General features: G+C 58.5%; 49 protein-coding genes (1 of these 49 only partly in view). 19 read left to right on the top strand and 30 right to left on the bottom strand.

The window, feature by feature from the left end; all coding sequences use genetic code 11:
• The 4 genes from ectB to Q354_RS0117165 all read left to right on the top strand — a co-directional run.
• Window positions 1-902 carry the 3' portion of a diaminobutyrate--2-oxoglutarate transaminase gene (gene ectB / locus Q354_RS0117180; RefSeq protein ID WP_027858675.1) on the top strand. Its footprint begins 406 nt before the window's first position, so only the last 902 of its 1,308 coding nucleotides appear in the window; the start codon falls outside the window, past its left edge; the stop codon is at window positions 900-902.
• Window positions 903-1,009: 107 nt separating this feature from the next.
• Window positions 1,010-1,417, top strand: a complete 408-nt coding sequence (locus Q354_RS0117175; protein WP_027858674.1) for an ectoine synthase — start codon at window positions 1,010-1,012, stop codon at window positions 1,415-1,417.
• A 14-nt stretch (window positions 1,418-1,431) separates the two neighbouring features.
• Entirely contained in the window at window positions 1,432-2,355 is a 924-nt protein-coding gene (gene thpD / locus Q354_RS0117170; RefSeq protein WP_027858673.1) for an ectoine hydroxylase, read from the top strand.
• A gap of 75 nt (window positions 2,356-2,430) precedes the next feature.
• Window positions 2,431-3,858 (top strand): aspartate kinase, encoded by a 1,428-nt coding sequence (locus Q354_RS0117165; RefSeq protein WP_027858672.1) that lies wholly within the window; start codon window positions 2,431-2,433, stop codon window positions 3,856-3,858.
• A 342-nt stretch (window positions 3,859-4,200) separates the two neighbouring features.
• On the opposite strand, the gene Q354_RS0117160 is transcribed toward Q354_RS0117165, so the two are convergent.
• The 8 genes from Q354_RS0117160 to Q354_RS0117130 all read right to left on the bottom strand — a co-directional run bounded on the left by Q354_RS0117160 (window position 4,201) and on the right by Q354_RS0117130 (window position 14,026).
• A complete protein-coding gene (locus Q354_RS0117160) occupies window positions 4,201-4,554 on the bottom strand; it encodes a BCCT family transporter (protein WP_245601079.1) in 354 nt (117 codons plus the stop codon).
• 38 nt (window positions 4,555-4,592) lie between these two features.
• The gene (locus Q354_RS0117155) at window positions 4,593-6,092 is read right to left on the bottom strand and encodes an aldehyde dehydrogenase family protein (RefSeq protein ID WP_027858670.1); all 1,500 of its coding nucleotides are present in this window, start codon (window positions 6,090-6,092) and stop codon (window positions 4,593-4,595) included.
• Window positions 6,093-6,400: 308 nt separating this feature from the next.
• Window positions 6,401-7,750, bottom strand: a complete 1,350-nt coding sequence (locus tag Q354_RS26285; RefSeq protein ID WP_036230345.1) for a lyase family protein — start codon at window positions 7,748-7,750, stop codon at window positions 6,401-6,403.
• A gap of 243 nt (window positions 7,751-7,993) precedes the next feature.
• Window positions 7,994-8,629: a DsbA family protein gene (locus Q354_RS0117145; protein WP_027858669.1), complete on the bottom strand. Its 636-nt coding sequence runs from the start codon at window positions 8,627-8,629 to the stop codon at window positions 7,994-7,996.
• Window positions 8,626-9,081: a disulfide bond formation protein B gene (locus Q354_RS0117140; protein WP_027858668.1), complete on the bottom strand. Its 456-nt coding sequence runs from the start codon at window positions 9,079-9,081 to the stop codon at window positions 8,626-8,628. The genes Q354_RS0117145 and Q354_RS0117140 overlap by 4 nt, the downstream gene beginning before the upstream one ends.
• Window positions 9,082-9,163: 82 nt before the next feature.
• The gene (locus Q354_RS26280) at window positions 9,164-11,329 is read right to left on the bottom strand and encodes a DUF3427 domain-containing protein (RefSeq protein WP_211252281.1); all 2,166 of its coding nucleotides are present in this window, start codon (window positions 11,327-11,329) and stop codon (window positions 9,164-9,166) included.
• Complete coding sequence (locus Q354_RS28590; RefSeq protein WP_211252280.1) at window positions 11,242-12,306, bottom strand: phospholipase D-like domain-containing protein; 1,065 nt, start codon at window positions 12,304-12,306, stop codon at window positions 11,242-11,244. The genes Q354_RS26280 and Q354_RS28590 overlap by 88 nt, the downstream gene beginning before the upstream one ends.
• A gap of 91 nt (window positions 12,307-12,397) precedes the next feature.
• Complete coding sequence (locus Q354_RS0117130) at window positions 12,398-14,026, bottom strand: sensor domain-containing diguanylate cyclase (RefSeq protein WP_169828905.1); 1,629 nt, start codon at window positions 14,024-14,026, stop codon at window positions 12,398-12,400.
• A 457-nt stretch (window positions 14,027-14,483) separates the two neighbouring features.
• Here Q354_RS0117130 and Q354_RS27555 point away from each other — a divergent pair, with 457 nt between their 5' ends.
• A complete protein-coding gene (locus Q354_RS27555) occupies window positions 14,484-16,094 on the top strand; it encodes a GGDEF domain-containing protein (protein ID WP_027858666.1) in 1,611 nt (536 codons plus the stop codon).
• A gap of 59 nt (window positions 16,095-16,153) precedes the next feature.
• On the opposite strand, the gene Q354_RS0117120 is transcribed toward Q354_RS27555, so the two are convergent.
• The 4 genes from Q354_RS0117120 to Q354_RS0117105 are packed head-to-tail and all read right to left on the bottom strand — an operon-like array spanning window position 16,154 to window position 19,485.
• The gene (locus tag Q354_RS0117120; RefSeq protein WP_211252279.1) at window positions 16,154-17,044 is read right to left on the bottom strand and encodes a mechanosensitive ion channel family protein; all 891 of its coding nucleotides are present in this window, start codon (window positions 17,042-17,044) and stop codon (window positions 16,154-16,156) included.
• A gap of 13 nt (window positions 17,045-17,057) precedes the next feature.
• Window positions 17,058-18,116: a succinylglutamate desuccinylase/aspartoacylase family protein gene (locus Q354_RS26270; RefSeq protein WP_211252278.1), complete on the bottom strand. Its 1,059-nt coding sequence runs from the start codon at window positions 18,114-18,116 to the stop codon at window positions 17,058-17,060.
• Between the two features lie 5 nt (window positions 18,117-18,121).
• A complete protein-coding gene (rimK, locus tag Q354_RS0117110; protein WP_027858664.1) occupies window positions 18,122-19,027 on the bottom strand; it encodes a 30S ribosomal protein S6--L-glutamate ligase in 906 nt (301 codons plus the stop codon).
• A 2-nt stretch (window positions 19,028-19,029) separates the two neighbouring features.
• A complete protein-coding gene (locus Q354_RS0117105; RefSeq protein WP_027858663.1) occupies window positions 19,030-19,485 on the bottom strand; it encodes an ATP-dependent zinc protease family protein in 456 nt (151 codons plus the stop codon).
• A 249-nt stretch (window positions 19,486-19,734) separates the two neighbouring features.
• On the opposite strand from Q354_RS0117105, the gene Q354_RS0117100 reads away from it, so the two are divergent.
• A complete protein-coding gene (locus Q354_RS0117100; protein ID WP_051560229.1) occupies window positions 19,735-20,625 on the top strand; it encodes a LysR family transcriptional regulator in 891 nt (296 codons plus the stop codon).
• Window position 20,626: 1 nt separating this feature from the next.
• Here Q354_RS0117100 and Q354_RS0117095 read toward each other — a convergent pair whose 3' ends face one another.
• The 8 genes from Q354_RS0117095 to Q354_RS0117060 all read right to left on the bottom strand — a co-directional run bounded on the left by Q354_RS0117095 (window position 20,627) and on the right by Q354_RS0117060 (window position 30,883).
• Window positions 20,627-21,796 (bottom strand): cation:proton antiporter, encoded by a 1,170-nt coding sequence (locus Q354_RS0117095; RefSeq protein WP_027858661.1) that lies wholly within the window; start codon window positions 21,794-21,796, stop codon window positions 20,627-20,629.
• A gap of 42 nt (window positions 21,797-21,838) precedes the next feature.
• Complete coding sequence (locus Q354_RS0117090) at window positions 21,839-22,816, bottom strand: CorA family divalent cation transporter (protein ID WP_027858660.1); 978 nt, start codon at window positions 22,814-22,816, stop codon at window positions 21,839-21,841.
• Window positions 22,817-23,146: 330 nt separating this feature from the next.
• Entirely contained in the window at window positions 23,147-24,307 is a 1,161-nt protein-coding gene (locus tag Q354_RS0117085; protein ID WP_211252277.1) for a CapA family protein, read from the bottom strand.
• Between the two features lie 441 nt (window positions 24,308-24,748).
• Window positions 24,749-26,164: a dihydrolipoyl dehydrogenase gene (gene lpdA, locus Q354_RS0117080; protein WP_027858658.1), complete on the bottom strand. Its 1,416-nt coding sequence runs from the start codon at window positions 26,162-26,164 to the stop codon at window positions 24,749-24,751.
• A gap of 18 nt (window positions 26,165-26,182) precedes the next feature.
• Window positions 26,183-27,439, bottom strand: coding sequence for a dihydrolipoamide acetyltransferase family protein (locus Q354_RS0117075; RefSeq protein ID WP_027858657.1), 1,257 nt, complete (start codon window positions 27,437-27,439; stop codon window positions 26,183-26,185).
• Window positions 27,439-28,455, bottom strand: a complete 1,017-nt coding sequence (locus tag Q354_RS0117070) for an alpha-ketoacid dehydrogenase subunit beta (protein WP_027858656.1) — start codon at window positions 28,453-28,455, stop codon at window positions 27,439-27,441. Before Q354_RS0117070 ends, Q354_RS0117075 begins: the two co-directional genes overlap by 1 nt.
• Window positions 28,456-28,458: 3 nt before the next feature.
• A complete protein-coding gene (locus Q354_RS0117065; RefSeq protein ID WP_027858655.1) occupies window positions 28,459-29,694 on the bottom strand; it encodes a thiamine pyrophosphate-dependent enzyme in 1,236 nt (411 codons plus the stop codon).
• 148 nt (window positions 29,695-29,842) lie between these two features.
• A complete protein-coding gene (locus Q354_RS0117060; protein ID WP_027858654.1) occupies window positions 29,843-30,883 on the bottom strand; it encodes a Glu/Leu/Phe/Val dehydrogenase dimerization domain-containing protein in 1,041 nt (346 codons plus the stop codon).
• 309 nt (window positions 30,884-31,192) lie between these two features.
• On the opposite strand from Q354_RS0117060, the gene Q354_RS0117055 reads away from it, so the two are divergent.
• Window positions 31,193-31,660, top strand: coding sequence for an Lrp/AsnC family transcriptional regulator (locus Q354_RS0117055; RefSeq protein WP_027858653.1), 468 nt, complete (start codon window positions 31,193-31,195; stop codon window positions 31,658-31,660).
• A gap of 159 nt (window positions 31,661-31,819) precedes the next feature.
• Here the strand turns inward: Q354_RS0117055 and Q354_RS0117050 are convergent, their stop codons facing one another.
• The 3 genes from Q354_RS0117050 to Q354_RS0117040 all read right to left on the bottom strand — a co-directional run bounded on the left by Q354_RS0117050 (window position 31,820) and on the right by Q354_RS0117040 (window position 35,186).
• A complete protein-coding gene (locus Q354_RS0117050) occupies window positions 31,820-32,689 on the bottom strand; it encodes a LysR family transcriptional regulator (protein WP_027858652.1) in 870 nt (289 codons plus the stop codon).
• A 40-nt stretch (window positions 32,690-32,729) separates the two neighbouring features.
• Complete coding sequence (locus Q354_RS0117045; RefSeq protein ID WP_027858651.1) at window positions 32,730-34,163, bottom strand: SLC13 family permease; 1,434 nt, start codon at window positions 34,161-34,163, stop codon at window positions 32,730-32,732.
• Between the two features lie 129 nt (window positions 34,164-34,292).
• On the bottom strand, window positions 34,293-35,186 hold the full coding sequence (locus tag Q354_RS0117040; RefSeq protein WP_027858650.1) for a LysR family transcriptional regulator: 894 nt from the start codon (window positions 35,184-35,186) through the stop codon (window positions 34,293-34,295).
• A 103-nt stretch (window positions 35,187-35,289) separates the two neighbouring features.
• Between Q354_RS0117040 and Q354_RS0117035 the strand changes: the two genes are divergently transcribed.
• Window positions 35,290-35,751 carry a PACE efflux transporter gene (locus Q354_RS0117035; RefSeq protein ID WP_027858649.1) on the top strand — a complete coding sequence of 154 codons (462 nt, stop codon included), beginning with the start codon at window positions 35,290-35,292 and terminating at the stop codon, window positions 35,749-35,751.
• An 18-nt stretch (window positions 35,752-35,769) separates the two neighbouring features.
• Here Q354_RS0117035 and Q354_RS0117030 read toward each other — a convergent pair whose 3' ends face one another.
• A complete protein-coding gene (locus tag Q354_RS0117030) occupies window positions 35,770-36,225 on the bottom strand; it encodes a hypothetical protein (protein WP_036230338.1) in 456 nt (151 codons plus the stop codon).
• Window positions 36,226-36,329: 104 nt separating this feature from the next.
• The gene (locus tag Q354_RS0117025; RefSeq protein ID WP_027858647.1) at window positions 36,330-37,262 is read right to left on the bottom strand and encodes a 2-hydroxyacid dehydrogenase; all 933 of its coding nucleotides are present in this window, start codon (window positions 37,260-37,262) and stop codon (window positions 36,330-36,332) included.
• A 429-nt stretch (window positions 37,263-37,691) separates the two neighbouring features.
• Here Q354_RS0117025 and Q354_RS0117020 point away from each other — a divergent pair, with 429 nt between their 5' ends.
• From Q354_RS0117020 to Q354_RS0117010, 3 genes are all read left to right on the top strand, one after another.
• Complete coding sequence (locus tag Q354_RS0117020; protein ID WP_027858646.1) at window positions 37,692-38,960, top strand: flavin-containing monooxygenase; 1,269 nt, start codon at window positions 37,692-37,694, stop codon at window positions 38,958-38,960.
• 74 nt (window positions 38,961-39,034) lie between these two features.
• Window positions 39,035-39,454 carry a RidA family protein gene (locus tag Q354_RS0117015; RefSeq protein WP_027858645.1) on the top strand — a complete coding sequence of 140 codons (420 nt, stop codon included), beginning with the start codon at window positions 39,035-39,037 and terminating at the stop codon, window positions 39,452-39,454.
• A 10-nt stretch (window positions 39,455-39,464) separates the two neighbouring features.
• On the top strand, window positions 39,465-40,136 hold the full coding sequence (locus Q354_RS0117010; protein WP_027858644.1) for a DUF1028 domain-containing protein: 672 nt from the start codon (window positions 39,465-39,467) through the stop codon (window positions 40,134-40,136).
• A gap of 38 nt (window positions 40,137-40,174) precedes the next feature.
• On the opposite strand, the gene Q354_RS0117005 is transcribed toward Q354_RS0117010, so the two are convergent.
• Complete coding sequence (locus tag Q354_RS0117005) at window positions 40,175-40,687, bottom strand: cyclic nucleotide-binding domain-containing protein (protein ID WP_027858643.1); 513 nt, start codon at window positions 40,685-40,687, stop codon at window positions 40,175-40,177.
• 377 nt (window positions 40,688-41,064) lie between these two features.
• On the opposite strand from Q354_RS0117005, the gene argE reads away from it, so the two are divergent.
• The 6 genes from argE (at window position 41,065) to Q354_RS0116980 (ending at window position 48,124) form a co-directional block, all read left to right on the top strand.
• Window positions 41,065-42,222 (top strand): acetylornithine deacetylase, encoded by a 1,158-nt coding sequence (gene argE / locus Q354_RS0117000; protein WP_027858642.1) that lies wholly within the window; start codon window positions 41,065-41,067, stop codon window positions 42,220-42,222.
• 135 nt (window positions 42,223-42,357) lie between these two features.
• Entirely contained in the window at window positions 42,358-43,782 is a 1,425-nt protein-coding gene (locus tag Q354_RS0116995) for an APC family permease (protein WP_036230331.1), read from the top strand.
• 497 nt (window positions 43,783-44,279) lie between these two features.
• Window positions 44,280-45,674: an aminotransferase gene (locus Q354_RS0116990; protein WP_027858640.1), complete on the top strand. Its 1,395-nt coding sequence runs from the start codon at window positions 44,280-44,282 to the stop codon at window positions 45,672-45,674.
• A gap of 446 nt (window positions 45,675-46,120) precedes the next feature.
• Window positions 46,121-46,927 (top strand): hypothetical protein, encoded by an 807-nt coding sequence (locus Q354_RS26265; protein WP_156948404.1) that lies wholly within the window; start codon window positions 46,121-46,123, stop codon window positions 46,925-46,927.
• A gap of 295 nt (window positions 46,928-47,222) precedes the next feature.
• Window positions 47,223-47,522 carry an REP-associated tyrosine transposase gene (locus tag Q354_RS29035; RefSeq protein WP_211252276.1) on the top strand — a complete coding sequence of 100 codons (300 nt, stop codon included), beginning with the start codon at window positions 47,223-47,225 and terminating at the stop codon, window positions 47,520-47,522.
• 71 nt (window positions 47,523-47,593) lie between these two features.
• Window positions 47,594-48,124, top strand: a complete 531-nt coding sequence (locus Q354_RS0116980) for an REP-associated tyrosine transposase (RefSeq protein WP_027858639.1) — start codon at window positions 47,594-47,596, stop codon at window positions 48,122-48,124.
• A gap of 162 nt (window positions 48,125-48,286) precedes the next feature.
• Here Q354_RS0116980 and Q354_RS0116975 read toward each other — a convergent pair whose 3' ends face one another.
• Window positions 48,287-50,368 carry a molybdopterin oxidoreductase family protein gene (locus tag Q354_RS0116975; RefSeq protein WP_027858638.1) on the bottom strand — a complete coding sequence of 694 codons (2,082 nt, stop codon included), beginning with the start codon at window positions 50,366-50,368 and terminating at the stop codon, window positions 48,287-48,289.
• Between the two features lie 266 nt (window positions 50,369-50,634).
• Window positions 50,635-52,728 carry a methyl-accepting chemotaxis protein gene (locus Q354_RS0116970; protein ID WP_027858637.1) on the bottom strand — a complete coding sequence of 698 codons (2,094 nt, stop codon included), beginning with the start codon at window positions 52,726-52,728 and terminating at the stop codon, window positions 50,635-50,637.
• 723 nt (window positions 52,729-53,451) lie between these two features.
• Between Q354_RS0116970 and Q354_RS0116965 the strand changes: the two genes are divergently transcribed.
• Entirely contained in the window at window positions 53,452-54,129 is a 678-nt protein-coding gene (locus tag Q354_RS0116965; protein ID WP_027858636.1) for a TorF family putative porin, read from the top strand.
• Window positions 54,130-54,266: 137 nt separating this feature from the next.
• On the opposite strand, the gene hisD is transcribed toward Q354_RS0116965, so the two are convergent.
• On the bottom strand, window positions 54,267-55,586 hold the full coding sequence (hisD, locus tag Q354_RS0116960; RefSeq protein WP_027858635.1) for a histidinol dehydrogenase: 1,320 nt from the start codon (window positions 55,584-55,586) through the stop codon (window positions 54,267-54,269).
• A gap of 54 nt (window positions 55,587-55,640) precedes the next feature.
• Entirely contained in the window at window positions 55,641-56,540 is a 900-nt protein-coding gene (locus Q354_RS0116955) for a LysR family transcriptional regulator (protein ID WP_027858634.1), read from the bottom strand.
• A 103-nt stretch (window positions 56,541-56,643) separates the two neighbouring features.
• Here Q354_RS0116955 and Q354_RS0116950 point away from each other — a divergent pair, with 103 nt between their 5' ends.
• A complete protein-coding gene (locus tag Q354_RS0116950; RefSeq protein WP_051560227.1) occupies window positions 56,644-57,591 on the top strand; it encodes a DMT family transporter in 948 nt (315 codons plus the stop codon).
• Window positions 57,592-57,671 lie beyond the last annotated feature (80 nt).

Here is a 57,671-nt window from a genome sequence, read left to right as displayed (position 1 = left end):
TCCACGGCGTCAGCCTCGGCTCCCTGGCCGCCACCGGTAACTCCCACCACCGTGGTGCCGCCGGTGTCAGCCTCAGCGGCACCAGCCGGATGCCCTATGAGGGCTATCTGGGCGATGATATCGACACTACCGTCTACCTCGACAAGGTGCTGTGCGACTCCAGCAGCGGTATCGACAAACCCGCCGCCGTAATCGTCGAAACCGTGCAGGGTGAGGGTGGCATCAACGCGGCCAGCTTCGACTGGCTGCGTGCCCTGGATAAAGTCTGCAAAAAGCACGAAGTTCTGCTGATTATCGACGACATTCAGGCAGGTTGCGGCCGTACCGGCACCTACTTCAGCTTCGAGCCGGCCGGCATCAAGCCGGATATTGTCACCCTCTCCAAATCCCTCGGCGGCTACGGCCTGCCATTCGCCGTGGTGCTGTTCCGCCCGGAACTGGACCAGTGGAAGCCCGGTGAGCACAACGGCACCTTCCGTGGCAACAACTTCGCCTTTGTCACCGCCAAGGCCGCCATCGACTACTACTGGAGCGATGAGCGTTTCTCCCAGGAGATCATGCACAAGGGCGAGTATGTCTCACAGCGCCTGCAGGCGATTGTGGACCAGTATGGCGAGGGCAACTTCACCACCCGTGGACGCGGCATGTTCCAGGGAATTAACTGCGTTAACGGCGAAATTGCCGGCAAGATCACCAGCCGCGCCTTTAAGAAGGGGCTGATCATCGAGACCAGCGGTGCCGACGATCATGTGGTGAAGCTGCTCTGTCCGCTGATTATCAGCAAGGAGAACCTGTCACGGGGGATTGACATCCTCGAAGAGGCAATCCGCGAAGTCTGTGCCGGCGAAGATAATATCCCGGAGCAGAAGAAATACTTCGACCCGGTCGAGCTCGCCAGCTAAGCCGCTCCGCCACAGCCTCAGAAACCGGTACAGAGGTTCGGATCGCCCGCAGCGGCGCTCCCGGGCCGCTGTCCGGCTTTCCCCAGAATCCAGAGACAGGAATCAAGATGATCGTACGTAACCTGAAAGACGCCGAACAGAGTAACCGCCGCATCGTATCGCCGGATGGCAACTGGGAGAGCACCCGGATGCTGCTGAAGGACGACAATATGGGCTTCTCCTTCCATATCACCACCATCTACAAGGGTGCCGACTTCCAGATGCACTACCAGAACCATCTGGAGTCGGTGTACTGCGTCAGCGGCCGTGGCGAAGTGGAAACCCTGAGCGATGGCCGTAAATACCCGATTGAGCCGGGCACCCTCTATATCCTCGACCAGCATGACAAACACTGCCTGCGCGCCTTCGAGGAGATGAAGATGGCCTGCGTCTTCAACCCGCCCCTCAATGGCACAGAGGTACACAACGCTGAAGGCGCTTACGAGCTGGAAGCCGAAGCCGTGAGTGCAGAGTAAGCAGGAGGGGAAGGATGTCAGCCAGCGATCACAACAGCACCGGGCGCGAAGATCACTATCCGTCACGGCAGGGAGCGGCAGCGCACTTTGTTGAACGCCGCGATCCGACCATCCATGCCCCGCTGCTGAATCACGGCCCGCTCAGCAGCCAGCAACTGGCCAGCTATAGCGAAAACGGCTTCCTGATCCTGGATCAGCTGTTTGCGGCGCAAGAGCTGGAACAGCTGCAGCAGGAGCTGGCCCGGTTGCGTGACGACAGTCAGCTGCGCCAGAGCCCGGAGGCGATCACCGAACCGGACAGTGGCGAGTTACGCTCGCTGTTCCGCATCCACCAGAGCAGCGACCGCTTCCGCCAGCTGGCGCAAGATCCGCGCCTGGCCGAGATCGCCCGCTTCCTGCTTAACGACGAGGTCTATATCCACCAGTCGCGCCTTAACTACAAGCCCGGCTTTCGCGGCAAGGAGTTCTACTGGCACTCCGACTTCGAGACCTGGCATGTGGAAGACGGCATGCCGCGGATGCGCGCCCTGAGCATGTCGATCACCCTGACCGAAAACCTGCCACACAACGGTTCGCTGATGCTGATTCCCGGCTCTCACCGCCTGTTTGCCGCCTGCGAGGGGCAGACGCCGGAAAACCATTATGAGAAGTCGCTGAAGAAGCAGGAATATGGCGTCCCGAGCGACAGCCAGCTACAGCAGCTGGCGCAGCGTGGCGGCATCGTCACGGCCACCTGCAAGCCGGGCAGCGTGATTATCTTTGACTGCAATGTGATGCACGGCTCCAACAGCAATATTTCGCCGGACCCGCGCTCCAACCTGTTCTTCGTCTACAACGCCCTCAGCAACCGGGTACAGGCCCCCTTCTGCGACCGCCCCGCGCGGCCGGAACATATCTGCAGCCGCAGCACCATCACCGCGCTGCGACGGACGGATTAGCAGGCCCGGCAGGAAACAACGGGGGCAGGAAACAACTGCGGCCAGCCCATTCCAGACACCCATCAGCAAAAGACTATGCATACCGTAGAAAAGATCGGCGGCACCTCGATGTCGGACTATGAATCGGTCCGCGACAATATCATCAACGCAGGGCCCAGCCCCTACCAGCGCATCTTCGTGGTCTCCGCCTATGGCGGCATCACCGACCAGCTGCTGGAACACAAGAAAAGCGGCCAGCCCGGCATCTACGGCCTCTTCGCCAGCAGCATGGAAGAGCGCAGCTGGCACAGCGCCCTGGCGGCGCTGGAAGCCCGGATGTGCAGCATCAACCTGGCACTGTTCGGCGACACCCCGCTGCTGGCAAAAGCCAACCGCTTCCTGAAAGAGCGGATCCAGGATGCCCGCAGCTGCCTGGGCAACCTGCACAGCCTCTGCATGCACGGCCATTTTGCACTGGAATCGCACCTGGCCACCGTGCGCGAGATGCTGGCCAGCATCGGCGAGGCCCACAGCGCCTGGAATACCGCCCAGCTGCTGCAGCGCGACGGCGTCAACGCCCGTTTTGTCGACCTCACCGGCTGGAATACCGATCGCCACCTGCCGCTGGATGAACGTATCCGCAACGCCTTTGCCGATATCGACCTGGCGCAGCAACTGCCGATCGTCACCGGCTATGCCCACAGCGAAACCGGCCTGATGTCCTCCTTCGACCGCGGTTACAGCGAGATGACCTTCAGCCGCCTGGCGGTACTGACCGGCGCCCGAGAAGCCATTATCCACAAGGAGTTTCACCTCAGCAGCGCCGACCCGCGCTTAGTGGGCGAAAGCCAGGCCGTGCCGATCGGCCGCACCAACTACGATGTCGCCGACCAGCTGGCCAACCTGGGAATGGAAGCGATCCATCCCAAGGCCGCCAAGGGCCTGCGCCAGCATCAGGTACCGCTGCGGGTGAAAAACACCTTCGAGCCAGAACACAGCGGCACCCTGATCACCGGCGACTATGTCAGCGACACCCCCTGCGTCGAGATTATCGCCGGTCGCAAGGGCGTCTATGCGCTGGAGCTGTTCGACCAGGATATGGCCGGCAATATCGAAAGCTACGATCAGGAAGTGATCGCCACCATCAAGCGCTTTAAGGCCTCGACCATCGCCCGCGATATGAATGCCAACAGCCTCACCCTTTACCTCAGCGCCAACCTGAAAACCGTCAAGCGGATCCGCGCCACCCTCTCCGAGCGCTTTCCCGAAGCGGAGCTGGACCAGCGTAAGGTGGCGATCGTCTCGGCGGTCGGCAGCGATATGCAGATCCCCGGCATTCTCGCCGATGCGGTCAGCGCCCTGGCGAAAAACAGCATCAGCATCCTGGCGTTGCACCAGTCAATGCGCCAGGTCGATATGCAGTTTGTGGTTGAGGAAAAGGACTACGACCGGGCTGTCAGAAGCCTGCACCAGGCCCTGGTGGAAGTTCACGACCATGGCCGCGCCATCTGCCTGGCATCCTGAGCCACAGGCGAAAAAAAGCCCCGCAGCGCGGGGCGAAGTTGCACTTCACAACAGAGTAGAAGCAAGAACCATAGGGGTGCCAACCCACCGTAGCCGCTACCGACAGGCTACAGTGTCCAACAGCAGAGCCTGGATACCGACAGGCAGAAGATTCCCGCCTGGTGCAACCGGCAGCAGAGCGGCAAAGTGTCTGCGAAGCCACTTCACAAAAAACAGCACGCTGCTACTGCCTGAAGGCGGACCGCTTGCACGGTACCGCCTTAGGCGAGAAGTGGCGGTCACAACACCGCCGGGGGAAGGGAAGCCGGTAACGCATTTCCCTCCCTGTCGACAGGGCTTAGCTTAAGACGCAGCCCCCTGCGCCGCCGAGGTCTGGCTTGCCGGCTGGCCGCTCTCCAGCGCAGCCAGCGCGTCCTGTTTCAGCTCAACGGTCTGGCCGTTGACCTCCACCCGCTGTGCCATCTTGATGAAGGCAAAGGCAGACGCCACCACGATCAGCATGCCCGGCACACCGGACAGATTGAACAGCATCTTCACACCGTTAACGCCGATATAGCTGGCACTGATCCAGGCCACGAAGGCGATCGCGCTACCCCAGCAGGCTTTTACCCACAACGGGGATTTCAGGTGCTCGGCATCCACTCCCTTGGTGCAGAGGCCACCGATGGCATCGGTGTTGGAGTCCGCTGCTGTGATAAAGGTGATAAAGCAGGCGAAGATAAACAGCGCGCTGATCAGGCGTCGCCGTAGTAAACCCAGACACCCTTGTTCTTGGTGTAGGACGCCAGCGAGTGGATCGCCATCTCCTTACCCCAGCCGCTCTGCTTGAAGCCGCCGAACGGGGCCGCCAGGCCGTAGCAGCCATAACGGTTGATAAACAGCATACCGGCGTCCAGCTGCTCCGCCACACGATGAGCGCGGGAAACGTCAGCGGTATAGATACCTGCCGCCAGGCCGTACTCAGTGCTGTTAGCGATCGCGACCGCTTCCTCAGTGGTGTTGAAACGGATGCAGCTCAGTACCGGACCAAAGATCTCTTCCTGGGCGATACGGGCATTCGGATCCACATCGGAGAAGATGGTCGGACGGATAAAGAAACCGTTGGCGTTGTCGCCTTCGGTATCGGCATAACCACCGGCAACCAGATTGGCTTCAGTCTTACCGATCTCGATATATTCCATGATCTTGTTGAACTGGACTTCGTTGCACTGCGGGCCCTGGTCAACGCCTTCCGCCAGCGGATCGCCACACTTGATCGCTTCCGCCTTGGTGATCAGCTTATCCAGCACGTAGTCGTAGATGCTGTCGTGGATCAGGAAGCGGGTCGGCTCAGAGCACTTCTCGCCCTTGTGGGAGAACATCACGGTGAAGGCACGGTCGATAGCGCCGTCCAGGTCCGGGGTGTCTTCGAAGAAGATGCATGGCGACTTGCCGCCCAGCTCCAGCGTCGCCGCTTTCAGGTTGGAGGCACCGGAGTTCTGCACGATCTTGCGGCCAACGCCGGTGCTGCCGGTGAAGGAGACCTTGTGTACGTTGTGGCTCAGGGTCAGCTGGTTGGCGTTCTTGCCATCGGTCAGCAGCATGTTCAACACACCGGCCGGGATATCCAGCTCACGGTCGATCAGCTCCATCAGGAAGATGGTGGTCAGCGGCGTGTACTCGGACGGCTTGATGATCACCGTGTTACCCATCGCCAGGGCCGGCGCGATCTTCAGGCTCGCCTGATACAGCGGGAAGTTCCACGGTGCGATCAGGCCGCAAACGCCGACCGGCTCCTGCAGGGTGTAGTTAAGGAAGCCATCTTCCACCGGGGAGGTTTCGCCGTAGTACTTGTCGGTCCAGCCCGCGTAGTAGTCGAAGATATCGGCACAGGTCGGGATATCGTCGGCCATCGACTCAGAGAACAATTTTCCGTTAGGCAGGGTTTCCAGCAACGCCAGCTTCTCGACGTTTTCACGGATCAGGCGGGCGATCTCGCGCAGCAGGTTGGCGCGCTCGGTGCGGCTGACCTTGCTCCAGCTGCCAGCCTGGTGACGCTGGTTGGCGATCGCGGCGGTCTGCTCAACCTGGTCGGCATCGGCGATCGGGAAGCTGCACAGGGTTTCGCCGTTAGCCGGGTTCTTCACCGCCCAGCTCTCAGCGCTGGCGCCATCAACCCATTCACCGTTGATATACTGCTGCTTTGGCGTAGCCAGCCATTCCTGGGCCCAGGCCAGTGGAATATTGTTGCTCATTTCATGTTCCTGTTCTGAATAATTGTGTTTGCGGGACACGAATATGTTTTCCCGCTGGCCACTCGCCGGGGAAAAGCATAAAACTTCGATGCACAGGCGGCGCTCAGCCAACCTTTTCATAGAGCCATCTTAGGAAGGGGCGCGCAGCGCCACAATTGACATTAGCGCACTCAAGACTGACAAAAACTCATGCTTGGCAACGCCCCGACAACTGGCACCTTGTAGCCTGGTGTTGAGCAGAGCGAAACCCACGGAAAACCACACAAAGCGGTGATGACTAAGAACCCTGACGCGACCGGAGGTTTCCGCTACTCGATAAAGCTACGGATCACCTCAAGATCGCCACCCGATTCCTTAAACACCTTAGAGGCAAACGAATAGCCCTTCTGCTGCTTAAGACGGATGATGGTCGGAATCAGGGTGTTTACATTGGCGTGGTTACGCTCGATATTCGGCTCGATACCGGCCAGACAGTGCCGCACGAACACCTCAATACCGCCCTGCAGCACTGACATTGCATCGAGAATGTTATTCACCACCAGCGCCTGCCAGGGACTGTAATCCAGCTCGCCATGGTCATGAGTCATCAGCGCGGTATGACAGCGGCCACTGGCCTGCATCGCACAGTGGATCAGGTATTCCGGGATGGTCGGATTCACCTTGCCCGGCATCGCCGAAGAGCCGGGCTGCACCGCAGGCAGGATCAGCTCCGACAGGCCGGTCTGCGGTCCCGAAGCCATCAGGCGGATATCCTTGGCGATGCGGATCAGGCCGCGCGCCAGCTGGTCCAGCCCACTCGCTACCCGGATCAGCTCATCATGGTTCTGCGAGGCATCAAACAGGTTGTCACTGCGGCGGTACTTATCGCTGCCCAGCACCGCATTCAGATGCTGCATCGAGTTGTCGAGAAACGCCTCGGAGCAGTCTCCCTTACGGCCGATAATATTGCCGCCCAGATTCACCGCATAGAGTGCCTCCACATCGGCGGCCAGACGGTCACGGTTGCGCTTCACAAGGCTGGCATAACCGCTGTAAAAGTCGCCGTAGCTGATCTCCACCGCATCCTGCAGGCAGGTGCGGGAGATCTTCTGCACATGCTGCCAGCTTTCAGCCTGGTCATCGAAGGTCGCAGCCAGCAGATCCAGCGCCCCCTGCATCCCCTGCCACTGGCTGATCACCGCCATATGGCAGGCGCTGCTCTGGGCATCGGAGGTGGAATTATTCAGGTTAGCGTGATCATTGGGATGCACCGGAGCATAGCTGCCCGGTGGCTGGCCAAAGTGATCGCGGTTGGCCAGGTTAGCGATCACCTCGTTGACGTTCATATTGGTGGAGACACCGCCACCACCGTGGAAGGCGTGTACCGGAAACTGATCCCGCGGCATTTCGGCCAGCAACCGATCGATCGCCGCCAGCATTGCCCCGGCAATGTCAGCCGCCAGCTCGCCATTTTCCAGGTTAGCCAGGGTTGCCGCCTGCTTCACCTGCAGTATCGCCCGCAGCAGCTGTGGATAATCCGCCAGCGACTTTTCGCCCTTGAGTGGATAAAGATCGATCGCGCGCTGGGTCTGGCCACCATAAAGCGCATCCACAGGCACTTTTACCGGCCCGATCAGGTCGGTCTCAATACGATATCCAGCGTTATCCCCAGCACCCATAGCGTTCTCCCCGTTCGGATTTCAGAGCCAATGATTCAGGCTCGATCAAACGGCATTCCGGCAACAGCCACAAACGACTATTTCGCATTCAGCTATGACAAAAACTCAGGGGCGGATCATCCTCCCAGTGGATAACATACTTATGCACAGCGTGGATCGCCGGGCGGCGAAAACAACAAAGCCACCCGGGTCAGGGGCGACTTATTGTCAGGCAGTGGATAACTTAAGTTGTGAACAGCCGGATTACTGCGCCAGCTCGCTTTGTACCAACTTAACCAGCGGTTCGACGCCAAAGGTCAGCAACGGCTTGCCATTGACGAAGAAGGTCGGCGTCTTCTCCACCCCCACCGCCTCAACACCCGCAGCATCCTGCGCCAGCACCGCGCTGATCTCCGCTGACATCATCACCGCCCGCGCCTGCTTAATATCCAGCCCGACCAGCGCCGCCGCCTCCCAGGCCTTGGACAGATCCGGCGCACCATGCGATGCCCACTGCGACTGACGCGCCAGCACCACCTCCAGTACCGGCAGGAACAGCTCCTGACGTCGCGCCGCTTCCAGAATCCGCACCACCTCATCAGAACCCTGATGGAAGGTGGTGTAACGCAGCACCAGACGCACATCGTCGGGATACTGCGCCATGATCTGCTTCACATAAGGATAGATCGCCCGGCAGGTCTCGCAGGCCGGATCAAAGAACTCCACGATCGTCACCCTGGCATCGGCAGGCCCCAGCGACGGCGAGTAGCTACGCTCCAGCAATTGCGCCTCAACCTGAGTGCCCTGGGATGTCTGATGCTGCTGCCACCAGATCGCCGCAGCGGCAAAGGCGACAATCGCCAGTACCGTAATCGATAAAACCAGTTTCTGTCGCGTCATACTTCATTCCTCCGGGTTGCGCGCAGCTTAAGATCAAAACAGAGCAGGGCCGTGATAGCCGCAAAGGCCAGCACCGCCAGATAAGGGATCGGCAGCACGCCAAACAGCGTCATCCCCTCGCCCGAGCAGTCGCTACCCTGGCTACAAGGCACCAGCGGTGCCTCAATCAGGCCGCCGTACAACAGCGAATGGTAACCGGCGATAACAAATCCGATCAGCGCCAGCGGCACAGCATAGGCATGCACCGCGCTATCATTGCGCATCACCGCCACGCCCAGAATCAACGCCAACGGAAACATGCAGATACGCTGATACCAGCACAAGGTACAGGGCATCTGCCCCATCACCTCACCAATAAACAACGCCGCCAGCGTAGACAGCAGCGCCAGCAGCCAGGCGATCAGCAGCCAGCCAGAACCCGCCCCGGCAACCTTAGTTTGTTGCTCAGTCATTCAAGACCATCCTGAAATTTGAAAAGTGGCGCTATTGTAAAAGCTATAGGGGCTGGAGGTTCAAGCACTTCTGTCTGACCGCCTAAGCTGAAGCGAGCTTTGCGGCTTCCTTCCATAAGAAAGTAGGCATCGGGTAATCGAGTTGCCAAGTGATACTCATCGGCTGACTACCCGTGTGCGAAACGTAGCGAACCTCACCAAAGTTAACAAACCCCATAGTGCGACGGTTTTCGTCTTCTGCTTGCTCACGAACAAACAGGAAGATTCGTTTACCAGGTTCAGCCTGCTCAATGTAACTCAAACCCTTGCCACGCTCAGGCCTAGCACTGTTCTGGGATTGCCAATGGAACAGCCTCTCACTGATAGCGTAATCGTGATACATAGTGGTGGGCGAAAACTGCTTTTCACATTTATTCAATGTGACAAAGAGCAGCTCAATATTCTGATCCTGTATTACCAGAACGCCCTCACGGGCCGTCGACTGTTTTTCGAACGTCGACACGCCAAAGCCCACCAAGATCTGTTCACGGGCATAGCGTGCATGCAGCTGTAGAGGATTACCTACCATTGAGGGCATCGGCAGCTGCTCATGATGAATCCGATTGATCAGTAGTGTTAAGACATCACTGAGTTCTCCTCGCAATTCGTCATTGTCGAGGGCCTTCAGGCTCTGCTGCAAAGAGGCAAACTCGCCCTTGTCGCCGTTGCATTGCCAGAAATCGTAATGGCACATCAACGCCATGGTTTGATCCATCTCTGGTGTCAGCTCAAAATGCTGATCACACAACTGCCTTAAGAAGCTTAAATAGCCGAAGCAGTCACAGCTCAGTAAACGGGTATTAATCGCTCGACGATACGCTTTGCGCACAGACTCGCTGGACGCTTCACCAACCTCATTCGCCTTCGCGGCTGAAACCAGCTCAGACCAACTGCCAATTTTATAAACATCTTCTAAAGAAACATTGGGATTGAGCTTGAGAAAGTTCTGCAATGCCAGTGGAAGATCAGAGTGGCTATCAAAGCTTCGAATCAATCCCAGCAAGCGGTTTTTGTTCACTGTCGCTTGGCGAATATTCCGTAAGATCAATTCTTGGGTTTGCTTGGTCAGCTCAATCCGACATCCCAAAGGGGCATGTGGAAAACCTTGTTGTATTTCTCTGCTGATCGCCTGATTGGTCTTACCCACTAAAGCGCGAAATTTCTGCGAGAAGTCATACTCGGGGCGGGAGTTGCCGACAAAATCGAGTACTGTGCAACAGTCTTTATCGTCCGCTAAACGTAAGCCTCGGCCTAGCTGCTGTAAGAAAATAGTCAGACTCTCAGTGGGTCGCAGGAAGAGCAAGGTATCGACTTCCGGGATATCAACACCCTCATTGAAGATATCCACCACAAACAGTACGTTAATCTCGCCTGATCTAAGCGCCTGCTGCTTGGCCTGACGCTCCTGACTATTGTCACTGGTCAGAATGTCACAGCGTACATTCTTGATCAGAAACTGCTTGGTCATATAAGCCGCATGTTCGCGACTGACACAGAAAGCCAGTGCTTTGATCTTACTAAGCTCAGTCACCGTTTCGGCCAAGCTCTGGTAGATCTTCTCAACGCGCGCTTGATTATGCGTATAGAGCTTGGTGAGCTGAGCAATATCATAGCGCCCTTGCTTCCAGCTTATATCTCTAAGATCCGTATCATCATCAACCGCAAAGTACTGAAAAGGGCATAGGTGGCGGCGGTTAATCGCTTCAGGCAGACGCAGTTCAGCCGCGATCACACCACAAAAATCATTCAAGATATCACTGCCATCGTGGCGCTCCGGTGTCGCGGTAAGTCCGACCAGTATCTCCGGATCAAAAGCATCTAATACGGCTCGATAACTACTGGCTGCAATATGATGGACTTCATCAATCACAATATAGTCATAGAAATCAGCACTCAGGCGCATATTACTTAACTGGCTATTTGCCGTCTGTACGGACATGAATAGCTGGTTATAGTGCTGAGGCTTGGTATTACCCACCCACAGCTCCCCGAAGCCGGAGTTTTTTAGCACGCCTTGATAAGCAAGCCTTGCCTGTCTGAGAATTTCCTCACGATGGGCAATATATAGAAACTTCGCATCCGGCTTAGCTTTCAATAACCGAGCGAAGTCAAAGGCTGAGATTAACGTTTTACCGGTGCCTGTCGCCGCAACGACAAGGTTTCGATAGCGGTTATGCACATGCCGTTCAACTGAAAGTTGTTCGAGCATCTCTTGTTGATGAGGAAAAGGCTTAATATCAAAGTAATGTGATGGTTGATCCGTCTCGTGCCTTTCGCTTGCGCAAGGGCCTGAATGAGTTTTTGCTGGCTTTTTGCTTGACCGTCGAACGCTTCAAAGTCTGTTGATTGCCAGTAAGTTTCGAAGGTATTCAGGGACTTATCAATGATATGCGGAATCTCTTGTGAGGTGATTTTGAGATTCCACTCCAAGCCGCTGGTCAGTGCTGAGTGAGATAAATTTGACGAACCAATGTAACCGGTATGAAAACCGGTATCGCGCAGGAACAGGTAACTTTTCGCGTGCAGCCTTTCTCGTTGAGTATTATAGCTGAGCTTAACTTCGGTATTCGGGAGACTGGCTAAGAACTCTACCGCTTTGGCATCAGTGGCCCCCATATAAGAGGTGGTAATAACCTTCAGTTCGCGACCACTACGGGTGAAATCTTCAAGTTCTCGTCGAAAAATCCGAATACCCGCCCATTTGATGAAAGACACCAACCAATAAATTTTATCTGAAGATAGAATTTCTCGCTTTAGCTCTGTTTCAAGAGACAAACCCGCATTACTGCCACAAAAAAGCTCACTTTGCGTCAAACCCGTTAAAGGAAATACCTCTTTTACATACTGATCTAGACTGGCCGCAATTGGATTATCTAATTCATAAAGAGCTGTAAGAATTCGCCCCTGGGTATCGACTAGATTCTCCTCAATAAAGCCACTGTCAGCGACTTTATCTTTTAACCACAGTAACAACTGGTTCGAGAGCTCAATCTGTTGCGTTAATCGGCCTTCTCCTGAAGGCACCGCGCTAAGAGCATACTCCAATATCTGAGTCAGGAAGCGGGATAACCACACAGAGGCTTCCGCCGCCTCCAACGTGCGTTCTCCAATATAAAATTTCTGCTGGTCTAACTTTGATTGAAGCAACTGAGTGATCAGTTGTTCGTAAATACCGACTTGCTGCATGCGCTAACCGTTACCAATCCCTGTAAAAACTTAAACACTCAAACCGGACAAGGCGAGTGCACGACTACGCGCAGCAGTTTACATGCTCGCTCTACTCTTCTCTAACCAACTCAGCACACACCACCCGATCCCGCCCTTCGGCTTTTGCCCGGTACAGTGCGCGGTCGGCGCTTTTCACCACTTGCTCGAAGTTTTCCCCGTGCTGTGGGTAGCTGGCAATGCCGACAGAGAAGGTGCTGTGCCAGCCCTCAGGCAGCAGAGCAAAAGCAGCCTGGCAGTATTGATGACGCAGCTGTTCGGCTTTCCTGCGGGCGTCTTCGGTGGTGGTGGCAGGCATGGCGACGATAAATTCCTCACCGCCGTAGCGGCAGACCAGGTCGCTGCTGCGGCAGCCCTGCTGTAATACGTCGGCCAGCAGCTGCAGGACGTCATCGCCGGTCTGGTGACCCAGTTCGTCATTGATACGCTTGAAGTGGTCCATATCGATCAGCAGCAGGGTGAGCTGATCCCGGCGACTGGCGTCGGCGATCAGTTCCTGCCGGCTGGCATCGAGGTAACGGCGGTTATACAGCTGGGTCAGGGGATCACGGTTGGCCTGCTGGTGCAGCCGGTCGGTCAGCTGGGTGACCTGGGCCACCTGGTGTTGCAGCACCCGATTGGTATCGGTTAATTTGCGTTCCAGCTCCACCTGGTCGGTGATATCGGTGGCGATACCGATATAGGCATCGAGTTCGCCTTCGGCATTGCGCATCGGGACTTTTTCCGTCCAGAAGTGCTGCTCCCCCTGAGGAGCGTTAAAGCTTTCCAGTACCTTGACGGCCGCTCCCTGCTCAAACACCTGCCTGTCGGTGCGGTACATCTCCTCACCTTCAGCGCCGAGAATATCCAGCACGGTCAGTCCCAGTACCGCGTCTGCCGTGGCGCCAAACACCTGCTCGGTTTTGCGATTCATATAGGTAAAACGGCAGTCACGGTCTTTGATAAAGATGCAGGAGCCGACATTGTTGAGGATGGCGGTGAGCTTGGTTTCGCTCTGATAGAGCTGCTGCTGGATCAGCTTCTGGCCGCTGATATCGGTAGAGATACCAAACAGGCCATTGATATTGCCATCCTGGTCATAGAGGGGCTTTTTGACCGTCAGATAAGTGCGGTATTCATCCAGTGGCGGGATATAAACAATCTCTTCCCGGCGGATCACCTGCCCGCCCTCAATCACCTGGCGGTCGCTCTCTTCGATCAGTTTTCTGGCACTTTGCTCACCAAAGAACCGGTCGTCGGTACAACCGACAATCTGGCTCATGGGCTGGCCGAACAGCTCGCATACCTCATGATTGGCAAAGGTGTAACGGTAGTTATTGTCTTTGCAGTATACGTACGCCCCCAGGCTGTCGATGATATGGCTGAAGCTCTGCAGGTCCTGAGTCAGGCTGCCGGGCTGGCTGAGCATAATCACCAGGCAGTGACCTTCGGGATGGCTGATCGGGGAGTATTCACAACACAGCCGGCAGCCACCGAAGCCGATCTCTTTGCGACCGGCAACAGCAGGCTGATTCAGCTGGAGGGCGATTTCAGGGTTCCAGAACGGGGCTTTAGTCAGGTCGGGATCACTAATGCCGAGCAGTTGCTGAGCCGCGCTATTGGCCTGCACTGATTGCCCTTCAGCTCCGTTCAGTACCAACAGCGGTTGTTTGAGCTGTAGGAACAATTCTGAGGTTACCACGTCCATCACCTGCTTTATCGTTGCCCGTTCTGATGCGACCGGACGGTCTGCTTAATATCATTTAGGCTTCTGATCCTACCCGAGTTTTTTATTGAGTGCTCTTTTGAGTACCCTGAAGACACTACATCTTATTACAGTCCGATGACTTAATTTGAGCAATATCAATAGATTAGCCAACGAAATCACCCTGCCCGGGCCACGCCCGGATGACCTGCGATCACAGTGGCATTCCGTCTGCTTAACGATTCAGGCAGTCATAACAACTATGCCACCGCCGGATAAAGCCCTGCCGCGTCAGATGGTGGGTGCTAGCGGCGGCTCAGAATAAACCCAGCGGCCTGATTGTCGGTTTCCTAACCGAAGTCAACGCTTGCTCAATAATCCAATACTTCAGCCGATAGACAAGCCTGACCTGTTACCACAAAGTTGCCCCTGACCTGATTACAAGGACTGTTACGTGATATTCGCTAAAGATGATTGGAAGCTGAAATACCAGGATCTGGCAAAGGAGTTTCGCACTCTGGAGCGCGCTGCCAAGCGACGCGAAACGGCTTCTCATCACCGCCAGGAGATTATGCAGCAGGTGATCCGCCGGCTGGTGCTGGAAGCGCAGGGCCAGGAGCAGCGACTGGACACGCGACTGGAAGAACTCCTGCTGGCGCTGGACAGCGGTGAAACGGCGCCGCTGAAGAAAGCGGCCCGCAAGCTGGATAAGAGCCTGCGCCTGTCGCAGGACAAGCGCCGGGAGACCGCCGAGCAGCTGCTGGTCTCTATCCGCCGCTGGATCAGTGAGCTGAAGGCCCTGAGCCAGCAAGAGCTGACCAGCAACGCTCTGGAAGCGGCAAAAAACCGCAGTATCGGCGCGGTGCATCATTACTACGAACTACCCTCCCTGCTTGGCTGCATCGTTAAACTGCAGGGGGAGATCATGGACGGAATGGCCGACCCGGACTCCCCCTATATGATGCTGGCCCGGGGCGGCTTGATGGATGAGGATACCCAGTCGATACTGCGTCAGGTCGCCACCGAGCTGCTCGACCTGATCGATGGCCTGCACCTGAACAGTCGCTACCGGCAGGATGCGCTGCAGCTGATCGGCGAACTGGAAGCAGATTTTGAGCTGTCGCAGTTACCGCCGCTGATGCACCGGGTGATCACTCTGGTGGTGCAGAGCAACCAGAGCGTCAGCGAGGAATTTGAGCACTACCTGCTGGATATCGGCGACCAGCTCACGGGGATGCATAACGCCCTGTCACGGGACTTTCAGATCGCGCAGAATGACAGCCAGCGCCGCCTGCTGTTCAGCCAGCAGATGCAGGACAATTTCAGCGCCATGAATACGGCAACGGTCAATGGTGCCAGCCTGCCACAGCTGAAAACAGCGATCGCCGAAAAACTGTCACAGATGCAGAAAAGCGTTACCCAGCTGAAGAGTGACGAGGTTACGCGCCAGCAGGAATCCAACCGTCGCCACCAGAAACTGGTCGCGCAGATGAACAGCATGGAGGAGGAAGCGCGTCAGACTATGCTGCAGATCGAGGAGGAGCGGCTGCGCTCCCGGGTCGATCCGCTGACCAAGCTGGCCAACCGCACCGCCTATAACGAACGTATCCAGCAGGAACTCAGGCGCCTGCCGGAACTGGGCGATACCCTGACGCTGGCGGTGTGCGATATCGATCACTTCAAGCAGGTGAACGATAACTACGGTCACCTGGCCGGAGACAAGGCTCTGCGCCTGATGGCCAATATACTCACCGACACCCTGCGTAAAAGCGATTTTGTCGGCCGTTACGGCGGCGAGGAGTTTGTGCTGATTTTACCGGCAACGCCGGCGCTGGAAGCGGCTCACCTGCTGGAAGGTGTACGTGAAGCCGTCGCCGCCTCGCCATTTAACTTCAGCGGCCAGCCGGTACCGATCACCATCTCCATCGGCCTTACCGAAGCGGCGTTCAGCGACAACAGCGACACCCTGTTCGCCCGTGCCGACGAGTTGCTCTATAAGGCCAAGCGCGAGGGCAGAAACCGGCTGTGCAGTGATATTGAAGGCATTCTGAGCAGTCAAAGCTGACCGGCGGCAGCGCTAAACTTTAGCGCCCCGCCGTTGCGGCCGGGGCGCCATATAGCCGCTTAACCCGCGACGGCAACCGCCACCTCCTCACGGCGCAGACGACGTATCTCCTGCGCTGCGTACCAGAGCTGCATAAAGTCGCGGGTGATCTTCTGCTCGATCTCCAGCGCCTGGTCAGACGGACAGAAGATGGTGATGTACATCCGGTTGCGGCCATTCTCGGTGGTCGACACCATCGCCGACGGTGCCGGACCGGCGATGGTCACATCCAGCCGCTTTTCGATCAGGCTGTTATAGCGATTCGCCACATCATAAAAACCTTCACAGTGCTTGGTCGCCCGTACCAGCAGCTCATCCATAAAGGAGAACAGATCTACGCTCTGGTCCCGGGTGATGGCAAAGGTATGGGTGGCATAGCGCTTCAGGAAGTTGAGGTTCTTGATCGAGCTGGACAGCAGCATATTGTTCGGCAGGTAGAGCGTCTTGCCGGTATGGCTGTACGAGCTGATATCCACTTCCAGCAGGGTCAGCTTGGCCCAGTCAGTCTCTGTTACCTCGCCGCTGTAATCGCCGACCTGAATCCAGTCGCCCACCTGAAACGGACGGGCGGCAAAGATATAGATAAAGCCGATAATGCACTGGATAAACTCCCGGGTCGCAATCACAAAGGCCACCACAAAGGCCGCCACCGAGAGGGCGAACTTCTGCAGCTCATCCGACCAGTACAGGAACAGGCCGATCACCAGCGTGATGTTGATCAGGTTCTTGATAATATTGATCGCATGACGCCGGTCCTGACCGGCCTGCTTGCTGCGCAGGCGGAGAAATGCCGACAACTTGATCTTAAATCCGCTTACCAGGGCAATGACTGCAACGGTGACAAGCAGTTTGTGCTGCAGCAGCATGCCCCGCACATCAATTCCTTCGACAAAAAAGCTAAAGTTTTCCAATTTAATCCACTCGTTAACCGCTGTTTTCGGGTAAAGCCTCCGTCTGATCGAAGGCATATTCTGTATCGCCCAGTGTCTCACGAAATGCCTCGACACTGCGTTCTGCACCGCCCAGGGTTTCAAAACGCGCTACATGGAACAGCGCATCGCCCTCATTGACCAGCGGTATGTTGTTGCGACCGATAATAATACCGGCCCAGGGTGCCAGCACTGACTGCTCCTGCGGACTGAACGGTGACGCAATTGTCGCCAGCTGATCACCGACCTTAACCCGCTGTCCCAGCTGGGCAATAAAACGGCAGGTGCCATCCAGCTCGGCCCGCACCCAGCCCGAAGTCCGGGCTTCTTCACACAGGATCTTATTCTTGCGCCGCACCGGCGGCAGCATCTGCAGGTCACGCATCACGTTAATCACCCCGGCCAGGCCGGTCTTGATAGCGTAATCGTTAAAGCGCAGCGCTTCACCTGCTTCATAGAGAATCAGCGGGATACCGGCGTCATCGGCACAACCGCGCAGCGAACCGTCGCGCAAAGCGGCGTTCAGCATCACCGGGGCACCGAAGCTCTCCGCCATCTGCCGCACCACCGGATCATCCAGGTTGGCCCGCACCTGCGGCAGGTTGCTGCGATGTACCGCCCCAGTGTGCAGGTCGATCACATGGCTGCTCTTGTGCAGCACCTCTTTGACAAAACAGTTGGCAAAGCGCGCGCCCATCGAGCCCCGTTCGCTGCCGGGAAAGCAGCGATTGAGGTCGCGGCGGTCCGGCATATAGCGCGAGTGGTGCAGGAAACCGAAGATATTCACCACCGGTACGATAATCAGGGTACCTCGCAGGCGCTCCAGCGCCTGACGTTTCATCAGCTGGCGGCAGATCTCGACGCCGTTCAGCTCATCGCCGTGGATCGCGGCACAGACCAGCAGCACCGGCCCGTCCTTACGGCCGTGAATCACCTCCGCCACCAGTTCAAGATGGGTATGGGTGTAGAGCCGGCCGATATCCAGTGCCACCGTGGCGCGGTTGCCAGGCTCGATTGTCTGCCCGGCGATCTCAAATGCAGCCCGCTTCGCCATCTTCATTACCCCTTGCCCCGAGTACGGGTGCGGTTAGCTCGGGCATTTTTTTCGATAAATGCAATGATGCCACCCGCCACATCCTTGCCAGTCGCCTTTTCGATCCCCTCCAGTCCCGGGCTGGAGTTTACTTCCAGCACCAGCGGTCCGCGAGACGAACGCAACAGGTCAACCCCGGCCACATTCAGCCCCATGGTTTTCGCCGCCCGCACAGCCACGGCCCGCTCTTCCGGGGTAATCCGCACCAGCGCGGCCGAACCGCCACGGTGCAGGTTAGAACGGAACTCCCCGTCCGGGGCCTGACGCTTCATTGAGGCCCAGACCCGGTCGCCGATCACCAGGCAGCGGATATCGGCCCCTTTAGCCTCATCGATATACTCCTGCACCATGATGTTGGCTTTCAGCCCCATAAAGGCCTGCAGGACACTTTCGGCCGCCTTGCGGGTTTCCGCCAGCACCACACCGATGCCCTGAGTGCCTTCCAGCAGTTTAATCACCACCGGCGGGCCGGAGTTCATATCCAGCATATCGGGAATATCACCCGGCTTGTTGGCAAAGCCGGTGATCGGCATATCGATCCCCTTACCGGCCAGCAGCTGCATAGAGCGCAGCTTATCGCGGCTGCGGGTGATCGCCACAGACTCGTTCAGCGGGTAGACCCCCATGGTCTCAAACTGACGCAATACCGCTGTGCCATAAAACGTTACCGATGCCCCGATCCGCGGGATGATGGCGTCGAAGTCCTCCAGCGCTTCGCCCTTGTAGTGGATGCTCGGCGTACGGGCGTTGATGTTCATGTAGCAACGCAGTGCATCGATCACCTGCACCTCATGTCCGGCCGCCTTAGCTGCCTCCACCAGACGCCGGGTGGAGTACAGTTTAGCGTTGCGCGAAAGGATACCAATTTTCATTTTTACTCTCCCTGTAGAGCTGCGGCGGGTTTCTTACCCACCAGATAGGATAGCTCCGAATCAACTAAATAACGGCCATTAATAGCGGTACGTCCCAGCAACATGCGAAAGCGCATACTGTCGCGGTTAGTCAGGGTCAGCTCAATCGGCCAACACTGATCGCCCAGCTGCACCCGGGTTGCAATCACGTAACGTAACTCTGTATGTCCCCCGGAGTCCGTGACATGACGCTGATCCAGCACTTCGGCCTCCACCAGCTGGTCCTGCTCCAGGTGCAGGCCGAATCGCACCCAGAGTTTTCCGTTGCGTTCAAATTCTTCAACAAACCAGGCATGCAGCGCCGATGTCCGGGCACCGGTATCGACTTTGGCCTTGATATGACTGATGCCCAGGTCAGGCAGGGCACACCATTCACGCCAGCCCAGAACCGGCCGGGCGGGCTGGATTGCTTTGTTCACAATAGATATCTCTTCACTGGACTGTTTCCGGCCACAACGCCGGGTACATTTCCGGCGACACCAGCGATCCGGCCGATAAGTGCGGCGGGACGGCTTTGTACGAAAGCGGCAACAGAGAAAACAGTGGTTAGGTATAAACTAAAATGCTTTAGTAACGGCCTCGGACGGGCCGTTTAGGATGTGCTGCAGTATCAGCGACTCAGGGCCGCAGGTAAAACAAACAATTTTTCTCGTCAGGATCAAAAAAACGTGCGCAACCTGGATACCGGTTTACTCAAGACCTTTATAGAGGTCGCCAAGACACGTCACTTCGGCCGCGCCGCGGAAAACCTCTACCTGACCCAGTCAGCCGTCAGCTTCCGTATCCGCCAGCTGGAAGAGCTGCTGAACGTCAAACTGTTCGAGCGCCACCGCCATAATATCCTGCTGACCGCCGCCGGCGAGCGCCTGATCCCCCATGCCCAGGGCATGCTGGCGATGTGGCAGCGTACCTTCGAGGAGGTTGGCCTGGACGAGGGCCAGAGAACCCCGCTGGTACTCGGTGCCCCGGCAAACCTCTGGGACGCCTTCCTGCAAAAGCTGATTGTGCGGGTGATCTGCTCCAGTCCCGACTTCAGTATCCGCACGGTGACGGAAACCAGCGCCGCCCTCAGCCGGGGCGTGCTGGAACACCGTATCGACCTGGGCCTGACGCTGGACCCGCCGAAAAGCGATGAGTGCCAGACCCTGCCGGCCGGCGTACTCAGCCTGCAGCAGGTCGCCAGCACAGCGGGGCATGATATGCAGACCGCCGCCGGGATGAGCTATGTGGCGATGGACTGGGGAACCGCCTTCAACCTGCAGCTGGCCAAGAGCATGCCGCAACAGCAGCCGGCCGTGCTGCACACCGGCCAGGTGCATATCGCGCTGGAGTACCTGCTGGGTGTCGGCGGCCACGCCTGGCTGCCGCGCTTTCTGGTCGAGCCGCTGATCGAATCCGGCCAGCTGCATGCCGTCACCGATGCGCCGCTGATCCAGCGCCAGGTGTATATGGTGTACCGGCAGAAGAACGACAAGCTGGAGGCCCTCAACGCGCTGGCGGCCCAGCTGCGTGAGGACGAAACCCTGCCGCTCCAGGCCACGGGCACAGACCCGGCCTGAATCAGACCGGGTCACTGACCACCGGATTGAAGCAACGCCGGCCCAGGGCGATCCACAGCGGACCGAGCAGCAGCGACAGCGAGATCACCGACAGAGCGTACTGGTAGCCGGCCGCGCTGATAATCGCCGCCTGCATACCCACGGCGCTGAGCACAAAGCTGAATTCGCCGATCTGCGCCAGTACCGCACCGCCATACAGGCTTTCGCGCCAGCGATAGCCCAGGGTTCCCAGTATGATGGCGTTCAGCAGGGTGCCGACCACAAACACCGCCACCACCAGCAGGCTCAGCTGCCACCAGTGCTGCAACAAAAACTGCAGGTCGAGGCTCATGCCTACCGAGAGGAAGAACAGCGCCACAAACACCACTTTGAAGGGCTCCAGCTTATGGTGCACCCACTGGGTCTCGCGCGCGGCACCTACCAGCATGCCGGCAATAAAGGCGCCCAGTGCGGTGGACAGCTCCAGGATGCCGGTCAGCAGCGACATGCCGAAGCAGATCGCCAGCGCGACAAACACCTGCAGCTCATGGTCTTCACGGATCTGCCGCGCCAGCGGCAGGCGGATCTGACGACCACTGAAGATCCAGAACAGCGCCAGCCCCACCAGAATCACACCGACCAGCTGCATGCTCAGGGAGTGCAGGTTCACCTCCTGACCGCCAAACAGGCCGATCACGATCAGCATCGGGATCACCAGCAGATCCTGCACCAGCAGCACCCCCAGCATATCCTGGCCAAAGCCGGTGCCCAGCTCCTTACGGTCCTGCAGCAGGCGGATCACCACCGCCGAGCTGGACAGGCTGATAACGAAAGTCAGCAGCACGATGCGTGCCCAGCCCCAGTCGTAATAGAGACCGATCAGCGCCACCGGCAACAAGCTGAACAGCACCTGCAACAGGGTGCCGATCACCGGTATCCGCCAGCGCGACATCAGCTGCTGCGGCACCACTTCCATGCCGACAAAAAACAGCAGCAATACCACGCCCATCGCGCCCAGCCGGTTAACCACATCGGCATCGTCAATCAGGGCGACGCCGTGCGGACCGATCAGCACACCGGCCACCAGATAGGCGATCACCTGGGGCTGCGCCGCCAGCTTCAGCAGTCCGCCCACCAGCAACATGATGAAAATTGTCCCTACCATCGCCGGCAGAACCGGGTCCATATGCATAACAGTTCTCAGTATTCAGATCGTTGAAAGATTGCGCCCGGGCTAGAGCCAGCCGAGACGCCGGATCAGCGCCCACTGGGTCGCCAACAGCATCAGCACCAGTGACAGCACGGCCCAGAATGAGGCAGCCGAGTCCTGCCAGGGAAAGGGAATATTCATCCCCAGGAATCCGGTCAGGAAGCTCAGCGGCAGGAAGAAGAAGGTCACCAATGACAACAGATAGAGGGTCCGGTTGTTCTTCTCGTTCAGGGTGGCCCGCAGCTCATCCTGCAGGATCATCAGACGGCTCAGGGCCATCTCCACCTCCTCCAGGCTCAGCTGCAGGCTGTTGCCCAGCTCGCGCCAGACCGCCTGCAGCTCCGGCGCACCAAACCACTGCCGCTGCTGCTGGATCTGGCTCAGCACGGCACGCTGCGGCAGCAGATAGCGCTGTAGCTGTCCCGCCGCACGGCGGGCGCTGCTGATGCGTTCGACCACCACCTCACCGGCACCACAGGCCGCCTCGATACCCTCCAGCTCGGCTGTCAGCGCAGTCACTGCCTCGTTAATCTCGTCCTGGATAAACTCCAGCAACAGGGTGACCAGTCCGGCCACGTCCTGATCGAAATCACCGGCCTTGAGATGCTCGCCAAAACGCGACAACGACAGCGGGTGAAAGGCACAGAGGCTGATAAAGCGGCTATTGCTGATCACCATCCGCAGCGAGATCAGGCGCTCCTCTTCGGTATTCGCCTGGGCATTCACCACCCGCAGGATCAGAACCAGGTTGCCGCACTCATCGGTAAAGCTGCGCGGCCGGGTGTTCTCACTCAGCACTGCATTGCAGCTGCTCTCGGGTAATCCGCTCTGCTGCAGGACCCAGTCGACGCTGGAGGGCTCACGCCAGTTCATATTGAGCCAGGCGATAGTGCCACTGCGACTGTGCGGCGGCAGTGCCTGCAGATCATCAGTGGTTTCCGACACCTCGCCCTGATGCAGCAGCCAGGCCTCCTGCGGCCACGGTGAATCAGTTGGGGTCATAAGCAAATCTCCCTGAAAGTATGTAAAAAGTCCGTCACTGGAATCAGTAAAGCAGCAGGGGGTGAAAAAGACGATAGATAACGCCGCTACAAAAAAGTAGCGGCCGCGCCGACGCTAGGGTCACGGCCGCTTAAACCACGCGACAGTCATCAGGATGAGCGCGATTGTGCGCCGGAGGGTGCGCTACTGTAAAAGGGAAAAATTTTCTGCTGACGATCTGAAATTCTGATGGATAAGATAAGACAGTCCGGAGGGCAAGAAACGGTCGGCCCGGACAGATCCGGCAACGGCATCAGTTGCACGGCGCAACACCAGCACGGAAACACCCGGTCAGCAACGCAACTGCAGCCACCGTGCGGCCGGTTGCTCGATACCGGTGCCCAATCTGGCGCTCTCACGGTGCAGCGTTTGCCGTAACCAGCGCACATCTGCGGCGCTGGCAGCCTGCAAGCGCATCTGGCGGATCTGCATCGGACAGAGGCTCAGCTGCAGCAACCTATGCTGCTGCAGGTCGAAACGCAGCAGGTAGAGCAGTGACAGATCGCCGCGGTAGTGCTCCATCCCGCGGATGCCCTCATAGTCGTTGATAAAGTCACCGCAGCCGTAAAGGATCGGCCGCCCCCGGTAACATTCAATGCCTATTGCATGGTGGGAGGAGTGACCGTGAATCAGGTCGACTCCGGCCTGATTGATCAGACGGTGCGCCATCTCACGCCGGTAACGCGGCACCCGATAGCCCCAGTTACCGCCCCAGTGGACAGAACAGACCAGCAGATCGCCGGGTTGTCGCAGCGACTTCACCTGCGCCGCCAGCGCCTCGATCCAGTCCGTCTGATACTCGCTCACCAGATTCACCCCGGCACGCTCAGATGAAGCGGCCCATTCCGGCGGAATCCCGCTGCTGCTGGTACCCATGCTGAACAGGATCAGTCGCCTGCCGCCATTTAACGGCAGGATCAGCGGCTGTGCGGCCTGCTGCTGGTTCTGTCCCGCGCCGCAATAACCGATGCCCGCCTTATCCAGGCTGGCCAGGGTTTCCCTCAGCCCTTCATAACCCCAATCCAGCAGATGATTATTGGCCAGGGCGCAGCCATCGGTTTTCAGGGCCTGAAGGCAGGGCGTATTACCCGGATGCATGCGGTAGTTGATCCCCTTATCCGGCCAGTAGCGCTCACTGCTGGTAATACTGGTTTCCAGGTTGATGATCCGCAGATGGGGTGCAAACTGCTCCAGCACATTGAGGGCGTCGCCCCAGATATAGTCGAAGCTTACCGGCCGGGCGATGGCACCGTATCGCTGCTCTGCCAGCGCCACATAGTCTCGGGCATCCTTTACATAGGACTCATAGAGGCGGGGCTTCGAAGGGTAAGGCAGGACCTGATCCAGGCCCCGGCCGGTCATCACGTCACCGCAGAGAAAAAGCCGCAACTCATTCTGCGGGATGGCATCGATAGAGGGTGGCTCGGGCAAGGGGCGGGGCTGATCAGACAACACAGAAGCTCCTGTCCGGCTGCCGAGCATCGCCCCGGCAACGCCACTGAGTAGTCGGATCAACCTTCGCCGCTTCATCGCCTAACCTGTGATTGCGCCCTTATACAGCTTAGGACAGCAAGCGGACAAATCCGAATACAACACCTGAGCAGCACACCCGAACACAACTCCTGAGCAACACGCCGCAGCCTCAGTAGCGAATCCGACCAAGTGACTGTCTATAAACAAAAAAAGCCCCGAAGGGCAAAAGGTACCGCGGGCCGGATCGCTCCGGCCAGCGGCTATCCACGGGGATAAAGAGGGAGAGCAGCTGAAAGCGACTGGCTTTAAGCGGTAAGCCTTGTGGGTCCATTTCATTTCCCACCACAGCGGGGAAAATGACCTTTGTTTGCAAGCCCGCCACTCAGCTTGAGACCTGAAGCTTAAAGCTGACCGCTGCTTTTAAGGCGTGTGGATCGCCTTGCCGAAGGTGGCCAGGGCTGCTTCCATGGTGGCTTCACTCAGGGTCGGGTGGACATGGATGGTGCCGGCCAGGTCTTCCACCAGCGCGCCCATCTCCAGTGCCAGGGCGAATTCGCCGCTGAGTTCGGCGACATGGGCGCCGACCGCCTGGATACCGACGATCACATGGTCGTCGTTACGGGCGACGATGCGGACAAAACCGCCGTCGTCACCGGCTTCCATGGTCAGGGCCTTGCCGATCGCCGCGAACGGGAACTTTCCGACGCTGACATCCAGTCCTTTGTCCTTCGCCTGTTCCGGCGTCAGGCCGACGCTGACGATCTCCGGTTCGGTAAAGCAGACCGCAGGGATCGCCACAGGCTCGAAGCTGCGCTTATGTCCGGCGATAATCTCCGCCACCATCTCGCCCTGGGCCGAGGCCTTGTGCGCCAGCATCGGCTCGCCCACCAGGTCACCGATGGCCCAGACATTGCGGGTGCTGGTGCGGCACTGGTCATCAACCTGCACAAAAGCGCCATCACGGTCGACCGGCATATTCTCCAGTCCCCAGCCTGCGGTGTTCGGGCTGCGGCCTACCGCCACCAGCACCTTGCTGGCAGCGATAGTCCGGGTCTCGCCCTGCTTGTCCTGATAGTGCAATACCGGTTGCTTGCCGCTCTGGTCGACCGACTCGGCGCGGGCGCCGGTGATCACCTCGACATCATGCTTTTTCAGCCACTGCTGGATCGGCCGGGTCAGTTCCTTGTCATAGATCGGCAGGATACGCTCGCCGCCCTCGACAAAGGTCACCTTAGATCCCAGTTTGCGGTAGGCAATGCCCAGCTCCAGACCGATATAACCGGCACCGATCACCACCATATGCTCCGGCACTTCCTGCAGTGACAGCGCTTCGGTGGAGGAGATCACATCGCCGCCAAAGGGGATGCCCGGCAGTTCGGTGACCGAGGAGCCGTTGGCCAGGATCACATGCTCGGCATGCAGGGTCTGGCCACCATCGGCGGTCTCGATCTCGCAGGTCTTGGCGTCGGCAAACTTCGCCCAGCCCCGGATCACTTCCACACCGGCCTTGCTCAGCAGGCCCTGTACACCACCGCTGAGACGGTTAACGATATTGTCTTTCCAGTCGATGGTCTGGCCCAGGTTCAGCTCCGGCGCCGAGCTGATGGAGATGCCCAGCTTGCCATTGCCAGCATGGGCTTTCAGTTCTTCAAATTTGGTCGCAGCATGGATCAGTGCCTTGGAGGGAATGCAGCCGCGGATCAGGCAGGTGCCGCCGCAACGGTCCGCCTCGACCAGCACCGTGTCCAGCCCCAGCTGACCGGCGCGGATCGCCGCCACATAACCGCCCGGACCACCGCCAACCACCAGTACCTTACATTTACGATGAGTGTTCATAGTTGTCTCCAGGGGTCCTTAGACGAAGATTGAGGCCGGGTTTTCCAGCAGGCGTTTCAGTGCCTGCACCATCAGGGCGGCGTCGTAGCCATCTACCACGCGGTGGTCGAAGGATGACGACAGATTCATCATCTTGCGCACCACGATCTCGCCGTTATGCACCACCGGACGCTCCTGCAGCTTGTTGACGCCGATAATGGAGGTCTCAGGGGCGTTGATCACCGGGGTGCTGGCGATACCGCCGATGGCACCCAGACTGGTGATGGTAATAGTGGAACCGGTCAGCTCATCGGCCTTGGCGGAGCCATCGCGCGCCGCGTCAGCGATGCGGCTCAGCTCAGCTGCGGACTGCCAGATATCCAGCGACTCGCCATGTTTTACCACCGGTACCATCAGGCCCTTCTCGGTCATGGTGGCGATGCCGATATGCACCGCCTCATACTGGGTCAGCACTTCGCGCTCGTCGTCATAGCGGGCGTTGCAGAACGGAAACTCCGGCAACACCTTGGTCAGCGCCTGCATAATAAACGGCAGCAGGGTCAGCTTCGGCTGGTGCGGTTTGCGGTTCTGGTTGAGGTGCTGGCGCAGCTCTTCCAGCGCGCTGACATCCACCTCTTCGATATAGGAGTAGTGCGGGATATTGCGCTTGGACTGCACCATCTTCTGGGCGATCATGCGGCGCAGGCCACGGATCGGCACCTCAGTCGTCGCACTGCGCGCGGCACGCAGGTTACTGACCGGCAGCGCCGCCTGCATACCACCGGCGGCGATAAAGTTATCCAGGTCGCTGTTAGTGATCCGTCCGGCAGGACCGGTGCCCGGCACCACGCCGAGGTCGATATCCTCTTCGCGGGCACGGCGGCGCACCGACGGTGCGGCCAGCACTTCGTGGCGGCCCGGCACATGGCTGATGGTGGTTTTCTGCACCGGGGCCATGATTTCAGGCTCCGGCTCGGCAACCGCGGCGGGCTGTGCTGGGACTGCAGGTTCAGCCTTGGCCGGTTGTGCAGTGGGTTCCGGGGCATTGCCCTCGCCCTCAGTCTCGATCAGCACCAGTTCGGCGCCCACCGCCAGCATCGCACCGGCTTCGCAGCCGACGTTACGGATCACACCTGAGACCGGCGCGGACAGCTCAACGGTGGCCTTATCGGTCATCACATCGGCGATATGCTGGTCCTCTTCGACCGTATCGCCGACGCTGACATACCAGTCCACCACTTCGGATTCGACGATACCTTCGCCCAGATCGGGCAGTTTAAAACTGTAATGGCCCATTAGTCTGTCTCCAGTGTGCGTTCAATGGCTTCGATAATGCGTTCCTGGCTGGGGAAGTATTCCCACTCGAAGGCGTGCGGATAGGGGGTGTCCCAACCGGTCACACGCTCGATCGGCGCTTTCAGGTGCCAGAAGCAGGCTTCCTGTACCTCGGCTACCAGCTCGGCACCGAAACCACCGGTGCGGGTCGCTTCGTGGATTACCACGCAGCGGCCGGTCTTCTTCACCGAGGCTTCGATGGTCTCGGTATCCAGCGGCAACAGGGTACGCAGATCGATCAGTTCGGCATCGATACCGGCGGCCTTAATCGCCGCCTCGGCCACATGCACCATAGTGCCGTAAGCAAGGATGGTGACATCATCGCCGGGACGGACAATATTCGCCTTACCCAGCGGCACGCTGTAATAGCCTTCCGGCACTTCACCCATCGGGTGACTGCTCCAGGGCTGGCCCGCCTTGTGGTGGTCGCCGTCGAAAGGCCCGTTGTAGATACGTTTCGGCTCGAAGAAGATCACCGGGTCATCGCTTTCGATGGCGCTGATCAGCAGGCCCTTAGCGTCATACGGGTTGGACGGCATCACCGTCTTCAGGCCGCAGACATGGGTAAAGATCCCTTCCGGACTCTGGGAGTGGGTCTGGCCGCCACGGATACCGCCGCCGCAGGGGGTACGGATGGTGACCGGGGCGTGGTAGTCGCCGCCGCTGCGGTGACGCAGCCGCGCCAACTCACTGACGATCTGGTCGAAGGCCGGGTAGATATAGTCGGCAAACTGGATCTCCACCACCGGCCGCAGGCCGTTGACGCCCATCCCGATCGCCGTGGCGACGATACCGCCCTCGGCGATCGGCATATCCAGCGCGCGGTGGGCGCCGTATTTCTCGTACAGGCCTTCGGTGCAGCGGAACACGCCACCGAAATAGCCGACATCTTCGCCCATCACCAGCACGTTAGGATCGCGCTCCATCAGCACGTCCATCGCCGAGTTCAGGGCCTGAATCATATTCATTGCAGCCATAACTTATACCCCCAGATCCTGACGCTGTTTACGCAGATGCGCTGGCATCTCTTCGAATACATCCTCAAACATGGCACTCACCGGCCAGTGCGGGCCCTGCTCCAGCGAACCGTATTGCAGCGCCTCTTTCCAGTTGGCGGTGATCTCATCCTTGAGTTCTTTTTCCAGTGCCTGGTGCTGTTCTTCGCTCCACTCGCCGATGGCGATCAGATGCGCCTTGAGGCGTTCCAGCGGATCGCCCAACGGCCAGGTCGCCGCCTCATCCTTGTCACGATAGGCATCCGGGTTGTCACTGGTAGAGTGACTGGCGACACGGTAGGTGTAGAGTTCGATCAGAGTCGGGCCAAAGCCCTTGCGGGCACGCTCGGCAGCCCACTGGGTGACGGCGTATACGGCGAGAAAATCGTTACCGTCGACGCGGATACCCGGGATATTGAACCCCTGAGCACGGGCGGCAAAGGTGGTGCCGGTGCAGGCAAAGGACTGCGGCGTGGAGATCGCCCACTGGTTATTCACCACGTTGAGCAGCGCCGGGGCGCGGTAGGTAGAGGCAAAATGCAGCGCATGGTAGACATCCGCCGCCGCCACCGTGCCGTCGCCGACCCAGGCAGCAGAGACATGGTCTTCGCCCTTGTAGGCCGAGGCCATCGCCCAGCCCACAGACTGGCTGAACTGAGTCCCCAGGCTACCGGAGATACTGAAGAAGTTACCCTCTTTCCAGCTGTACATAATCGGCAGCTGGCGACCCTTGATATTGTCGCGGGAGTTGGAGAGGCAGTGACACATCATATCCACTACCGGGCGGCCGCGGACAAACAGCAACCCCTGCTGACGGTAGGAAGGAAACAGCATATCGCCCGGCTCCAGCGCCATCGCCTGGGCCACGGCCACCGCTTCCTCGCCGGTACATTTCATATAGAACGACAGGTTGCCCTGGCGCTGCATGCGGAACATACGCTCATCGTAGGCCTTCACATGCAACATATGCTTCAGGCCCTGGCGCAGGGTGTCGGCATCCAGCTGCGGGTTCCAGTCACCCTTGGCGCTGTTGTCATCGTCCAGTACCCGCACCAGGCCATAGGCCAGGTCGCGGGTCTGTTCGGCATTCACATCGACTGCCGGGCGCATTGCTTCGCCCGGCGCAGGAATCTCCATCTTGGAGAAATCAGTCGGCGTATCCGGGCGTGATGACGCCTCAGGTACATACAGCTTGGACTGATAGGGAGTGCTGGTCGTCATAGAGCTATCCTCCATTGGCGCGCCTGGTCGAGTGAATTGAGGCGGGCCGCCGGCACGGTGGGATCAGCCACCGTGCCCAGTTGATCAAAGCCCGGCCCAGACAACTGGCCGGGACAATCCCTTGGAAACGCTTATCTAACTGCTGCGATCAGGCGCTGCGAAAGCGCTCTTCAGCGATCTGATCGGCCACTTCATGAGGTGGCTTACCATCCGCTGCGGCCCGCTCGAAGATCTCTTCGAGGGTGGCACCGATCGATTCGATATGGTTTTTCAGCGTCTCGGCGCTCTCGCCGCTGCGCTGGTAAGCCACATCGATAATGCCGCCGGCGTTAAGGACATAATCCGGCGTGTAGAGAATCTCTTTGCGCAGCAGCAGCTCACCAAATTCCGGCGTCGCCAGCTGATTATTGGCCGCACCGGCAATCACTGCACACTTCAGCTGATCGAGGGTGTTGTAGTTGATCACGCCACCCAGGGCGCAAGGGGCGAAGACATCCGCCTCGACGCCGTAGATCTCGTCAGTGGCAACGACGCGGGCACCGAACTGGTCCACCGCGCGTTGCAGGTGCTCCGGCACTATATCGCTGACGATCAGCTTGGCACCGGCTTCATGCAGGTGCCGCGCCAGGTAATAGCCGACATTGCCGACGCCCTGCAGCGCCACTGTGATGCCATTGAGGTCATCGCGGCCGAGACGTTGTTTCACCGCCGTCTTCAGGCCGACAAAGGTAGAATAAGCGGTGGATGGCGAAGGATCGCCGCCGTGCTCAGTGCCTTCCATTACCCCGGCCACGTGGGCGGTGTTCTCGCCGATCAGTTTCATATCGGCGACGCTGGTGCCGGAATCTTCGGCAGTGATATAAGCCCCGGACAGGCCATCGATAAAGCGGCCCAGGTCGCGCAGCAGTTCAGGCGACTTATCCCGGCGCGGATCGCCGATAATGACGCACTTACCGCCGCCCAGCGGCAGGCCCGCCAGCGCCGACTTGTAGGTCATGCCGCGGGAGAGGCGCAGCACATCGGTCAGCGCCTCTTCGTCGGTGGCGTAAGGCCACATACGACAGCCGCCCAGTGCCGGGCCCAGATTGGTGTTATGGATAGCCACAATGGCTTTCAGGCCGCTTTTCTCTTCGTGGAAAAAAGCCACCTGTTCGTGGTGATCAAACTCCTTATGGGAGAAGACAGTCATACCGGCGCACCTGTTTATTTTTATGTTCGCGTCCAAATTTGATTCGGGCCGGTGAGCGATGATCGACCGCGCCGCCCGAAAGACTGTCTAAAAAGATACTCCCATTCCTGGGTAAAATTTATGCAAAGAAGAGGGAAAACCCCTAGGACACTAGAAGTATTAATACTAAAATTAGCTCACAAGCGAATAAAAAATACCCTTTGTCAGAGATATCGGTATTTTTAACGCATATGCACAAAATTCAGGGCAGTCTCCCGCCGGGGCAGAAGCTGCCGCTGACAACAACAAAAACAAACCGGACAACAGACGATGGAACTGGATAAGATCGACCGCAAAATCCTTGCCCTGATCCAGCAGGACGCCAGCATGAGCGCCTCCGAGATCGCCGAGCAGGTCAACCTGTCACAACCACCCTGCTGGCGCCGTATCAAGCGATTAGAGGAAGCCGGCTTTATCCAGAAACGCGCCGGTATCCTCAACCGCGAACAGCTGGGCCTGAATATGGTGATCTACACCGAGGTCAAACTCAGCGCCAACGGCCGCCAGGCGGTGAATGAGTTCCAGCAGCATATCCAGTCCTTCCCCGAAGTCACCGAATGCTACCTGATGATGGGCCGCATCGACTTCCTGCTGCGCATCGTCACCAAAGACGTCGCCAGCTACGAACGCTTCTACCGCGACCACCTGTCACTGATCCCCGATATCCAGGAGATGAACTCCACCGTCGCGATGAGCGAAGTGAAATACACCACCGAGTTGCCGCTGCATCTGGTGTGATTACTCTGGGAAATCGACGTAGGTTGGGATAAGCCTGCGCATCCCAACAATCGCTATCGATCTGTGATTAGCGACGCTTAAATAGAAGAGCTTGTTGGGATTTGTCACTGCGCTCCGCTTCCCAACCTACAGTTAGGCGCCAGATTGCCTGCGTTAGGATTAATCCTGCAATACATCCTTCACTGCCCGAAACAGCGGCTCCTGCGCCCGTTCGCTGCGACAGGCCAGCAGTACCGGCACCGCGGGGCGGACTTCGCAGAGCAGGTCGACTTCTCCGGCGGCGACAGCTTCGCGGGCGCTGTTGCTGTGCAGCAGGCCGATTCCGACGCCACCGGCGATCAGGGTGCGGGTGACCTGTTCGCGGTCGATGCTGATGATCTTTTCCGGTCGGATGCTGTGCCGCTGAAACAGGCTTTCGGCGGCGCGGCCACAGCAGGTATCGGCGCCGGGGCAGATCCAGGGCTGGCGTGCCAGTTGCTGCCAGTCGAGGGGCTGGCGGCTGTCGATCAGTCCCGTCGGGGCGGCGAGGTGGATCGCGAACTGCGCCACTTCGACGATACTCAGGCCCTGATCCTGTTCGGCGCTTGCGTTATAGAGGGCCGCATCCAGTGTGCCGTTGCGGACCTCGTCGAGGATCTGCTGGCGGCTGCCATGCTGCAGGCTGACCTCAACCTCGGGATGGCTGGCGGCCATCCCCATCAGCAGACGACCGGCGATATCGGCATTAAGACTGGCCACGGCACCGAGACGCAGGGTTCCCGTCAGGGTCGCGCGGATCTGTCCGGCTTCCGCCAGCATCGCACGGTGGGCCGCGAGGGTCTGCTCCGCCTTCAGCAACAGCCGTTCGCCATCAGCAGTCAGGCGCATCCCCTGCGGGGTGCGTCGAAACAGCCGCAGGCCCAGCGTCGCTTCCATCGCCTTGATATGGGCGCTGACCGCAGGCTGGCTGAGGCAGAGGCGCTCAGAGGCGCGGGTGATGGTGCCCTCCTGCGCCACCGCGACAAAGGTTTTCAGCTGATAGATCTCCATCCGTTTCTCCTCAAACCGCCTGGGTCAGATTTAACCTGGCTCAGATATAGCCGAGCAGTACCCACCACAGCAGGTGCAGCGGAATTAAAAACAGCGTGCTTAAGGCAAACATAATCAGGCACAGCTTGCTGATCAGCTTAACCGACAACTCGCCCAACTGCATCGCGGCCACCAGCGGCGGGGCCTGAAACGGCAGCAGCACATTGGAGAAGGCGATCACCTGGGTCATCAGCACGCTCATCAGCGGCAGCCCGGTGGCATCCGCCAGCTGTCCGGCGACCGGGGTCATAATCGCCGGTACCCCGGGCAGGTTGGTCAGCAGCGCGATCAGGCTGGAGATGGCCGTCAGCAGCACACCATTCCACAGCGGCTGGTCGGCGCTAAAACCGCTGAAACCCAGCAACCCCTGCAGTAACGCTTCACCAAGGCCCGAGCTGGCGATCAAACTGCCCAGCCCCATAATGCCGGCGACAAACAGCAGCGGGCCATACTTGATATCGCTGTTGAGGCAGTTTTTCGCCGTCAGGCCGCTGCCGGGCCAGAGACAGGCCAGAGCCGCCGCCAGCCCGATCCAGCCAGGCGAGATCTGGTGGAGCGCATCGCTGAACCACAGCGTCAGGCAGGCCCCCAGTACCCAGAGCAGGCGCCGCTCTGGCGTCGATAACGGCTCGGCAACCGTTGCCGCGATAACCTGCACCTGTGGATCGCGATCCGGCAACAGCCGCAGGATCACCAACACCAGCACAGCCGCCTTAACCAGCCCCAGCACCGGAAAGTGCAGCAACAGATAGTCGAAATAGGGTAGCTGGAAGCCGTGGATCGCCTCCACCAGACCGGCCAGGATCATATTGGGGCCATTGGCGGGCAGGATGGCAAAGGCAGGCAGGAAAGTACCGAACACCGCCGCGGCCAGCATACCCTGACGGCCATTGCTGCCAGTGCCATAACCCAGCTGCTCGGCCAGTGCCAGCACCACCGGCACCAGCAGCACCACCCGCCCCATCGACGAGGGGATCAGGAACGCCAACGCCAGGCTGAACAGCACCACTGCGGTAATAACGCTGCGATAGCTCTGCCCGGTGATCAGCGCCAGCAACCGCGCGGCACGCTGGTCGAGGCCGGTATGGGTGATCGCCGCCCCCAGTACCAGACCACTGAACAGCAGCCAGAACGCCGAGGAGCTAAAGCCGGAAAATACCGTCTGCGCCGGGGCCAGCTCCAGCACCATCGCCAGCAGAAAGAAGGCCAGCGCCGGCCAGTACTCCGGCACCAGCGCCGTGGCCCAGAGGCCGATACAGGCCAGGGTCAGTCCGGCCACCAGCGCCACCGGTACGGGCAGCCACTGCGCGGCGAACCACACCGCAAGGATTGCCAGCAACAGGATCAGCGCCAGCTGCGCCCGGCGCTGACTGAGTAACGCAAGAATTCCCCCCGGCCCGGCGGCAGGAGTGAGTGACGGAGTTTGCTCGGACATAATGACGCTTGCCTCAGATAGTTGAACCTGAGGCTAAGGTAGCGCCGGGCCGCCAGTCCGATCCAATCGTTTGTTCTGAGGGGGTTATCAGCGGCGCTGAGGACGGTGCAGCCTCAGCAACGCCCAGCGTCAGTGCGGTTGATAGAGATCCAGCTTCAGCATCTGTTGCAGCAGCCACTGTCCGGCGGTGCCCAGGTTACGGTCCTTGGCCCAGACCAGGTCGACCGGGTTGAGGATCACCGGTTTCTGGCTATCCAGCTGCAGTGCCACCAGCTCACCGCTGTCGATCTTCTCCTGCACCACGGTCTGGTGCAGGAAGGCCCAGCCGATACCGGCGCAGAGCAGCTCCATGGCGATATAGGGACTCTCCGACAACCAGATATCGGCGCTGATGCAGAAGCGTTCATGGCTGGTGAAGTCCCGGTTCAGGCTGCGACAGAGCAGCTGGCGGTGGCTGCGCAGTTCGGCATGGCTGACCGGCTGTCGCGTCACCAGCGGATGCGCCTTGTGGCATACCGGCAGCAGTCGCGAGTGCCCCATGCCGTGGAAGTTGAAGTCCAGCGGGTACTGCTCTTCGGCCATCATCAGGCCGATATCGGCACGGTTACTGCTGATCAGGGCGGCGACGTCGCTGGAACCGGGGTCGAGCAGCTCCAGCTCGATATGGGGAAAGCGCTGCTCGAATTCACGCAGCAACGGCAGCAGCGGCTGGCAGGCGACACTCTGCTCCAGCGCCAGGCAGAGCTTGGTCTCGACTTCGTTGCTCAGGGCGGTGGCCCGATCGAGGAAATCCTGCTGGCTCTGCAGGGCGTTGCGCGCCAGCCGCAGCATCGCCTCGCCCGCTTCGGTCAGGACCGGATTGCGGCTGCTGCGATCAAACAGCTCCAGGTTGGTCTCGATCTCCAGGTTGCTGATGGCGTTGCTGACCGCCGACTGCACCTTGCCGAGCCGGCGGGCAGCGGCGGAAAACGAGCCCTGTTCGGCGGCGGCAACAAAGGCTTCGAGTTGATCGGGGCTGGGCATGACCTATCTCCAAAATAGATAGTAACTAACTTTTTAATATCAGGATGACTGTTAGGATAGCGCCATTGATTCAAAGTGACATTGATTAAGTGGAGAGAAGCCCATGAGTCAGAAAGATATCGTCGTTCGCAGCAAGTGGGACCGGCTGCGCTATACGCTGGTGTTTGAGGCCCTGTTGCTGGCCCTGTTCACACCGGTGCTGTCCTATGTTTTTGAGAAGAGCCCGCTGGAGACCGGCTCGCTGGCGATCGTCCTCAGCGTTAAGGCGATGCTGGTGAACTACATCTACAACTATTTCTTTGACCGCTTTGATGTGAAAAATGGCCGCATTCCAACCGAGCGCAGCACCAAGTGGCGCGTTATCCATGCCACCGGTTTTGAGCTGATCCTCACCTGCACCTCACTGCCACTGTTTATGTGGTGGCTGGGTATCAGTTTCTGGCCGGCGCTGATGATGGATATCAGCATGGTGCTGTTCGTGCTGGTGTTTACCTTCTGCTACACCCTGGCCTACGACAAGATCTTCCCGCTGCTGCAGCCGGGCGCGGAAACCGCCGCGGCCTGAAGCAGCAAGCGATAACAGTCAGTCGCGGTCGATCTCGCGACGTAACTCTCTGAGGCGCTCTTTGAGCGCCTCATCTTCATCCATCACCCGGGGACAGACATCGCTATCGGGCTCGATATCGTCAAATTTCTTCAATGCCAGCTGAAAGGCTGACAATGCCCGCGCTATATCGGCGAACACCGGCTCATCCAGCTGATCAACCGCATCGATTGAGGTCGTCGCTTCATCCAGCAACTGTGGCAGGGCTTTCAGCACCTGCAGCTCTTTCGGTTCCTGGCGGATAGCGCGACGCTCTTCAAGCCAGCGGTCCAGCTGGCGACGCTCATCGGCGTACAGCGCTGCCGCTACATGGGGGGCGATCACCTCAAGGTCAGCATTAAATCGGGCCACTTCCTCCTCTTCCAACTGCCCGGTGTGCGGGTTCTGGGTTTCACGCATGCAATAAACGGAGTGGTCACCGGCAACAAATCTCATAGGGTCTCCTGGTCATGACAGTTAGTGACTGGGACTGCCACCATCAGATTAGTTCATTCTTTTTCAGCCAGACCTGAATACCCTATGGGCCTGAAAGCGCGGTTTCAGTAGCCCAGCGCCGGGTCGACCAGGCTCACCGGCTCACCGTTTTCGATCTGTGCGATATAGCCGGCGATCTGCTCCACGGCCGTGACAATCGGTGTCGGTGCGGCAATATGGGGCGTGATAATCAGGTTTTTCAGGCCCCACAGCTCTGACGTTGCAGGCAGCGGTTCCTGATGAAACACATCCAGCAGAGCACCGCGCAGGCGACCGTATCGGAGCCGGTCGGCCAGCGCCTGCTCATCGAACACCTCACCGCGGCCGCAGCTGATCACCACGCCATCCGCCTGCATCCGGCTCAACTGGTCGTCGCCGATCAGGTAGCGCGTTTCCCGGGTGGCAGGCAGGATACTGATCAGTCCCCGGCAACCATCCAGAAAGTCAGCCAGCTGGCCGGGGCCGGCAAAGGACTCAACGCCGTCGAGCTGTTTCGGCGTTCGGCTCCAGCAACGTACCGGGTAGCCCTCCGAGGCCAGTGTTTCAGCCACCACGGCACCGATCGCCCCGGCCCCCAGAATACCCAGCGGCCAGTCACGACGTGATCCGATCTCCCGGGGGTGCCAGTGCTTGGCGACCTGATCCTGGCGGTAATGGTCGAAGTCGCGGCCAAAATGCAGCAGGCCGTAACGCACATAATCCAGAATCCACTGCGCCATGCCGGCATCACGCAGTTTCAGCAGCGGCACATCCGCCGGACGGCTCTGCAGCGCCAGGATGCTGTCCACTCCGGCCCCCAGGTTAATGATCGCCTTAAGCCCATGCTGGCCGTGGAAAAACTCGACGGGCGGTTTCCACACCAGGGCGTAATCGGCCTGCCAGGCCGCATCGGTTTCCTTCTCGTCCCAGAGGCGAATATCGGCATCGGGCAACTGGTGCTGCAAGGCACGGAGCCAGTGCGGGTTATCTTCGCCCTTGGCGAAAAACAGGATCTTCATGGTTTCACTCCTTAAAACTCAGACTTCTTTAGGAACGGACAGGTCGCTTGGCAGACCGCTTGTCCGGTGAAACAGGGGCAATCCGCCCCTCTTACCCTCGACCTCAATTCGTTCCGGCTAAGTACCAGTATATAAACAATTTTCTGCAATGGGACGAGAAAGCGTCCGGACAATCTGACAGCACTGATAAGACATTGCCGCCACGCGACAGCCCCGGAGAGGTGGAGGGCAGCGAGCAGGCACAAGCTGCTACAAAGACGTAGCATAAAAATTTCTGATCCATTTGTAAGCTTAATAATATTTTATCAATACAAGACCCTGTCATACGCTGAACTCAACTTCAGGAGCAAGCACTGACCAGCCCAGGTCGTAGCCAGCTTCTCGTAACCACTCCCTTGAACGACTGAATAACAACAAAGGGTCCCAGACATGACAGTTGAAAAGATCGAAATTGATACGCTTGTTATTGGTGCAGGTCAGGCCGGCGTGGCCATGAGCGAACACCTGACTAAACTGGAAGTGCCTCACCTGGTACTGGAACGCAACCGTATCGCGGAAAAATGGCGCACCGGACGCTGGGACTCGCTGGTCGCTAACGGCCCGGCATGGCACGACCGCTTCCCAGGTCTGCAGTTCGAAGGCTTTGCTGATGACGACTTTGTCCCTAAAGAGGATGTCGCCGATTACTTCGTTGCCTACGCCGAGAAATTCAACGCCCCTATCCGTACCGGCGTCGAAGTGAAAAAGGTCGAGCGCAACAGCGAACGTCCGGGTTTCACCATCGAAACCTCTGAGGGCCTGATCGAAGCCAACCGTGTCGTGGCCGCAACCGGACCGTTCCAGACCCCGGTTATCCCGCCGATTGCACCTAAGGATGACAACATCCTGCAGATCCATTCCGCCGATTACCGCAACCCGGAACAGCTGCCGGAGGGTGGCGTACTGGTGGTTGGCGCAGGCTCTTCCGGCGTACAGATTGCCGATGAGCTTAACCGGGCCGGCAAGCAGGTTCACCTCTCAGTCGGTGCCCATGACCGTCCGCCACGCTCCTACCGTAACCGCGACTTCTGCTGGTGGCTGGGCGTGCTCGGCGAGTGGGATGCAGCGGCAATGAAGCCGGGTTCAGAGCACGTTACCATCGCCGTGACCGGTGCCCACGGAGGCAAGGGGACTGTCGATTTCCGCGCCCTGGCGCATCAGGGCATCACCCTGGTTGGCCTGACTGAGGCCTTTAACAACGGCAGCGTAAGCTTCCGCTCTGACCTGGTTGAAAACGTTGCCCGTGGCGATAAGAACTACCTCGACCTGCTGGATGCCGCCGATGCCTACATCGAGCGTAACGGTCTCGACCTGCCGGAAGAACCGGAAGCCCGCAAGATGCTGGCAGACCCTGAGTGCATGAGCAACCCAATCCAGCAGCTGGACCTGGCGGCAGCAGGCATCACCTCGATTATCTGGGCTACCGGCTTCAAGGTGGACTACAGCTGGCTGAAGGTGAACGCCTTCGACGAAAACGGCAAACCGGCCCACCAGCGCGGCGTCTCCACCGAGCCAGGCGTCTACTTTGTCGGCCTGCCGTGGCTGTCCCGTCGTGGCTCCACCTTTATCTGGGGCGTATGGCACGACGCCAAACATATTGCCGATCACATCGCGACCCAGCGCAAGTACCTGGCATACCGCGACTCGTCACAGCGCTAAGCCCTCAAGGACAGGCCCACGGGCCTGTCCATTTATTTGCCAGTCATATAAAACCGCACAATGGGAGCCCGTTAATGCCCACACATACCCGAATCCGCATGTTCAACACTAAAGAGACCTATCCGAACCAGACCCTGGATAACGATCTCTGCCAGGCCGTACGCGCTGGAAACACCGTCTATGTGCGCGGCCAGGTCGGTACCGACTTCGAGGGCAAGCTGGTCGGTCTGGGAGACCCGGCAGCCCAGGCCGACCAGGCGATGAAGAACGTCAAGCAGCTGTTGGAAGAGGCCGGCTCCGATATGAGCCATATCGTCAAAACCACCACCTACATCACCGATCCGCGCTTCCGCGAAGCGGTCTACCGCGAGACCGGCAAGTGGATGAAAGGGGTCTTTCCGATCTCCACCGGCCTGGTCGTCCAGGCACTGGCTCAGCCAGAGTGGTTGATGGAGATCGATGTGATCGCCGTGATCCCTGACGATCAGCTGTAAGGAGCCAACCATGACATTTTCCATTGCGGGCATCTGCCCGGATACCGGCATGGTCGGTTGCGCTATCACCTCCTCCAGCATCAGTGTCGCCAGCCGCTGCGCCTTTGTCCGCAGCGGTACCGGTGTGGCCCTGACCCAGAATATTACCAACCCGGACCTGGGTCCGCTGGCGCTGGACCTGCTGGCAGAAGGCCAGTCACCGGCTCAGGTGATGAAAGCCCTGGCTGAGGCCGACAGCGATGTGCAGTGGCGTCAGCTGGGCGTCCTTAACACCCGAGGTGAAGGCACGACTTTCAGTGGCGAACAGGCGCTGGGGATCTACGCCACCGCCGAAGGCAATAACTGCATTGCCATGGGCAACCTGCTGGCTAACACCGCCGTGCCCCAGGCGATGGTCGAGGCCTTTGAAGCCAGCAGCGGCCACCTGGCCGAACGCCTGCTCAGCGCCCTGGAAGCGGGCCTTACCGCGGGCGGCGAACTGGGCCCGATTCACTCCGCTGGCCTGCTGATGGCGGCAGAACCAAAGTGGCCGGTGGTCGACCTGCGGGTCGACTGGCATATCGAGCCGATCACCGAGTTACGGATGGTATGGCAGAACTACCAGCCGCAGATGCAGGCCTATATCACCCGCGCCCTGGACCCGGCCAACGCCGAGTCCTATGGCGTACCGGGCGACGAGTAATCGCCTCATCAGTCCCATCAGCCCCTTAGCGTCCCGCGCTAGGGGGCTTCTTTTTTCTGACCAACACCAAGCCAGCCGGTACTGTCGCCGATCACCGCTTCCAGCATATTGATCTCGCGCGACAGCTCCCGCGACAGGTTGATCATCAGCAAGCCAAACTCGGCGGGAAAGTCGAGGTGGAACTGGAAGAACTGATCACTACTGATCTGCAGCACCAGGCTGTCCTCAAACGCCACTTCCACGCCATTACTGGGAAACAGCCCGATCATCACATCGAAGCCCATCTGGTCGCCGCTGCGAAAGTGGCGCGTCAGCACATCATGGTTATCGCAGTGGCGGTAGTAACCCACATCCCCCTGCAACACCACATAGAAGCCCCCGGCCATCGCCGTCGAGACATCCTGGTTTTCCCCCTTGCGCCGCGACGTCACTTCACCCTGCTCGATCAGGGCGCGGATCGCGGTATCCGACAGGGCACCGAAGGTCGCCAGCTCACGCAGGTAGTCAAAGCCCAGGGATTCAATCACCGCTGCAGAATTCTCTGTTTTCATTGCTCAGCCCCCAATGGCATCAGCTTAAGTATATAAAGCGCCGTTCGGCTGGCAGGCAAAGGGTTGCCGCTGGCATCAAAAGGCGCACAAAAAACCGCTTTAAAGCCCCGATTCAACCCTCCTCGCCTGAGGATCGGTTTTATAAAAAATAAAAGCCATGCTGGCCGAACCATTCTTAATATTTTGTTTTATATATATTTTTTAAATTAAAACCGAGATTCCAAGACGATTCTGGAAACCCTGAATAGATTTTTATAATCCATTTGAAAAATTAATAATATTTTAAGAATGCAGGGCATCTGCCTATTCTGGATTTCGTTGCTAGTGCCGCGCCGATGGCGCCGCAAGCACCCCAGAAAGAACAGACCGGAGATACCATGGCTAACCCCCTGACCCTCGATATTCTGCGCCAGCTGATCGGTTTCGATACCACCAGCGCCCACTCCAACCTGGAGCTGATGGCCTATGTGCAGCAGTACCTCAGCAGTCATGGCGTCGAAAGCCAGCGGGTGTATAACGAGGAAGACAGTAAAGCCAACCTCTACGCCACCATCGGCCCGGCCGATCGCGCAGGTGTAATGCTCTCCGGCCATACCGATACCGTACCGGTCACCGGCCAGCACTGGACCCGTCCGGCCTATGAGCTGACCGCAGCAGATGGCCGCTACTACGGTCGCGGCAGCACCGATATGAAGGGCTTTATCGCCGTGGTACTGGCCGCCGTGCCGCAGATGGTACAGCAGCCCCTGCATACGCCGATCCACCTGGCCTTCTCCTATGACGAAGAGATCGGTTGCGTCGGCGTGCGCCGCCTGATCGATACCCTGCAGGGTCATCCGCTGAAGCCGGCGGTCTGCATCATCGGCGAGCCGACCAACATGCAGGTGGTCACCGCCCATAAGGGCAAGCTGGCCGCCCGGGTGACGGTGAAAGGTAAGGAGTGTCACTCCGGCATGGCGCCGCTGGGCGTCAATGCCATCAACTATGCCGCCCGCCTGATCGGCTGGCTGGAACGCCTGGCACTGGCGAAGAAGACCGAAGGCCCGTTCGAGCAGGGCTACGACATCCCCTACAGCACCGTACACACCGGCACCGTGCAGGGTGGCACCGCGCTGAATATAGTGCCGAACCACTGCAGCTTCCTGTTTGAGATCCGCAACATTGCGGCGGAAGACCCGCACCAGCTATTGCAGCAGTTCCGTAGCTTCGCCGACCGCCTGGAAAGCGAGATGCAAGCGGTGGCGGCGGAATGCGCCATCGAGATCGATATCACCACCGAATATCCGGGCCTGAGCACCGCCGACGATGCCGAGGTGGTGGCTTTCGTGCGCAACCTCACCGACAACCCGGCGAAGGGCAACATCAACTTTGGCACCGAGGGGGGCCTGTTCAGCCAGGTGCTGGGTATCCCCACGGTCGTCTGCGGTCCCGGCAGCATGGACCAGGGCCATAAGCCCGACGAGTTTATCGAGGACAGCCAGATTCAGCAGTGCGAGGCCTTTGTGCAGCGCCTGATTAAACAACTTAGTGCTTAACACGCCCCCGGCAGGAGGAACTGAGGATATACAGAGCAAAACACTAACAGAGCAGGTCAGGTATCCGTTTTTAGCGGATACTGAATACAAGCTCACCTGAGGCAAAAAATATAAAAACCCAATCAGGAGCGAAAAATGTCTGACAATGCTACCTACGTTTCGGGCGCCGACCAGATGAAACAAGAACAGAAAAGCGGCTTCAATCGCGTCTTGGGACTGGGTTCCCTGCTCGCCGTTGCTGTGGGTCTGGTGGTCTCCCAGGGCGTCATGGTTCTGATGCTGCAGGGTGCAGGTATCGCCGGGCTGGGATTCATTATCCCATTGGCAATCGGTTTTATCCTGGCGTTGACCTATGTCTTCTCCTTCTCTGAACTGTCCCTGATGATTCCCCGCGCGGGCAGTCTGAGTAGCTATACCGAGGTGGCGATCGGCCACTTCCCCGCCATCCTGGCGGTATTCTCCGGCTATGTGGTGGTGGCGATGTTCGCCCTTTCCGCCGAGCTGTTACTGGTCGATTTTATTATCGAGAAGATCTATCCGGGCATGTTCCCGCAATACAGCGTCGGTTTTGGCCTGCTGGCCATCTTTACCGCGCTTAACCTGATGGGCATCGACGTCTTCGCCAAGCTGCAGTCCGCGCTGGCGTTTATCATGGTCGTTGTGCTGCTGATCCTGGGCCTGAGTGCCGTCACCGGCGTGGCCAACCCGCACCCTGAAGGTATCGACCTGACCGCCAACTGGAACCCGCTGGGAGGCGAAGTGATCACCCTGGTGGCGCTGGCAATCTGGGGTTACGTGGGCGCCGAGTTTGTCTGCCCACTGGTTGAGGAGTCTAAAAATCCGGAGCGCAATATTCCCCGCGCTATGACCATCGGCGTGACCGTGATCTTCGTCACTATCGCCATCTACTGCCTGGGCGCGCTGTTCTATATCCCGGCTGATGACCTGGCGGGCTCTACCCTGCCCCACTACGACTTTGCCAAAGCCGTGTTCGGCGATGCCGGCCTGACCTTCCTGGCGGTGGCTGCAGTCACGGCTACCTGCAGTACCGTAAACACCTCGCTGGCAGCCATTCCCCGGATGCTGTACGGCATGGCGAAAAACGGCCAGGCCTTCCCGCAGCTGGCGAAACTGAGCTCGGGTAACAAAACGCCTTGGGTCGCGGTACTCTTTACCGCTGCGGTTACCGGCCTGCCGATGCTGATCATGCGTGATAACCCGGATGCGATCGGCCTGCTGCTGATCTCCGCCGCCATCGCCTGGCTGCTGGCGTACATCATCACCCATATCAACGTGGTGGTACTGCGTAAGCGTTATCCGGACCTGAAGCGTCCTTACAAGACACCGTTCTACCCGCTGCCACAGATCATCGGTATCGCCGGTATGATCTACGCCGTGATCTACGCTTCCCCAGCGCCTGAGCTGAGCGAGCAGATCTTTACCGCCACCGGTGTGGTGCTGGGTGTTGTTTCGGTGATCGGCGTGTTCTGGGTCAAAGTGGTGATGAAGAAGAAGCTGTTCACGCCGGAACCGATCGAAAAAGTACTGAATGCAGACTGATCGTCCAGCGACCGTGGCCTGAAAAACCACTGCGGTCAGAACTCCCCAAAACGGCGCCCCAGGGCGCCGTTTTTTATGCCCGTGCTTTCTATCAAAGTCCTATGTAACTGCGGGTAAAAGCCGCCAGGCGCGCCACCGCTCTCTGTAAATACCCTGCAAACGCCTGGGAGTGCCCGGCTGCGCTTTCCACAACACCGCCATGACCGCCACCACTATCGTCCGCCAGGCCGCAGCAGCCCGCCGAAGCAGCCCCCAGCCACTAAACTTATCAGGGGTAGCGCACACAACTGACGGCCCCTTATAGACGTTTTCATCCCGGACAAGCCCGCTGCTTGCTGGCCGATGCAGCGCAAAGCCCCCAACGGCGGCACCTACAGCCTGCATAGAAATTAGTAATGCAATCGAGCTAAAAATTATATTTTACTGATAACTGGCGACTGATTAGTGTGGATATTGTGAAACGGCATGAAAACAAAAACTGAGGAGCATTCCCGAAAATGTCAGATAACAAACAGATCAATATGCAGGAAGTGTGGCAGCAGGACAAAGACCACTACGTTCATCCCTGGACTGACTTTTCAACCTTCAAAGAAACCGGCTCTATGGTGCTGGCCGACAGCGACAACGTCCATGTCAAAGATGGTGAAGGCCGCGAGTACCTGGACGGCATCGGCGGTCTTTGGTGCGTCAACATCGGTTATGCCCGCAAAGAGATGGCCGACGCCATTGCCGATCAGATCATGCAGATCCCGTACTACTCCAGCTTCGGTCACCACACCACCGTACCGGCAGCCCAGCTGGCAGCCAAACTGGCGGAGCTGGCACCGGGCAACCTGAACCACGTGTTCTACGGTTGCGGCGGCTCAGTGGCGAACGACACCGCTGTCCGTATCATCCACTTCTACTTCAACCAGCTGGGTAAGAAGAGCAAGAAGAAGATCATCTCCCGCATCGACGGCTACCACGGCAGCACCTATATGGCGATGTCGATCACCGGGGTGAAATTCGACCATATCGGCTTCGATATCGAAGAGGAGCTGGTACACCATATCTCCTGCCCGAACCCATACCGTCGTCCAAGCAGCCAGAGCCTGGAAGACTTCTGTGACGAGAAGGTACAGGAGCTGGAAGACAAGATCCTCGAACTGGGGCCGGACAATGTTGCCGCCTTCTTCGCCGAGCCGATCATGGGTGCCGGTGGCGTTATCGTACCGCCAGAGGGTTACCACAAGCGTACCCTGGACGTCTGCCGCAAGTACGGCGTGCTCTACATCTCCGATGAGGTGGTAACCGCCTTCGGTCGCCTGGGCCATATGTTCGCCTCCGAAGACGAGTTCGGCATCGTGCCGGACATGATCACCTGCGCCAAGGGCCTGACCTCCGGTTACCTGCCGCTGGGCGCCACCATCATGTCTGACGATATCTACGAGGTGATCAGCAAGCCACAGGCAGACGGCGCCCTGTTTACCCACGGCTACACTTACTCCGGTCACCCGGTCAGCTGTGCCGCCGGGGTGAAGAATATCGAAATCATGGAACGCGAAAATATCTGCGGCCATGTGAAGGATATGGGTGCTTACTTCGAAGAGCAGGTCAAAGGCCTGATCGACCTGCAGATCGTCGGTGATGTGCGCGGCCGTAAGTTCATGATGTGCATCGAAAACGTCGCCAACAAGGAAACCAAGGAACTGATCAACCCGGATGCCAAGGTCGGTAACCGTATCGCCGACCACTGCCAGGCCCGTGGCCTGATCGTACGTCCGCTGGCGCATATGAATGTACTGTCACCACCGCTGACCCTGACCAAGGAACACATCGACTTCCTCGTGGCCACCCTGCGTGAAAGTATCGAAGCCACCATGGACGACCTTAAAGCCGAAGGCTTTATCTAACGGCTTCCGGGCCACTGCTCACAGGTCTTCATCCCGGTGTGCGCAGATACCGGGATGATACTCCCCCTACAGTTATCGCCGCGGCAACTGGCCAGACCCGCAGCGCTGACTGACTCCAGCCCAGATGGCACTCCGCATACCGTCCCGGGCAGCAGCACCATTAACCGGTTGCGCAACGGGCTTTGCAGGCCCCGTTGTGGTTAATGCGCCTTCTTGCTGTGCTTTCTTCGAGGGGTCCTATGCCCCTCTTTTTTACTATTTTCGCTTTTTCCCCGCGCCAACGCATAAGCTGACGTTGTTCACACTTACATCATGCTGGCGGGATACCTCTGTTGGGATTCGTACCTCATCCCAACCTACGGCTACCACTCCTCTCGTACCAAATGATCCAACGGCCAACGCTGGTTTCAGCCATCTATTGCTGCTAGATTCGCGCTAGAGTGACAGTGATTGGAAGCAACGGATTACATACACAAGGAAAGAGTATGTTTAGTATTTTCAGGACAAAGCCCCTGCTATCTGAAGAGGATCTGGAGTTTCAGATCGCCACCTACGGCTGGTTACTGAGGAACTTTGGCCAGCAGCATTTCCATAACAACGCCAGCTTGATACTGCCAACCCGCGAGTTCTTCCCTTCAGAGGTAACCAGCGCCGACGAAGCCTCTATCGAAACCTTTAACAGGGTGAAACGTTATGCGGGCATGGAGCACTGGCCCTGCACCCTGGTTGCCCAGGAAGAAGATGTATCACCACGCATAGCACCGACCGTTGCGATCCAAAATAAACCCAATGGCCCACTGGGTACCTTTCAGGCCGCGCCAGAAAGCGGCGTAACGATCAGCTATAACCCATCACTCACCGCCCAACCGATGCAGCTCGTGGCCACCCTTGCCCATGAACTATCACACTATCTGACCAGTACCGCAGCTGAAGCACCGCCGGGCGGCTGGGATAACTGGGAATTTGCGACCGATATCACCGCCACCTTTCTCGGCTTCGGAATCTTTATGGCCAATTCGGCTTTCAACTTCAGGCAATACACCGACTCAGATTCCCAAGGCTGGCAGGTAAGCGGCAGCGGCTACCTGTCAGAAGCAGAACATATCTTCGCTCTAGCGATCTTTTTAAAGCTTAAGGGTATTCCGCTAACAGAGGCCCAGAGCCATCTGAAACCGAGCTTAAGAAAACCACTTCGAAAAGCTGCCAAAGAACTTTCTAGTTTAATGATTATTGATAATCAACTAACGAACTAGAAAACAAACAGGCCCTACCCCTAAAATCATAACTACAACCAAAATAGCATCTAACATAAATTATGGAATATCCAGGCGAGAAGCTAGCCCTAAAAATGTGGGATACTCTTATAGAAAAAGGTATCGGTTCATTACTGGCTCCATGGCATGAAAAAAGAATGGCTCAAGCTCGTATAGAGATACGATGCAGTGAAATGCTACTTTTAGCCCGTAGGTTGGGATGAGGAACGAATCCCAACAATATACGACCTCCGGCCCGATCAAAGATAAGACAAACTTCACAAGGATGTGAATTATGCGATATCGCCGCAGCACACAGGCGGGTGCCTGCTATTTCTTTACCGTCAATCTGGCTGATCGGCGCCAGGATCTGCTGGTACGTCATATTGATCTTTTGCGGACCACTTTAAGGCAGGTGAAACAACGCCACCCTTTTAAGATAGAGGCCATGGTAGTGTTACCGGATCACCTACATAGCATCTGGTGCTTGCCCTCAGAAGATGCCGACTACGCCAGACGCTGGCGGCTAATCAAAGCGGCTTTTTCCAGGGAACTACCAAATGAGGAACATATATCAGCCCGTAGGTTGGGATGAGGAACGAATCCCAACAATATACGACCTCCGGCCAGATCAAAGATAAGACAAACTTCACAAGGATGTGAATAATGCAATATCGTCGCAGCACCCAGGCGGGTGCCTGTTACTTCTTTACCGTCAATCTGGCGGATCGCCGCCAGGATCTTCTGGTACGTCATATTGATCTTTTACGGGCCGCCTTCACCAAGGTAAAGCGCCGTTATCCCTTCCATATCGATGCAGCAGTGGTTTTACCCGATCACCTTCACACTCTCTGGACCCTGCCCGAGGGTGATGCTGATTTTGCCAAACGCTGGCGATTGATAAAAGTCGCGTTCTCCCGGGAGCTTCCCCAGGATGAGCAAATCTCAGCCAGCCGTCGATATAAAGGTGAGCGGGGTATCTGGCAGCGGCGCTATTGGGAACACCTGATTCGTGACGAACAGGATTTCAGGAACCATCTCGATTACATCCACTTTAACCCGGTCAAACATGGCTGGGTAAATCGCTGTACTGATTGGCCTTATTCAAGCTTTCATCGTTATGTCGCCAACGGATTTTTATCCGAGGATTGGGGAGTTGAGGAGAGTTTTGATCAGGGCCTCTGTTTTGGCGAATAAGGCAGGGCTGTTGGGATTCGTACCTCATCCCAACCTACGGCGAGTTTCTCCCTTGAAGCGGGCTTTGGTTTATTCGCACTGAGGAACGGTTGGGGTTCGTGCCTTATCCCAACCGATTTCCAGCCCAGGCAGCTGATCTAATACCCGGGCTGGCTGAATTAATTAACCGCTCTTCTCAATCCACACCTTAGTATCGTGGAATACCGCGCCGCCGTTGGGCAATGCGGCTTCGGCGCTGACCAGGGCGTTGATACCGAGGCCATCGACAAAGGCGTGGTTAGGCCAGATCCCTTCGACAATCACCACATCGGGCTGCACGCCTGTAAACGGCTTGGCTGCGACGCGGATTTCTCCGTGCTGATTGCCAAGGGTGACCAGCTCCCCTTCGCTGACACCTAAGGCTTCGCAACGCTGCGGGTTGATCAGTGCCTGCGGTTGCTTCTCTTTTTTCAGCGAGCCGGGGGTTTCGGTGAAGCTGCTGTTGAGGAAGGTTCGGGCCGGGGCTGTCACCAGGCGGAAGGGGTGATCGCTGTCGGTTTCATCGGTGAGTTCGGCATGGTCCGGCAGGGTCGGTAGCGTGCCGCTGTGATCGCCCTGGGCGGCCCAGTCGGCATAGAAATGGAAACGGCCGTCGGCATGGCCGAAGCCATTGAGGCAGTGGGCCTGCTCAAAGTCCGGGGCCAGGTCGAGGCCTTTCATGGTGTGGATCTCATCACTGGAAGGCAGATCGCCATTGGCCAGGGCCTGATCCACCAGTTCCAGTGCTGAACGCTGGAACAGTTCATGTTCGACACCTAAGCGCCGTGCCAGCTCTGACACTACTTGATGGTTGCTGCGACACTCGCCCAACGGCTCGATCACCTGCTTGCTGACCTGCAGGTGGGTATGGCCACTGGCGGTATAGATATCGTCATGTTCCAGGAAGGTGGTGGCGGGCAACACGATATCCGCCATGGCGGCGGTTTCGGTCATCATCTGCTCATGCACCACTACAAACAGGTCGTCACGCATAAAGCCCTGACGCACCTTGGCGGACTCCGGCGCGACGATGACCGGATTGGTGTTCTGGATAAACAGAGCCTTCACCGGGGGGCCATCACCAAGGTCCTGCGGGTCGCCGGTCAGCACCGGGCCGATTCGGGACATATCCAGCTCCCGTACCTTGGGATCACTGAGCTGCAGCCCGTGCAGATAAGCGGCATCCATTGGCTTGTAGATCTCGCCATGACCATAGAGGGCACCGCCGCCCTGGTGCTGCCAGGCACCGGTGAGCACCGGCAGGCAGCTAACCGCATGCATGTTGGAGGCACCGTTGCGGGAACGGCTCATACCGTAGCCGACGCGCATATAGCTCTTGCCGGTAGAGGCGTAGAGGCGGGCAAAGGCGATGATCTGCTCGACGCTGAGGCCGGTGATTCCGGCGGCCCATTCGGGTGTTTTAGCGGCCAGATGCTCAAGCACCGCCGAATCAAAATCGCTGTAGCGCTCGAGGTAGGCCTGGTCCTGCAGACCCTCCTTCAGGATCTGGTGCATCACCGCACAGGCCAGGGCACCGTCGGTGCCGGGACGCAGCATCAGGTGCATATCCGCCTTACGGGCGGTCGGGGTCTCATAGGGATCGACCACCACCAGCTTAGCGCCCTTCTTCGCCGCCTTGGCGATATGGGTCATCACATTGATCTGGGTATGCACCGGGTTGCCGCCCCAGACCACAATCAGTTCGCTGTCGACAATCTCACGGGCATCGACGCCGCGCTTAGCGCCGACCCCGGCCTGCCAGCCAGCGTTGGCGATGGAGACACAGATAGTCTCCTTCTGCCGCGAATAGCCCATGGCATGGCGCAGGCGATGGGCCGCGCCGCGATGGGCCCAGCCCATAGTGCCGGCATAGAAGTAGGGCCAGATCGCTTCACTGCCATCCTCGGCTGCAATTGCCTTAAAGCGCTCGGCGATGCAGTCCAGCGCCTCATCCCAGCTGATCGGTTCAAAGGCTTCGACACCCACGCCCTTGGCACCGACCCGTTTCAGCGGCGTCATCAGGCGCTCGGGGTGGTGTACCCGCTCGGCATAGCGCGCCACTTTGGCGCAGATCACACCGTCGGTATAACTGTTGTCTTTGCTGCCATGCACCCGGCCGATGGTCTGCGAATCGATCTTCTCGACCTCCAGCGCACAGGTGCTGGGACAGTCGTGGGGACAGACTGCGTAGTGACGGTTATCTTTGCTTTGCTGGCTGCTACTCATCGCCTGACTCCAAGGGATTGATGCCGGTGCTGACAGGGAAGATCGCTTCCAGGGCCAGCGCAATAGGGGCTCTAATTTAGCCTATTTAGCCACGGGCGGACACCGGCTGACTGCAGGCGCTGTGGATAGAAACCCGGCCTACACTCAGCGGCAAATCTTTCCACAGCCATTGTCTCCAGCGGCTGCCTGTTGATAAAAAACACGCTAACAATTACCCACAACCCGATTCCGGACAGCGCCTCCCGAACCGGTTGTGGATATCTAATTCAGTAGCGGAAGCGACTGATCTGGCTGTCCAGTTGCTGTGCCAGCCGGGACAACTCGGCACTGTGCTGATCGGACTGTTCCGCCCCCTGCACCAGCTCGGCAGCAACATCGCGAATCGCGGTCAGGCTTTCGGTGATCGATTCCGACACCGCATATTGCTGTCCGGCGGCGCCGGCGATCTGGGTCGCCATATCGTCCACCAGTCCCATCGAGCTGACCACTTTGTTCAGCCCCTGAGCGGTGCTTTCGGCCTGATCGATACACTGCCGGGCGGTACTTTCACCCCGGCGCATCGCCGCCACCGCCCCGGCGGAGTATTGTTGCAGGGCTTCAATCAGTTGCTGGATCTCGGTGGTGGATTGCTGGGTCTGGCCCGCCAGGGTCCTGACCTCATCGGCGACCACGGCAAAACCACGGCCGGCATCACCGGCCCGGGCCGCTTCGATGGCGGCGTTTAGTGCCAGCAGGTTGGTCTGCTCGGAGACACCGCGGATCACTTCGACAATCTGGTTGATATCCTGGCTCCGCTGTTCCAGCTGATTGATCACCCGTGCCGCTTCCGCGACCTCTTCCGTCAGTGAACGCACCACTTCCAGGTTCTCATCCACATGGGCGGCACTGTTATCCACCGCCGCGCGGGCATTGGCGGTGGCGCTCGCCGCCTGTTCGGCATTAGCCGCGACCTCCTGGGCATTGGCCGACATCTCGGTTACCGCCGCTGCTACCTGATCCAGCGCCTGGCGTTGCTGCAAAATTCCGGTCGCGGTGGCAGTGGATATCTCGGCACTCTGTCCTGAGGCCTGTTGCAACTTGCCAACCTCAGCGGCGACGTCACTGACGATCTCATGGGTCTTGTGGATAAACTGATCCAGTCCCTGGGCCAGGCTGCCGATCTCATCGTTGCGCTGCAAGGCGATCCGTTTGGTCAGGTCCCCCTCCTGCGAGGCCAATGCCACCACCTGTCCCGCCACGGCGGAAACACTGCGACCGATAGAGCGGGCACTGAGGGTGACCACCGCCAGCCCCAGCAACGCCAGCAGTAATCCGGCCAGGGTCTGGCCCTGCAGGCTATCGCTGAACAGCAGTGCAACGGCGTCGCGGATCTGGCCGGAAGCCGCCAGGGCGACCTCTGCCGGCAGGTCCACCACCAGCGTCCACTGGGCATTAATGCCCGCAATCTGTATCGGCTGCACCACCCGGAACGCCGAACGGCCCGCCTGCTGGCTCAGGCTGACACCAGCGGTGGCAAAGCGCAGCGAACTCAGGGCGGCCACCGGATCGAGGTGATCGGAATCCGCCGCCAGCACCTGGCGCTGGCTGAAGATCCTGACCCGGCCTTGGCCCTGATAGAGACTCTGATCCAGCCCCTGCGCCAGTTGCTGCAGGAAGCTCAGCTCGGTATCCACACCCGCCACCGCCACCACCTTACCGCGATAACGGATTGCGGCGGTCAACGAGGTCCCCAGCATCTGCTGGCCGTTCGCCTCCCAGCTAAAGGGTTCGGCGATACAGTTTGCGGCGCTTTCCAGCGGACAGTAATACCACTCGGTCTGGCGGCTGCCGTTATCCAGCCGGGTCGGGTTATAGATGTCTCCCTGGCTGATCGGCTCCACAGCCACCGCCTCGCCATCACGAAACCAGTAGGGGGCAAATTGACCGTTTTCATTCGAGTGCGCACCCTGATTACGGAACTGGCGGTCGGCAGTATCGATCGCATCCGGCTCCCAGACGATAAAAGCCCCACTCAGGTTAGGGTGGCGCTGCAACAGCGCGCCGATCAGCTGGCTCAGCGGCTGTCGTTCGATCTGCACCGGGCCGCGTATTTCCAGTTCAGCTTCCAGCGTATCAGCCAGGTAGCGCGCCAGCCCCATCCCAGCGGCCAACTGCTGGCCGATATCGGCCGCCTGGCTGCGGGCCTTGGCCAGCAGCAGTTCAGTCACCAAAGGAGACAACTGTTGATCCATCTGGCTGTCGAGCTGTTTCTGGGTTTGGCTGGCGTACCAGAGGCTGACACTGACGACGGCAACAATAGCCAGCAACAGGCTGCTGCCGGTAATCAGGGCAATGCGCAAAGAGATAGAGCGGGATTTCATTCCGGGACGGCCTTTGTGGTCAAAACTGTCGCTACGCGCCTGCCGGTGCGGCTATCTCGCAGCGATAAAAAAGCGCCTGATCACAGGCGCCAAAACACGCTGGAACGCCAGCGACAGAGGGTCTCTTTACCGGACAGGGTCGGCGCAGAGATCAAAGCAAACACCGTCAGCAGTATCTGACTGACAGGCGCTTCTGCGCACAAGGAAACAGGAGGGATTCAGGATATATATTCACAGGCACACCTTTTCCTTTTTATTATCGGGTGCAAGCTGATGTGGATAATTTCAACAACAGCCTCAGAACAGAACTTAACTAATTTATACGCTATCAAAAACGTCATTAAAAGATTAATGGATGCGAATTTTTTAATGCCATGAATAGGATTTACTGATAGCCCTGATCTAAGTTAACAATTCGAATAAACCTATAATCACTCCAAATAAAACAACAACTTAAAAACAAAATGATATCCAGCCAATATTCCCAAAAATCGCACCGCACAACACAGCTACGAGATAGTTAAACCTTTATATCAAAAATTCTCTGGATAGATTTTTAGGATACAGGCGATATCTTTTTAATATTTTACGGCTTGATCAATATCCTCTTTCATATCTGTTCTTTTAAAACCCAACAGCCGGAAATCAGATCAATAAATAACGTCCATACAGGGGCACTGTTGATTTTCCGGAGCTGAATCTAAAAATAATAAGGACCCGAGCATGAAATTGAATTGGTTAGCACCTCTGGTATTGCTGACAGCGGCGGGCGCCGCACAGGCAGTAGAAGTCTCCAGTACTGCCACCTTCACAACCGACTACCGTTTTCGCGGTGTCTCCCAGACCTCCGGTGATCCGGCGGTGCAGGCCAGCCTGGATGCCGGTTTCGATCATGGTATCTATGCCGGTATCTGGGGCAGTAACGTCAACTTCGGTGACAGCGACAACGCCAACCTGGAACTGGACTACTATGTCGGCAAATACGGTGATCTGACCGAATCCATCGGCTATGACGCTACGCTCTACTACTTCCAGTATCACGGTTATAACGACGGTACCGATATCGACTTCTTCGAGGTTGATCTGCGCCTCAGCTACAACGACTTCACCGCGCTGTATGCCTATGCACCGGACTATGTGAACAGCAACGATGACTACCACTATGTGGCACTGGATTACTCCACCGCTGTGACGGAAGGCGTTAACCTGGACCTACACGCCGGTTACACCTTCGGCGATGCCTACGAAGATAACGAATACTCCGATTACTCTGTCGGCGTCTCCGGCAGCGCTGCGGGCCTGGACCTGTCTCTGGCTTACCTGTTCAATGACCTGAAAGGCAGCACCACCAGCGACCTGGATGACAACACCCTGATATTCAGCGTCTCGCGCACCTTCTGATCGATCCAGACATCGGGTCTCCCCTTCGGCCCGATACCCGGTTCAGGAAAAAGAAACGCCAGCCTGTTGCCAGGCTGGCGTTTTTTATTGCTGTTTCTATAGCCGCTTTCCAGCTACTTCGTCACCTAAGACAAAACTCAGAGATAACGCTTACGCTTCTCCGATACAGCGGCGGCATGGGCATCAAATCCCTCATAGGTCGCCAGACGATGGGCCTGCTTCGCCAGCTCCGGATAGCCGGATTCGGTAACGTAGGCGACCGACATAAACTTCATAAAATCATGTACCGACAGCGGCGATACGGTTTTTGCCGCCGCGGAGGTTGGCAGCACCGCATTACAGCCGAGGACAAAGTTGCCCAGGGTGCTGGGCGAGTGCGGCCCCAGCAGGACTTCACCGGCATTCTTCACCCGGCCCAGGTACTGCCAGCCATCCTGGCTGAGGATCTGCAGGTGTTCCGGCCCATAATCGTTAATAAAATCGAAGGCGGCATCGTTATCGGCCGCCAGTACAACGCCACCCATCGGGCCGCACAATACGGTGCTGGAGAACGCCACCCGCTGTTCGCTCATCTCAGCCCAGTGCTCCGGCAGGGCACGGATCGCCGCTTCTGCGACCTCAGGACTGGTAGTCACCAGGTAAGCGGAGGAATCCGGGCCGTGCTCGGCTTCAATCAACAGGTCCAGCGCCGCCAGTGCGCCGTCGACGCTGGCATCGGCAAAGACGATCGATTCCGAAGGCCCGGCCGGAATACCCGGATCGAGGCGGTCTGCCAGCAGGCGTTTGGCGGCCACCATCCAGGGGCTGCCGGGACCGACGATCTTACTGCAGCGAGGCAGAGTTTCAGTGCCATAGGCCACCGCCGCGACCGCCTGGGCACCGCCGCATTTGTACACCTCGGTGATACCCGCCTCTTTCGCCGCCACCAGGGTCGCGGCATCGACGCTGCCATCCGCTCCCGGCGGGGTGACAATGATCGCCCGCTCAACCCCGGCCACCACCGCCGGAATCGCATTCATCAGCACCACAGAGGGGAAGGAACCCTTACCCCGGGGCACATAGCAGGCCACCGATGGGATCGGCAGGAAGCGTTCACCGACAAAGGCACCGCTGCGGATCTCCTGCATGGTCATCTCGCCCGGTTTCTGCGCCTGATGGTAGCGGCGGATATTGTCGGCGGCGTAGCGGATCGCTTCCAGGGTATCGGCGTCGACCAGCGCAGCGGCGGCCTCAAACTCGGCTTCGGAGACCCGCAGCTGCTCAGTGCTGATAGCCGCACCATCGAAGCGCTGGGCGAACTCCACCAGCGCCCGGTCGCCCTGCTGGCGTACCTGATCGATGATCGGGGCAACCTGCTGCAGGTAGGGCGCGAGATCGGACTCGGTACGCTGTAGCAGCTGTTCACGTTGTTCGCCGGACAGCTGATCCAGCTGCCAGAAACTGATATTAGCGGTCATATTTCTGCTCTCAAGTGGTATTCAGTTTTCGGGGGGCGGCGTAGCAGGCTCGGCTCAGAGCAGTTGCTGACGCCATTCAGGTTGTTGCAGGCGCTGGGTAAACCAGTCCAGCGCCTGGCCCTTGCCGGAACGACGCCAGCAGGCAAAAAGGTCGATATGACAGTCACGGTGTTCCACCCGACGTTCCACCAGCTCGCCGCTGGCCAGTTGGGCGGCAACGAAGTAACGCGGCATATAACCGGCGGCAATGCCACATAGCAGCGCTTCGCGCTGGGCAAACAGGTCCGGTACCGTCAGCTGGTCGGTGCGAGGCATCAGGCTGCTGCTTTCCGGTTGCAGCAGGCGACTGCTGTCACCCGAGTCCACCAGCCGGTAGGCCTGAATCTGTTCCGGCCGCAGTGGCTCGGGCAGGCTGGCCAGGGGGTGGCTGGCCGCCATCACGAAGATCAGTTGGCGGCGGCCGATCGGCACATGGTTGACGTCGACCTCATGGGGCGGCTGGCCGCTGGCCCCCAGCACCAGGTCGGCGCGCTTGTCATAGAGTGCATCCCAGGTGCCGGTATAGACCTCGCGGCTGATGCGGATGCGGGTGCCGCTGTTGAGGGCGTAGAAGTCGCCGATCCAGCGATACAGCACTTCGCTGCGCAGCATATTGGTGAAGGCGATACGCAGCTCCGCCTCCCAGCCCTCCGCGACCCGGTGTACCCGGGCGTAGAGACTCTCATGCAGGCGCAGGATCTCACGGCCATACTCCACCGCGGCCGCGCCTGCCTCGCTCAGGCGCACCCGGTAGCTTTGCCGGTCGAGCAGTGGCTGACCCAGCTCCTGCTCCAGTTGCCGCACGGCGTAGCTGACGCTGGAGACGGTGATGCCCTGCTCGGCGGCCGCGGCAGAGAGGCTGCCACAGCGCTCGATGGCGATCAGTATGTTGAGGTATTCCGCTTTCAGTGCCATCTGTTAAAAATCCGAAAGAGTTGTACAAAGTCCTCTGCTTATCTGGCCCGGCGGTGCTGCCTAGAATGGCATCACTTCCAACCCGCTACAGAGGTGCAGTGCTATGTCCCACGCCCTGGCCACCCGCCAGTCCTCCAGTCACACCAGCCTGATCGGCAGCGCTAACCTGCTGATTGCCGCCATCGCCTGGGGTGGCATGTACGGCGTCAGTCAGGTGGCGCTGCAATCCCTCGATCCCTATGCCATGACTACCCTGCGTTACGGTGCCGGTGCCCTGCTGTTCTGCCTGTTGCTGTGGCTGAAAGAGGGCCGCACGGCCTTTCGCTACGAGGGCCAGTTCCTACGCCTGTGGCTCTATGGCAGCTGCGGCTTCTGCGGCTTCAGCATCCTGCTGTTCCATGGCCTGAAGCATGCCCCGGCCGAGCATGGCGCGGTAATCGCCTCGCTGATGCCGCTGATCAGTGCCCTGATCAGCTGGTTGCTGCACGGCAAGCGCCCCGATGGCAGCACCCTGCTCTGCACCCTGATTGCGATTGCCGGGGTGGTGCTGGTGATCTCCCGGGGCGAGCCAGCCAACCTGTTGCAGCTGGATGCCGTCAAGGGCGACCTGATGATCATCCTCGGTGTCAGCTGCTGGGTGGTGTTCTCGATGGGCCTGGGCAGCCTGCAGGGCTGGAGTTCCAGCCGCTATACCGCGCTCTCCTGCTGTGCCGGGCTGATCACCATTGTCGGTGCCAACCTGATCGCTACAGCGGTCGGTGTCGCCGCCCTGCCAACACCCGAACGGGTCGCACCGGTGGCCTTTGAGATGGGCTACCTGATCCTCGCGGCGGGGGTGCTGGCGGTCTCCTGCTGGTCTAACGGTGTAGCCCGGATGGGCGCGATCAACTCCCTGCTGTTTATGAACCTGATCCCGGTCTCGGCCTTTGTCATCGCCTTCCTGCAGGGACGCAGCATCGACCCGACCGAGATCTACGGCATGTGCCTGGTGATCCTGGCGCTGCTGGCCAACAACCTGCTGCCACGTATCCGCCGGCGTAGGTTGGGATGAGGTACGAATCCCAACACATCGGTCTCGAGATTCACTCTGCAAACCCAGGTTATGTTGGGTTGTCGCTACGCTCCGTAACC

This window comes from Marinobacterium jannaschii DSM 6295, assembly GCF_000620085.1.
Classification (GTDB): Bacteria; Pseudomonadota; Gammaproteobacteria; order Pseudomonadales; family Balneatricaceae; genus Pontibacterium; species Pontibacterium jannaschii.
This window is presented reverse-complemented; position numbering and strand designations above follow the sequence as displayed.

Excerpts from the sequence above, each read along its gene's own strand:
- Q354_RS0117175 (WP_027858674.1), top strand. The coding sequence starts at position 1,010 with ATGATCGTACGTAACCTGAAAGACGCCGAACAGAGTAACCGCCGCATC.
- thpD (WP_027858673.1), top strand. The coding sequence starts at position 1,432 with ATGTCAGCCAGCGATCACAACAGCACCGGGCGCGAAGATCACTATCCG.
- Q354_RS0117165 (WP_027858672.1), top strand. The coding sequence starts at position 2,431 with ATGCATACCGTAGAAAAGATCGGCGGCACCTCGATGTCGGACTATGAA.
- Q354_RS0117155 (WP_027858670.1), bottom strand. The coding sequence starts at position 6,092 with ATGAGCAACAATATTCCACTGGCCTGGGCCCAGGAATGGCTGGCTACG.
- Q354_RS26285 (WP_036230345.1), bottom strand. The coding sequence starts at position 7,750 with ATGGGTGCTGGGGATAACGCTGGATATCGTATTGAGACCGACCTGATC.
- Q354_RS0117145 (WP_027858669.1), bottom strand. The coding sequence starts at position 8,629 with ATGACGCGACAGAAACTGGTTTTATCGATTACGGTACTGGCGATTGTC.
- Q354_RS0117140 (WP_027858668.1), bottom strand. The coding sequence starts at position 9,081 with ATGACTGAGCAACAAACTAAGGTTGCCGGGGCGGGTTCTGGCTGGCTG.
- Q354_RS26280 (WP_211252281.1), bottom strand. The coding sequence starts at position 11,329 with ATGCTCGAACAACTTTCAGTTGAACGGCATGTGCATAACCGCTATCGA.
- Q354_RS28590 (WP_211252280.1), bottom strand. The coding sequence starts at position 12,306 with ATGCAGCAAGTCGGTATTTACGAACAACTGATCACTCAGTTGCTTCAA.
- Q354_RS26270 (WP_211252278.1), bottom strand. The coding sequence starts at position 18,116 with ATGGCGAAGCGGGCTGCATTTGAGATCGCCGGGCAGACAATCGAGCCT.
- rimK (WP_027858664.1), bottom strand. The coding sequence starts at position 19,027 with ATGAAAATTGGTATCCTTTCGCGCAACGCTAAACTGTACTCCACCCGG.
- Q354_RS0117095 (WP_027858661.1), bottom strand. The coding sequence starts at position 21,796 with ATGCATATGGACCCGGTTCTGCCGGCGATGGTAGGGACAATTTTCATC.
- Q354_RS0117090 (WP_027858660.1), bottom strand. The coding sequence starts at position 22,816 with ATGACCCCAACTGATTCACCGTGGCCGCAGGAGGCCTGGCTGCTGCAT.
- lpdA (WP_027858658.1), bottom strand. The coding sequence starts at position 26,164 with ATGAACACTCATCGTAAATGTAAGGTACTGGTGGTTGGCGGTGGTCCG.
- Q354_RS0117075 (WP_027858657.1), bottom strand. The coding sequence starts at position 27,439 with ATGGGCCATTACAGTTTTAAACTGCCCGATCTGGGCGAAGGTATCGTC.
- Q354_RS0117070 (WP_027858656.1), bottom strand. The coding sequence starts at position 28,455 with ATGGCTGCAATGAATATGATTCAGGCCCTGAACTCGGCGATGGACGTG.
- Q354_RS0117065 (WP_027858655.1), bottom strand. The coding sequence starts at position 29,694 with ATGACGACCAGCACTCCCTATCAGTCCAAGCTGTATGTACCTGAGGCG.
- Q354_RS0117060 (WP_027858654.1), bottom strand. The coding sequence starts at position 30,883 with ATGACTGTCTTCTCCCATAAGGAGTTTGATCACCACGAACAGGTGGCT.
- Q354_RS0117055 (WP_027858653.1), top strand. The coding sequence starts at position 31,193 with ATGGAACTGGATAAGATCGACCGCAAAATCCTTGCCCTGATCCAGCAG.
- Q354_RS0117050 (WP_027858652.1), bottom strand. The coding sequence starts at position 32,689 with ATGGAGATCTATCAGCTGAAAACCTTTGTCGCGGTGGCGCAGGAGGGC.
- Q354_RS0117045 (WP_027858651.1), bottom strand. The coding sequence starts at position 34,163 with ATGTCCGAGCAAACTCCGTCACTCACTCCTGCCGCCGGGCCGGGGGGA.
- Q354_RS0117040 (WP_027858650.1), bottom strand. The coding sequence starts at position 35,186 with ATGCCCAGCCCCGATCAACTCGAAGCCTTTGTTGCCGCCGCCGAACAG.
- Q354_RS0117035 (WP_027858649.1), top strand. The coding sequence starts at position 35,290 with ATGAGTCAGAAAGATATCGTCGTTCGCAGCAAGTGGGACCGGCTGCGC.
- Q354_RS0117030 (WP_036230338.1), bottom strand. The coding sequence starts at position 36,225 with ATGAGATTTGTTGCCGGTGACCACTCCGTTTATTGCATGCGTGAAACC.
- Q354_RS0117025 (WP_027858647.1), bottom strand. The coding sequence starts at position 37,262 with ATGAAGATCCTGTTTTTCGCCAAGGGCGAAGATAACCCGCACTGGCTC.
- Q354_RS0117020 (WP_027858646.1), top strand. The coding sequence starts at position 37,692 with ATGACAGTTGAAAAGATCGAAATTGATACGCTTGTTATTGGTGCAGGT.
- Q354_RS0117015 (WP_027858645.1), top strand. The coding sequence starts at position 39,035 with ATGCCCACACATACCCGAATCCGCATGTTCAACACTAAAGAGACCTAT.
- Q354_RS0117010 (WP_027858644.1), top strand. The coding sequence starts at position 39,465 with ATGACATTTTCCATTGCGGGCATCTGCCCGGATACCGGCATGGTCGGT.
- Q354_RS0117005 (WP_027858643.1), bottom strand. The coding sequence starts at position 40,687 with ATGAAAACAGAGAATTCTGCAGCGGTGATTGAATCCCTGGGCTTTGAC.
- argE (WP_027858642.1), top strand. The coding sequence starts at position 41,065 with ATGGCTAACCCCCTGACCCTCGATATTCTGCGCCAGCTGATCGGTTTC.
- Q354_RS0116995 (WP_036230331.1), top strand. The coding sequence starts at position 42,358 with ATGTCTGACAATGCTACCTACGTTTCGGGCGCCGACCAGATGAAACAA.
- Q354_RS0116990 (WP_027858640.1), top strand. The coding sequence starts at position 44,280 with ATGTCAGATAACAAACAGATCAATATGCAGGAAGTGTGGCAGCAGGAC.
- Q354_RS29035 (WP_211252276.1), top strand. The coding sequence starts at position 47,223 with ATGCGATATCGCCGCAGCACACAGGCGGGTGCCTGCTATTTCTTTACC.
- Q354_RS0116980 (WP_027858639.1), top strand. The coding sequence starts at position 47,594 with ATGCAATATCGTCGCAGCACCCAGGCGGGTGCCTGTTACTTCTTTACC.
- Q354_RS0116975 (WP_027858638.1), bottom strand. The coding sequence starts at position 50,368 with ATGAGTAGCAGCCAGCAAAGCAAAGATAACCGTCACTACGCAGTCTGT.
- Q354_RS0116970 (WP_027858637.1), bottom strand. The coding sequence starts at position 52,728 with ATGAAATCCCGCTCTATCTCTTTGCGCATTGCCCTGATTACCGGCAGC.
- Q354_RS0116965 (WP_027858636.1), top strand. The coding sequence starts at position 53,452 with ATGAAATTGAATTGGTTAGCACCTCTGGTATTGCTGACAGCGGCGGGC.
- hisD (WP_027858635.1), bottom strand. The coding sequence starts at position 55,586 with ATGACCGCTAATATCAGTTTCTGGCAGCTGGATCAGCTGTCCGGCGAA.
- Q354_RS0116955 (WP_027858634.1), bottom strand. The coding sequence starts at position 56,540 with ATGGCACTGAAAGCGGAATACCTCAACATACTGATCGCCATCGAGCGC.
- Q354_RS0116950 (WP_051560227.1), top strand. The coding sequence starts at position 56,644 with ATGTCCCACGCCCTGGCCACCCGCCAGTCCTCCAGTCACACCAGCCTG.